Below are 57,671 nucleotides of genomic sequence, written 5' to 3'. Positions count from 1 at the left end.
ACGGCGTGCACCAGGCTGACCTCGATGTACGGGGTGAGCAGCCAGTTCAGCCCGGCGGCGGTCTCGTCGGCGATCAGCGCCCGCTCGGCGTCGGTCAGGTCGCGCCAGAAGTCCGAGTGGAGGAAGCGCCGCCAGACGGGGAAGAGGCCGAGGTCGGCCGCGGTGAGCCGGCAGCTCAGCCGTACGGTGGCCATCTCGGCCTTGGGCAGGTGGACGGTGAGCCGCCGGGGGAAGCTCCGCCAGCGCGGCTCCTCCTCCCCCTCCTCGATCCGCAGCGCGAACGGCCCCGCGTCCGGCCACCTCTCGTGGAAGTCGTCGTAGAACGGGACGGGATGGATCGGCGGCGCGCCGGGCAGGCCGTACAGCGTGACGCCCCTGGCCAGGACGTCGGGCAGGTACGGCAGGATCAGCTCGGCGGCGGTGTGCACGACGAACTCGCCCCGCTTCAGCCCGGCGCCGCGCGTCACGGGCAGCGGGGTGAGCGGCTCGGGGTCGGCGGCGTCGTGCTTGGCGACCGCGATCTCGCCGAAGAACAGCAGGTCGCGGGTCCGGCTCGGATCGTCGGCGTGGCTGACCACGGTGTCGAGGAACGTGCCGGCCTCGCGCGCGGCCGCGGCGAAGAACCTCCTTCGCACCTCGGGCGGACGCTCGCCGCCGATGGCGTCGTCGAAGCGGCCGTGCCGTTCGGCCATCTGCAACGACGTCTTGGGAGGGGCGACGAACCGCTCGTCGAAGTGCCTGTACCGGCGGCTCAGGCCGTCCGCGGCGGGCGGGTCGTCCGTGTGGCCGGGGACGTCCTGGCGTTCCAGGGCCCATTCCCAGGCGGGCACGTCCCGGCCGGCGGCCGTGACGGTGCTGCGGATGACCAGGCACCGGCTGGACTCGCCCTCGTTGAACGGTCCGCGCTCGACGATCACCGGCGGCGGGACCGGCTCCCACCGCGAGTACGTGATCTCCTGCGACAACGCGGACGCGGGCGCCTCGGCGGCCGGTTCCAGGGCGTTGCCCGCCAGGTCCACCACGCGGGCGCGCAGCCGGTAGGCGCGGCCGTACCGCAGCGCCGGCAGCGAGCCCGGCACCGGCGTGAACTTGGTGTCGAGCGGGAAGTGCTCGTCCACCTCCGGATCGGCGACGACCGGCCTGCCGAACCGGTCGAGCGTGCGGCCGGGCAGCGGGGCGGCCAGGCTCCAGCCGTCCCAGCCGAACAGCGCCTGGTGCACGTACAGCTCGTCGGTCCGCGTCGCGTCCCGCGTGACGGCGCTGGCGCGGACGGCGCCCTCGTCGTCGGCGATCCCCTCGATCCGGTACGGCTGCTGCCCACTCCGGCGGATGAGGTACGACCCGCGGCGGCGGCACAGGGACAACCAGCCGGTGACCGCGCCCTCGGGGCCGACGATCCCGGCGTCGACGCGGAACCCGCGGACCAGGTGCCCGGCGTGCAGCTCGGGTGGCGTCCCGCCCGTTCCCGCCTGGTGGGCGGCGTCATCGCCGATCTGGGCGGCCAGCCAGGCGTCCCGTCCCCGGTGGAAGACGGTGAGCCCGGCGCCCTGCAACGCCGTCGTGCCGGTGCCGAGCTCCCGCGCGCTCGGCTGGCCGCTCGGGCCGGTCAGCTCGTGCATACGCTCGATCAGCGCGGTGAAGTCGGCCGCCTTGATGACCGCGCCGTCGATGTCGGCGTCGGTGACCGTCCAGTCGGGGCCGCCGAGGCCGAGCCAGCCGCCCTGGACGGGGTGGCCCGGCGGCGACGCCGCGGTGAACCGCTCCCCCGCGACGTGCTCGAACAGCGTCCACGGCCGCAACACGCCGGTGTCGAACGCCGCGGGCACGCCCTCGAACGCCACCCGCAGCCGGCCGGTCGCGGCGAGCCCGGCGGGCACCGGGACCACGAGGTCGAGGACGAGCCCGAGGCGGCGGCACAACTCCGGATAGTCGGCCAGGAAGCCGCAGACACCGTGGAACTCCACGTCAGGCGGCTCCGGCCGCCCCGGAACGGCCTCGGCGCCCGCCGGGCCGCCGCTTCCGGCGGGTTTCGGCCGGTCGTAGAAGCGCAGGGCCTCGGCCAGGGCGAACCTGGTCTCGTCGTCCCGGTAGGCGTCGCTCGTCCGGTCGACGGTGGCGGGGCGGAGCTCGGCGGCCCGGTCGCCGGACGTCCGGGCGTACGGCGCCGCGGCGTCACCCGCCTGGCCGATCATGCCGTCGATGGCCCGGTAGGCGGCCTGCGGATCGCCGGTGAACCTGCTCATCTCCGTGACCACGGGGATGCCCCGGACGGTTCCGGTGTACGGCTGACGCCAGGGCCGCGACGGCGGCTCGGCGCGGGCCGCGGCGCCGTTGCCGCTGCCCGGGGGCGTGAGGCGCTCGGCGACCACGACCTTGCCGATGTCGTCGTACAGCGTGGCGATCCGCTCGTGGACCAGCGCCGCGGGGAACGAGCGCAGCAGCCGCACCCCCGGCGGCCCGGCCGTGTCCGCCGCGCCCGCGACAGCCACGGAACGCGACCGCACCGGCGAGGCGCCCGGGAACATCCGGCCCCACAACTCCGAGTCGGGTACGGGCGATCGCGGGTCGGGGCGCGGGACCACCGGATCGGCGTGCCCGTCCCACACGATCCGCAGGGCCGGCAGCACGGTCTCGCGCACGGTCCGCGGCCAGTCGACGAACTCCCCGACGTCGTCCAGCCGGCCGCGCGGCGCCTCCAGCCGGGGGCCGACGGCGACGGACAGCCGCACCTCACCCGTCCCGGCCGGCCCGGCCGGCAACACCGTCCACAGAACCTTGAACGTGCCCATGTCCGTACGCTCCGCTCGTTCGCTCACGGTCGGCCCACCTCCGCGAAGGCCGCGCAGTACTCGGTGACCGGGTCCCGTCGCGCGCCGGTCACCGGATCCCGGTACGGCGCCATCATCTGGGCGAAGGTCGCCGCCGACCCGCCCTCCATCACTCCGCTCTCCAGCACTCCGGCCGAGGCGGTGCGGGACAGCGAGGAGCCGGCGCCGCCGAACCGCTTCTCGCAACTGATCTCGACGGACTCCTCGAAGAACCCGATCTCGACGGTGATCGTGATCCTGGCCCGCCCGACCGCGTCGCCGCCCTCGTACCCCAGCTCCAGGTAGAGCTCGATCGAGGCGGAGACCAGGCCGAGGACGTCCACCTCGCCGCGGGCGCGGAAGTAGCCGAACAGGACGGCCTGCCCGGTCGCGGCGTCCAGGTGGAAGTAGATCCCGGCCATCACCGACAGGCTGCCGCTCGCCACGCCGAAGTCGATGGAGGCCGCGGCCCCGAACTCCAGGCCCGCGTCCAGCGCGCGGACCCCGTCGGGCGACAACACGATCCCGAACCAGCCGCCGCCGCCGAACAGCGAGACGGTGAGCCGGAACGGCGCGTCCCGGCGACAGAAGGCGAACCCGATCTCCAGCGGGCGGGTGCCGGCGAACGGCAGGTCCAGGTAGGCGTTCAGGGAGATGTTCTCCAGGCTGAAGACGCCGATCGCGAGGTTCGGCAGCGGCATGCCGTACCTCGCGAGGACGCCCTTCGGGGAGACGTCGAGCGTCGGCGGGTCGCTGAACCCGTCGAGCGGGATGATCCGGCGCAGCGTCTCGACGAACGACAGCGCGCCGATGAACTCGACGTCCCGGAAGGCCACCTCGACGTCGGGTTTCTCGCCGGCCCGCACGGTGAACCTGATCCGCCGGAAGTCCAGCCGCATCGCCTCCAGCACGCCCGGCAGCAGCACCAGGTCGAACTCCTCCAGCGTGCAGGTCACGTCGGCGGCCGGGCGCACGTCCGGACGCAGCCCGGCGCGCAGGTCGACGACCACGGAGAAGCGGCCCTCGCGCGCCGGGTCGCCGTGGCCGTCGTGCGGCACGAAGATCGGCGGGTCGCCCTCCCGCAGCGACCAGGGCTGGATGTCGGGCGTCCACTCCAGGCGGGCGGCGACGGACTCCGGCAGCCGGATCCCGGCCTTGGCGGCCTCGATCGCCTGCCGCAGCGGCAGCACCCCGGCGGGGGCGTTCTCCCAGATGGCGATGGCCTGCCGCAGGTGGTCCAGCAGCGCGACGACCGCGTGGTCGACGTCGGCGGGAAGCCCGGCGCCGAGTGCGTCCAGGGCGGCGCTGAAGTCGCGGAAGGCCGCGTCCACCTGGCCGAGGTCGGCCGTGCCCGCGATGAACGCCTCGACGGTCCGTACGAGTGTCAGCGCGGTGGTACGTACCCGATCGGCCGCGGCGGCGACGGCCGGGAAGCGGGCGGCGACGCCGGTGAGCTGGCGTTCGACGCGGCGCAGGTCGGCCAGGAAGCCGGTGGCGGCGTTGACGGTCTGGGTGACGAACCGCGGCGCCTTCAGCTCCTTGTCCAGGCCGGCCGCCTTGACCAGGGCGGACAGCGGGATGACGCCGAACAGCTTGGCGCCGATGGCGTCGAAGAAGTCCGAGGGGCGGAAGGTGCCGTCGGCCACCGTGGCGAGCGGGTCGCCCGCGTCGGCGGCGGGCGGCGTCCTGGCGGCGCTGACCGGCCCGGTCAGCCGGGACAGGCCGGCCACGGTGAGCGTGGGGGCGGCGAGCCCGCCGGAGCGGTCCCGCTGGTCGTCGAAGTCCATCACCAGCGGGGACGTGCCCGCCGCCGGGATCAGCTCCAGGAACACCTCGCCGGGGTTGACGGGACCACCCGGCCCCGCGGGGGTCCGGTCGAAGGCGGCGACCTGGTAGCGCTGGGCGTACCGGACCGGGCGGGGCCCGAGCGCGCCGGTGAGCCGGCTCACGGCGGGCACCACCGCGGAGGCCCACCGCAGCACCGGGAGGAAGCCGGGGACACGCTGGTAGAACTGGTCGTCGCGGTCCGTCGGCAGGGCGGTCCCCCAGACCAGGTGGGCGGCCTCGACCGTGGTGTCGTCGGGCGCGGCGGTGGGCGCGACCGCGACGCGGGCGCCGCGCAGCGCGGCGCTGAGCCGCGCGGGCGGCGCGCCGGGGTCCACCGGTTCGGGGTCCAGGGCGTTGTACGCCTCGGCCGCCGCCACCAGTTCGGCGCCCTTGTTGAAGTTCTCGGTGAGGAACAGCAGCGGGGTGCTGAACTCGGTCTCCCGTCCGGCCAGGTCGGTCGCGCGCACCTTGAACAGGAACGGGTCCTGGTCGCGGACGGCGGGGAAGAAGGCGTACTGCCCGTCGCGCGCGGTCAGGATGTTGGCGGGCGGCGAGAGGTCGGGGGTGACGAGGGTCAGCAGCTCGACCCGCCGGAACGGGAACAGCGCGTCGAGGCGCCGGCCGGCGGCGTCCCGGCGGACCGTGCCGGGCTGGAACTCCCTGACCGGTTCGCGGCAGGTGATGAAGAGCCGCTGGGCGAGATACGCGGGATGTTCCGGACGTTCCGGGTCGAACTTCCGCTCGGTCACCTTCACCAGGTCGGCGCGGTACCCGAAGGGGCACAGGAAGCCCGAGTAGAGCACCCGTACGTAGTGGTCGCGGCCCATGGCCGCGCGGTGCCGCCACTGGCTGATGTTCGTGATCGTCGGCCGCGGGTCCCAGCTGCCGAGGGCGTCGAGCCAGCCGCCCAGGGCGGAGAGGATCAGGTGCCCGACCTCGACCGGCACCGGCACGTACGGCTGGTGCCCCGGCTCGGTGAACAGGCCGCGGTCGCTCGTCAGGTGCACCAGCGCGGCCCGGTCGGCGGGCGTCAGCGACGTGGTCAGCGGGTCGGGCGGCGGTTCGACCGGCGTGTCGCCCGGGAAGTCCCTGGTCCACACGGCCCTGGCCCGCGTGTCGTGCACCCGCGTGTGCCACAGCTCCACCCGGCCGGCGCCGCCCGTGCCGGCCGGAGCCGTACGGTGGGTCCAGCGCACGTCCGGCGGCGGCGACAACAACAGCCGGTACGGCAACTCGATCGCGGTACGGGGATCGCCGGCCGGGTCGCGCAGCGGGTTCGCCGGGCCCTCCTCGCCCACCGTACGCAGCGGCAGCCGGCGCATGGCCTCCAGCAGGCCCTCGGCGGTGTACGGCACCTCGTCGTCCGGCCCCACGACGAACACCAGCGTGCTGCGCCCGCCGATCCGGGAGACGACGGGCGGCGCCGGATGAGGCTGCACCGGGACGGGATCGGGCAGCCCGGTCCCCGCCGACTCGAAGAACGCCTGCTCCACGACGTGCTGCGCGGGGAACGTGACGACGATCAGCCCCTCGCGTTCCGGCACGGTCCGGACCAGGACCCGGCGTGCCGCCGGACGCCGGAACGACAGGCCGGCGAATCCGAAGCGCAGGTCCGCCAGGTCCGCGACACGGACCAGACGGACCTGCTCCGGCCCCTCCCCGGGAGCGGTCACAGCTTCACCACCCTTTACCGCTCAGCCCACGAAGGGGGACTCGAAGGAGAACTGCTCCCGCCTGGCCAGGTCGGTGACCTGGGCGGAGCCCAGGGCACGGTCGAACTGGAAGGGGTTGTTGTCGGGCACGCTGCGGGTGCCGCAGAACGCCGTCTGCCCGTTCTGCAGAGAGATGTTGACGCAGCGGGCGTCCGCCGGGAGGGACTCGATGAGGACGGTCAGTCTCTCGACCTCCACCGCAGAGCCGGTGCCGTTGAAGACCTCCGTCTGGGCCTGCTTCCAGGGGGCGCCGGTCCCCCAGATGCAGGCTCGGGCCGACAGGCCGCGGAAGACGAGGCTGGGCACCCAGTTTCCGCAGGTGGGGTCGGCCGCGGCCCGGGCGCTGCCCGTGCCGGTCAGGGCCGGTGTCAGCACGGTCGCCGCCGCCACCGCCGTCGTGATGAGGGCCCGGGACAGGGCCCTCGCCGATCTGTTGCTCATGCTGCTCGACCTTTCACACACGCGACCGATCGCTCAATGTGATCGATCGCTGACTGTGCGTCCATGCTGTTGGCGTGGAAAGGGACGGGCAACGTTCGGTCCACTCAGTGGACCGGTGGGCGTCCGGCGCTCCGGCGCACCCGTCCTGACCTGGCGACTCGCGGACGGGAGCGCATAGGGTTGCCCCATGGAACAGCCGGAGCGGCCGTGAGCGCCCTCCTCGACATCCGGCGCGTCTACGTCGAGCCCGAGGCCGCCGCCCTGCCGCGCGGGCGCGAGATCCTCGGTAACTTCCCCGGCGCCGAGATCGTCGAGGTGGAGAGCCACCACCGCATCCCCGAGCTGTACGGGGACGAGGCGAACGTGGCCCGCTGGGTGCGGATCAAGACCGAGGCGCTGGTGCTCGGCGTCAAGAAGTCGCTGACCGCCCGCCCCAACGGCCGCTCGGCCGACTTCATCGCGCCGTCCACGGCCAACGGCTGCGCGATGGCGTGCGCCTACTGCTACGTGCCACGCCGCAAGGGTTACAGCAACCCGATCACGGTGTTCGCCAACATCGACCAGATCACCGGCTACGTACGGCGGCACGCCGGCCGCCAGGGCGCCAAGCCCGAGCCCAACCAGGTCGATCCCCGCCTGTGGGTGTACGACATCGGCGAGAACTCCGACTGCTCGCTCGACGCCACGATCTCCGCCAACGTACGGGACCTGGTGGAGCTCTTCCGCGGCCTGCCGAACGCCAAGGCCAGCTTCGCCACCAAGTACGTCAACCGCGACCTGCTCGGCTGGGACCCGCGGGGGCGTACGCGCGTACGCTTCAGCCTCATGCCCGCCGCCGACTCCAAGCTGCTGGACATCCGCACCTCCCCCGTCGCCGAGCGCATCGACGCGATCAACGACTTCGTCGCCGCCGGTTACGAGGTGCACGTCAACCTGAGCCCGGTGGTCGTCCGGGACGGCTGGCTGGCCGACTGGGCCGAGCTGCTGGACCGGCTCGGTGACACGCTGTCGGCCGAGGCCCGCGCCCAGCTCGCCGCCGAGGTGATCTTCCTCACCCACAACGACCGGCTCCACCAGGTCAACCTGGGCTGGCACCCGAAGGCGGAGGAGGTGCTCTGGCGGCCGGAGCTGCAACAGGCCAAACGGTCGGAGACGGGCGGCTGGAACGTCCGTTACCGCAACGGCCACAAGGGAGGCTACGTCGCCGCCCTCACCGGCCTGCTCGCCGCCCGGCTCCCCTTCTGCCGGATCCGCTACGCCTTCTGATCCCGGCAGGCGCGGGCGAGGCCGTCGATCAGCTCGCCGAGCGTTCGCTCGTCCGCGCCGTACGTGATGCGGACGTGGGTGGCGGGGGCGTGCATGTCGGCCCCGCGTACGGTGGCGATGCCGTTCCGCAGGAGTGCGCGGTCGATGGCGTCCGGGGTGCCGCCGAGGCGGGAGCAGCCGGCGAGCAGGAAGGCGCCGCCGGTGGGCCGTACGGGCGGGGTGAGGCCGCTCGCGGCGATGCCGTCGCACACCAGGTCGCGCTTCGCCTGGTACGCCGACAGCGCCCGGTCGAGCCAGTCGCGCGGCCCGTCGAGCGTGGCCACCGCGGCCCGCTGCGGGACCACGCCGCAGCACACCGCCTCCCACTCGAAGCGCCGGTGGAGCGCGTCGATGACGGGCGGCGGCGCGAGGACGTAGCCGAGCCGCCAGCTCGCGAGCGCGTAGTACTTGCTGAGGCTGGTGACGGTGACCAGGTGCGGCCAGCGGTCGGCGAACGCCTCCACCGGGTGGTAGCGGCGGCCGTCGTAGGCGAAGTGCTGCCACGAGTCGTCGGAGACGACGAGGAGCCCGTGGCGGGCGGCGAGGTCGACCACAGCGGCGAGGGTCGCGGCGTCGGGGAGGTGGCCCGTCGGGTTGTTCGGGTTGCACAGGAGCACGGCCCGGCTGCGGCTCGTGACGGCGGCCTCCAGACCGGCGAGGTCGATCGCCCAGCCGTCGCTCTCGCGGGACGGTACGTGGACGGGCGTCGCGCCCGCCTCGCGGACGGCGCCGTCGAAGAAGTAGGTGGGGGTCGGCACGATCACCTCGTCGCCCGGCGCGAGCACCGTGCGCAGCACGAGGGACAGCCCCTGCATGGCGCCGTGGGTGATCAGCAGGCGGCGTTCGGGGTCGACGCGCAGGCCGTGCTCGCGTTCCAGTTCGGCGGCGATCGCGGCGCGGAGTTCCGGCAGGCCGCGGGTGTCGCGGGGGTCGGGCTGGTCCATCGCCTCGGCGACGGCCCGGCGTACGTGCTCGGGCATGGGGAGGACCGGGGCGCCCACGAGCGGGAGGATCCGTACGCCGTCGCGGGCGCTGCGCTCCGCGCGGGTGCGGGTGCTCATCGCGCCCAGCGCCGGGAAGTCGCTCGCGGCGGGGAGGGCCCAGGAGTTCGAGCTGCGTCGCTGCATGAGGGAAGCATGGCAGATTGAGATATCAACAACAAGAATAAATATCTCTTATCGCTCATTCTTTGGCGAGCTGCTGTATCAACGCTGCGAATTGGTATCCTGACGCGATGTCCGATATCCATAGCGTGGTCAGCGGAACGCCGCACATCCCCGCGTTGTTGTTGGTCGGCAGGGACGAGAGCGGCCTCGACCGTACGAGTCAGGCCTATCGGGCGATCAGGCGCCAGATCATCGACCTGACGCTCCCGCCCGGCAGCAGCTTCACCGAGACGTCGCTCGCGGAGCAGTGGCGCATCAGCAAGACGCCGGTGCGCGAGGCGCTCGCGCGGCTCCGGCGCGACGGGCTCGTGACCGCGCTCCCGCGTGCCGGCTACGTCGTCAGCCCGATCACGCTCCAGGACACCGACGCCCTGTGCGCCCTGCGTACGCTGCTGTCCGGCGAGGCCGCCGCCGCCGCGGCGCGCCTCGGCGTCACCGCGCCCGCGCTCGAACGGCTCGAAGCCCTGTCCCAGGTGCCCGTCGCGCTCGCGGCGGGCGAGGTGGAACAGGAGGAGTCGCTCCAGGCCGGCATCGAGTTCGAGGGCATCATCGCCAACTTCAGCGGCAACCCCCGCCTCGGCAAGGCGATCGTCGACGTGCTCGACGAGCTGGAACGGGTGTTGCGGATGGCCGCGTTGATCGATCCCGGCATCGCGAGCCCGCCCGGCGAGCTGGGGGCCGTCTTCGAGGGGCTGCGCGCGCGCGACGCGGACGCGGCCCAGGACGCGATGCGCACGCGGTGCGAGCGCGTACGCCGCGACCTGCTCCAGGTGCTGGCGAAGAGCACGTCCGTGAGCCGGGCGCACATCGAACTGCCCATCTCGCTCCCGCCCGCCTAGCCGGCGACGGCTGAGCGGCCCCCGGCACGAGACCGTCCGGGGGCCCGGCCGGTCAGACCGCCGTCGGGAAGGAGAGGTCGCCGCGGTCGCGCGCGCCGTCCTCCGTCTCCTCCGGCCACCGGGTGGTGACGGCCTTCGCGCGCGTGTAGAACGCGACGCCCTCGGGACCGTGCATGTGGTGGGCGCCGAACAACGACTCCTTCCAGCCCCCGAACGAGTGGAACGCCATGGGCACCGGGACCGGCACGTTCACGCCGATCATCCCGACCTGCACGGAACGCTGGAACAGGCGGGCCGCGTGGCCGCCGGAGGTGAAGATCGCCGTCCCGTTGGCCAGGTTGTTGCCGTTGATGAGGTCGATCGCCTCCGCGAGCGAGCCGACGCGCACGACGACGAGCACGGGGCCGAAGATCTCGTCGCGGTAGACGTCCATCTCGGGTGTGACGTGGTCGAGCAGCGTCGGGCCGACGAAGAAGCCGTCGCCGTCGATGTCGAGCTCGCGCCCGTCGACCACGAGGGCCGCGCCCGACGCGACGCCGGAGGCGATGTAGCCCCTGATCCGGTCGAGCGCCTCGGGCGAGACGACCGGGCCCATCTCGGACCCGGCGTCCAGACCCGGCCCGACCTTGATCGCCTGCGCCTTCTCGCGCATGAGCTCGACCAGCGGCCCGGCCACGTCGCCGACCGCGACGGCGACCGAGATCGCCATGCAGCGCTGGCCGGACGAGCCGTACCCGGCCGCGATCAGGTGGTCGGCGGCGTGGTCGAGGTCGGCGTCGGGCAGTACGACGGCGTGGTTCTTGGCGCCGCCCAGCGCCTGCACGCGCTTGCCGGCGACGCTCGCGCGCTCGTGGACGTACCGCGCGATCGGCGTCGAGCCGACGAACGACACCGCGGCGACGTCCGGGTGGTCGAGGATCGCGTCCACCGCGACCTTGTCGCCGTGGACGACGTTGAAGACGCCGTCGGGCAGCCCGGCCTCGGCGTAGAGCTCGGCGACGAGGTTGGACGCCGACGGGTCGCGTTCGGAGGGCTTGAGGACGAACGTGTTGCCGGTCGCGATCGCGATCGGGTGCATCCACATCGGGACCATCGCCGGGAAGTTGAACGGCGTGATCCCGGCGCACACGCCGAGCGGCTGCCGGAACGTGAAGAGGTCGACGTCGGTCGAGACCTGGTCGGAGTACTCGCCCTTGAGCAGATGCGGGATCCCGCAGGCGAAGTCGATCACCTCAAGACCGCGGACGAGCTCGCCCCTGGCGTCGTCCAGGACCTTGCCGTGCTCGGCGGAGACCAGCCGGGCGAGGTCGTCCAGGTGCTTCTCGACCAGGTTGCGGAAGGCGAACATCAACCGCGACCGCCGTATGACGGAGGTGTCGGCCCAGCCCGGCAGGGCGGCACGCGCCGCCCGTACCGCGGCGTCGACGTCGGCGGGCTCGGCCAGCAGCACGTCGGCCTGGTGCTCGCCGGTCGCCGGGTTCCACACCGGGGCGGTACGGGCCGACTGGCCGGCGGTGTCGCGGCCGTCGATCCGGTGCCGGATCGTCCTGACTGTCCCTGTGCTCACAGAAGGTTCACCTTTTCGTGGGGTTACTGGTTGTGTGTCCGGCGGTGCCGCGTCAGACGATCAGGTCGCCGCCGTTGATGTCGATGGCCGCGCCGGTGATGTACGCCGCGCGGTCCGAGGCGAGGAACGCGACGAGCTCGGCGACCTCCCACGGCTGCCCGACGCGGGGCACCGGGAAGGACCGGGTGGCGCGTTCGAGCGCCTCGCCGGGCAGCAGGGCGCGGGCCATGGGCGTGTCGATGAGCCCCGGGCAGACGGCGTTCACCGTGATCCCGTCGGCTCCGCAGTCCTTCGCCAGGTGGCGGGTGAGCCCGAGGACGCCGTGCTTCGCCGTCGTGTAGTGGGCGCCGCCGGCGGTGCTGACGGTCTTGCCGGCGGTGGAGGAGAAGTTCACGATGCGGCCCCAGCCGCCGCCGCGCATCGCGGGAAGCGCCTGCCGGCAGCAGAGGAACGTGCCGAGCAGGTTGACCGCGAGCACGCGGTCCCACTCGGCCTGGGTGATGGACTCGAACGCGGTCGGCGGCGCGATGCCCGCGGCGTTGACCAGGATGTCGAGCCGCGAGTGGGCCGCCAGCAGCGTGGCGAACGCCCGTTCGACCTGGTCGCCGTCCGCGACGTCCACCGCGACCGCCCGGACGCGGCCCTCCGCCTCCGGCAGGCCGGGACCGGGGGCGGCCGGGTCGAACACCACGACGGTCGCGCCGCGGCGAGCCAGCGCGTGGGCCGTCGCCAGGCCCATGCCGCGGGCCCCGCCGGTGACGACCGCGACCCGGCCCTCCAACTCGTGGGCGTCGGCGCTGGTGGGCGCCCGCAGCCCCTCGGCGGCGTTCATGAGCCCGCCAGGACGGCACGCGCCCGGCCGAAGGCGGCCGCCGTGCGTTCGAGCTGGCCGGCCGTGTGCGCGGCGGAGACCTGCACCCGGATGCGCTCCTCGCCGGCCGGGACGACCGGATGGGCGAGCGCGAAGACGAGCACGCCCTCGCGGCGGAGCGCCGCCGCGACGTCGGCGGCCAGCGTGCCGCCGCGCAACATCACGGGGATGATCGGATGTTCTCCGGGCGGCACCTCGTAGCCGAGGTCGCGCAGCGTACCTCGGAGCCAGGCGGTGTTGGCGGCCAGGCGTTCCCGCAGCTCGGGACGTTCCCGTGCGATGCGGATCGCCGTCAGCGCGGCGACGGCCAGCGCGGGCGCCAGGGCGTTGGTGAAGATGTAGGGCCGCGAGACCTGGCGCAGCGTGTCCACGACCGCGCGGGCGCCGGCGACGAAGCCCCCTCCCCCGCCGCCCAGCGCCTTGCCGAGCGTCCCCGTCAGCACGTCGACGCGGCCTTCCAGGCCGAAGTGCTCGGCGGTGCCCGCGCCGGTCGCGCCCAGGACGCCGGTGGCGTGGGAGTCGTCGACCATGAGCACCGCGTCGTGGCGTTCGGCCAGCTCGCAGAGCCGGGGCAGCGCGGCGACGTCGCCGTCCATGCTGAAGACGCCGTCGGTGACGATGAGCCGGTGGCGGGCGTGCGCGTTCTCGGCGAGGTGGCGTTCGAGCTCGTCGAGGTCGGCGTGGGCGAAGACGCGCCGCCGGGCCCGCGTCAGGCGGATGCCGTCGATCAGGCTGGCGTGGTTGAGCGCGTCGCTGAGTACGACGTCCTCCGGGCCGAGCAGGGCGTCGAAGACACCGAGGTTCGCGTCGAAGCACGAGGTGTGCAGGACGGCGTCCTCGGCTCCGACCAGCTCGGCGATGCGTGCCTCCAGCTCGCCGTGGACCGCCCGCGTGCCGCAGAGCACCCGACCGGCGGCCACCCCGAGGCCCAGGTCGCGCAGCGCCCGCCGCGCCGCGTCGAGGACCTCCGGATCGCCGGCGAGGCCGAGGTAGTCGTTGGAGGCGAGGTTCACCAGGGTCCGGCCGCTCACGTCGAGCGTCGGCCCCTGGGCGCCCGAGACCACGAGGTCGCCGCGCGGCCCGGTGGTCGTCCGGCGTTCGTCGAGCTCCGTCCGGAGCCGGTCCAGCAGGGCGGTGTTCACGCTGTTCCTCCGTGCCGGTCGGCGGTGGGCAGGCTTCCGTCCAGCCCTTCCATCCGGCGTCCCGCGGTGAGCAGGACGACCAGTCCGGCGGCCATGATGATCGCGATGGCCAGCAGCGCGTAGGTGAAACTCCCGGTCGCGGCGGCGATGCTCCCGGTGAAGTACGGACCGACGAACCCGCTGACGTTGCTGACGGAGTTGATCAGGGCGATGCCGGAGGCGGCGGCCGCCTCGGTCAGGCCGATCGCCGGGATGCGCCAGAACTGCGGCATCGCGGTGATGATCCCGGCGACGCTCAGGCAGACCGCGAGCACGAACAGCGTGCCGCTGCTGGTGACGGTCGCCAGGAGCAGACCGGCCGCGCCGAGGGCCATCGGCACGGCCGTGGCCATGACCGCCGTCCGGCGCGCGGCGAAGCGGGCCCAGCCGAGCAGCGCGACCGCGGCCACCACGTACGGGATCGCGGACAGCAGCACACTGCTGACGTCGGCGGCGTCACCGACGCTGTTCGTGATGGACCTGATCATCGTGGGCAGGAAGAACTGCAGCGGGTAGAGCCCGAACGCGATCGCGAACCACGTCACGGCCATCGCCCACACCCGGCCGCTGGTCAGCGCCTGGCGAAGCCCGGTCAGGGCCCCGTGGGCACGCTGTTCGGCGGCCTCGGCGGCGAGGATGTTCTCGATGGCGGCCTTCTCCTCGTCGTCGAGCCAGCGCGCGTCCGCCGGGCGGTTGGGCAGGAAGACGAAGATCAGGACGCTGACGACGACCGTCAGCACGCCCTCGACGAGGAACAGCGCCCGCCAGCCCGCGATGCCGAACAGGTCCTGGCCCCACCCCAGCAGCGCGGCGGCCAGCGGAGAGCCGATGATCGAGGACAGCGGGATCATCACGATGAACGCCGACAACGCCCAGGAACGCTGGCGGCGCGGGAACCAGAACGTCAGGTAGAGCAGGATCCCGGCGGCCAGACCGGCTTCGGCGAACCCGAGCAGGAGCCGGGCGGCGAACAGGGTGGCAGGGGAGTTCACGGCGGCGGTCGCCGCCGTGACCAGCCCCCACGTGATCATGATCCGGGCGATCCACTTCCGGGCGCCGAACCGGCTCAGCATCATGTTGCTCGGCACTTCGAACAGGACGTAGCCGATGAAGAACAGTCCGGCGGCCAGGCCGATCTGGCTGCTGCCGAGGTGCAGGTCACGCGACATGGGGGCGGCGATGTAGCCGACGTTGGCGCGGTCGATGTAGCTCGCCACGTAGGCGAGGCCGACCAGCGGCATGATCCGGATGCCGACCTTGCGCCAGGTGCGTGGGGTGACGGTGTCGTGGGTGGCGAGGTTCGAACTCATGGGGGGTTCCAATCGGTCAGGGGGGGTGGGATCGTCGCGCGGTGCCCGAGCTCGACCAGGTGCCGGGCGCGCGTTCTTCGTCCGGCCTTAGTGCGCCTGGGCGCGGAGCCCGGTAGTGGCGGCCGTGTCGATCAGGCCGTCCGGGGTGATCGCGACGCCGTAGTCCCGTTCGGCTCCCTCGTGGGTGACCTTGCCGTCGAGGACGTCTTCGAGCACCCGTTCAGGGGCGCGTTCGAAGGGGTCGCCGTGCCCGCCGCCGCCGGCGGTCACGTGCCGGTGGCGGGTTCCGGCGGTCATCACGAAGTGCGGTTTGGACTCCAGCACGCGCTCGCCGGGCCCGCCGGGGTCGAGCACGTTGAGCGAGGGCGTCCCCTCCGCGCCGCCGGCCAGCCCGTACGGCAGGAACGTGCGCCGGTCGGACCTGATCTGCACCTGCGCCTCGGGCGCCAGGAGCGTCATGTCCCGGAAGGTCGCCAGGCCGCCGCGCCAGCGGCCCGCTCCCCCGCTGTCGGGCAGGTAGCCGTAGCCGTCGATGCGGATGTGGCCGGAGCGTTCCAGCTCCTCGACCGGCGTGTTGGTCAGGTTCGCGCCCAGGGAGCTGATCCCGTCCACGCCGTCGCGGTCGGGACGGGCTCCCCACGCTCCGGCCAGAGGGTCCCACAACACCATGGATTCGCCGTCCGGCCCGACGAGGCCGATCGCGATGCCGTCGGGTCCGCCCTCCCCGGCGGCCGGCACCCGGGCGGGGAACACCGGGGCGAGCGCCCCGAGCACCGCGTCGATGATCCGGAAGCCGACGAGCCCGCGAGCGCCGCGCGCGGCGGGGCGCCGCCCGCTGAGGATGGAGGCTTCCGGGATGACGAAGCTGAGCGGCCGGTAGAAGCCGCTGTTGGCCGGGATGTCGGAGGCGAGGACCCCCTGCAGTGCGGCGTAGGCGGCCGAGCGGGTGAACGAGGCCGTCGCGTTGAGCGCGGAGCCGACCTGCGGCGAGGAGCCGGTGAAGTCGAGCTCGATCCCCGATCCGGACAGCGTGACCTTGACGCGGATCGGGATCGGCCCGGACCCGAGGCCGTCGTCGTCGATGTGGTCGAGGAACTCGTAGGTGCCGGGGACGGCCTCGGCGAGCGCGGCGCGCAGCAGGGTCTCGGCGTAGTCGAGCAGCTCGTCGATGAGGGTGGCGAGTCGTTCGACGCCGTGCCGCGCCGCGAGGGCGCGCAGGCCCTCGGCGCCGGTGTGGCAGGCCGCGAGCTGGGATTCCAGGTCGCCGCGCAGCAGCTCGGGTTCGCGCACGTTGCGCAGGATCAGCCGCAGGAACGTCTCGTTCAGGGTGCCGGCCTCGACCAGGCGGGACGGCGGGATCTGCACCCCTTCGGCGAAGATGCTCGTCGACTGCACGGCCATCGAACCGGCCGCCCAGCCGCCGACGTCGGTGTGGTTGACGACCGTGACCGCGAACCCCAGGAGGTCCTCGCCGGCGAACACCGGGGCGACGGCGAAGATGTCGGGCAGGTGCATGCCGCCCAGGGACGGGTCGTTGAGCAGGTAGACGTCTCCCGGCCGGACCTGGTCGCCGAACTCGTCGAGGATCGCCTCCATCGCGTCCGGGATGGACCCCAGGTGCACCGGCAGGGTGTTGGCCTGGGCGATCACCCGTCCCCGGGCGTCGCACAGGGCGGCGGAGAAGTCCATGCTGGACGCGACGAGCTGCGAGTGGGCCGTACGCAGGATCGTGATCGCCATCTCGTCGGCGATCCCGGTGACGGCGTTGCGGAAGACCTCGAAGGTCACGGCGTCGCGGATCATGAGGCGCTCCAGGTGATGACGATGTTGTTGAGCCGGTCGCGGTGCACCCGGGCGCCGGGCGGGACGAGGGTGGTGGCGTCCATGTCCTCGATGACCATCGGGCCCTCGACGGGCTCGGGGCCGAGGTCGGACCGTCCGACGACGGGCGTGGGCACGGTCTCGGCGAACCGGCACTCGCGGGTGGCGGGCTCGGCGCCGGCGGCGAGGGGGAGGCTCAGCACGTCCGCGATGGACACGGGGGTGGGCAGCCGGCCGCGTACCCGGAGGTTGACCAGTTCGACCAGCTCGTCCATGCCGGCCCGGCCGTAGGTGCGCTGGTGCTCGGCGTGGAAGCGGGCCCGCGTCTCGGCGAGCAGGTCCTCGGTGAGGTCGCCGTCGGGCACCCGGATCCGCAGTTCGAAACGCTGGCCGCGGTAGCGCATGTCCAGGAGCCGGTCCACGACGGCGTCCGCGCCCAGGTCGTCGCGTACCTTGTCGGACAGCCGCGCGAACTCGGCGGCGAGCGCGCCCACGTCGGCGAAGCCCGGCCGGTACGGGGTGAGCTCCTGGCGTTCGGTGTCGGCCACGAGCAGGCCCAGGCTGCTGAACAGGCCCGGGTACACGGGCACGATCACGGTGGAGATGCCCAGCTCGCGGGCCAGCGCGGCGGCGTAGAGCGGGCCCGCGCCGCCGAAGGCGACCATGGTGGCCTCCCGCGGGTCGCGGCCGCGTTCGCTGGTCACCGCCTTGACCGCGGTCGTCATGCTCGACACCGCCACCTGGTACGCGCCGCGCGCGGTGCCCGCCACGTCGTCGCCGAGCCGTTCGGCCACCGGCGACAACGCCTTCACGGCCAGCTGCGGGTGGATCGCCACGCGGCCGCCGGCCAGCGCGTCCGGGCTGAGGTAGCCGAGCGTCACGTTGGCGTCGGTCAGGGTCGGCAGCTCGCCGCCCTGGCCGTAGCAGGCCGGGCCGGGGCGCGAGCCCGCGCTGACGGGTCCCACGTGGAGCGCGCCCGCCGCGTCGACGGAGATGATGCTGCCGCCGCCCGAGCCGACCTCGGCGATGTCGATCGACGGCGCCCGCACCGGGTACCCGGCGCCGGAGCTGAGGCCGCGGGCGCCGTTCATGCCGCCGCCGACCTCGTAGTCGGCCGAGACGAACGGTTCGCCGTGCTCGATCAGGGACGCCTTCGCCGTCGTCCCTCCCATGTCGAACGCGACCACCGTGGACAGGCCGATCAGCTGGGCGAGCTTCTGCACGGCGGTGACGCCGGCCGCGGGACCGGATTCGATGATCTGCACCGGCCGCTGCCCGACGGAGGCCGCGTCGAGCAGCCCTCCGCTGGACTGCATGACCAGCAGGGGCGCGCTCACCCTCTCGGCTCGCAGCCCCGCTTCCAGGCGGGTGAGGTAGCCGTGCACGGTGGGGCCGACGTAGGCGTTGACCGTCGCGGTGCTCATGCGCTCGAACTCGTGCGGCTGCGGGGAGACGTCCACCGACGCCGTGACGTACACGCCGGGCAGTTCGGCGCGCAGCAGCTCGGCGACCCGTCGTTCCTCGTCGGGGCGGACGTAGGAGTTGAGCAGGCAGACGGCCACCGCTTCGATCCCGTCCGCGCGCAGCCGCGCGGCCAGCGTGCGGATCTCCTCCTCGCCGGCCGGCGGGGCGAGGCGTCCGTCGGCCGTGATCCGCTGGCCGAGTTCGTACCGGTGCCGCCGCCGGGCCAGGGGTTCGGGCTTGGACCAGGACAGGTCGTACAGCACCGGCCGGCGCAGGCGCCCGATCTCCAGTACGTCGCGGAAGCCGCGGGTCGTGACCACGGCTGTGCGGACGCCGTTCATCGACAGGATCGCGTTGGTGGCCACGGTCGTGCCGTGCAGCATCGCGACCACGGCCTCCGGCCGGGCGCCGGCCAGGGCGAGCACGCCGGTGGTCGCCGCCACCACGCCGGCACCGTAGTCGGGCGGGGTGGACAGGACCTTCATCGGGACGACCTCTCCGCCCGGCCCCAGCGCGATGACGTCGGTGAACGTGCCGCCGATGTCGGCGCCGACTCGCCAGCCGGCCGGTCGAGGGTCGTGACTGGGGGGCACTGGATCTCCTTCGTTCAACGAGCGACTGGGATCACAGTACGAGCGAGTTAAGATATCAGCAATGCCCCGCTGTAATTTTTATCGAGTCAGGTGATGTGACTACCCTTCGTTGAGCAGGCCGGGATCCACCTCGGGCACGCCGAAACGCGGCGCCGCACGCCTATGCCGGCCGGGCCAGGCCGGGCCGGGGTCGCGGTCCGCCGCCGTCACGTCCGGTCGCGGTCCGCCTTCTGCTGGAACTGCTCGAATTCCTGCTGGATGTCCGTCGTCGCGATGTCCTGTGTCCGGATCTTCGTGATCAGCAGGCTGATCGCGGCGACGTCGTACTTGAGAGCGGGATGAGCCTGCAAGTTCCGCAGCCGCTCCACGTACCGCTCGCGCACCGCTGTGTCCTCGTCGTCCCTCTTCGTGTCGACGATGTACTTCCTGGCGCCCTCGATCAGGGAGAAGATCGTCGTGGTGTTCTTGCTCGTCGCGGCCTCCTCCAGCCGCTCGAAGGTCGGATACCGCTCGTGGAGCTTGGCCTGCTTGAGTTCGTTCACCGCGACCTGGACCTCGGCCTGCGCCTCCGTCAACCACAGGTTCCGTATGTCGCCGCCGGCGAGCCAGGCATGACGTTCCATCGGCTGGCTCTTGTAGGTCTCGTGGGGCACCTGTTTCTGGACGTACCCGTAGCCGTCGTTCAGAGCGAACAGGGATGCTTGCAGGTAATCCGGGTCATCGGGCTGGATGCTCCCGTCCGCCAGCTTCGTGGCGAGCCAGTTCTGGTAGTTGTGCGTGTTCTCGTGGATGACCGTGTCGAGCGCCTCGTCGAGGTCGTCCCACTTCCTCTGCCACTCGCTGTTGATCTTTATTTCGTTCTCTATGCGGTCGAACATGCCGCACGACTTCACGCCCGGCTCGTTCGTGTTGCTGAGGGTGATCTTCGGTATCCGGTCGCCCATGCCGTATTCGTCGGCGTGGATCTTCAGGGCCTTTTCGAGCAGGACCACCCGGTCCTTGTTCTCCAGACTGATCCAGCGGCGGATGTCCGGGCCCAGGGCGTCACGGATCCGGTTCTCGACCCTGCGCCGGATGGCGGCGTCCCGCTGCGCGAAGTCCGGATCCAGCTCGATGTGCGGATAGAGGGCGGCGAGGGCCGTGTAGTAGTCGTTGTCGTCGGCGGTCGCCGCGGCGGCGACGATGTCGCGGACCAGGTCGCGCTTGGCTTCGAGGGGGAGCGCCTGCAGCTCTTCCGGCTTGCCGGCGAGGACGCGTTTGATGGCCTCTTTCCCCTTCAGCGCGCCTTGTTCGGCGAGGTCTTTCAGCAGCGCCGGGTAGTCCTTGTCGATGTCCATCGTGACGAACCTGGTCAGCCCGTCGAGGACGGTATGCCGCTGCAACGGGTGTGTGTACATCAGCTCCGCGGCCTCGTTCAGCGGGGTTCGCAGCCGGGTCCACTCGTTGTCGATCAGGAAGGCGCCCAAGAAGTCGTCCTCGGTGGCGCGCGACGCGCGATCATCCTTCTCGATCAGACGGAGGTCGATCTTGGGATCCCGTTTCGCCAGCGCCTCGACGAGGCGGGCGGCCAGCGCGACCCTCTTCGGCCTGCTCTCGCTGTCCGCCTCGACGGGCGGTGAAGGGGAGACCTCGCTGAGGGTGATGCTGGTCCGCTGCTTCGTCTTGGTGATGATCGGCGCGTCCGGGTCGATCTCGATCAGCCCGCTCAGCAGGTTCGCGATCTCGGCGTCCATGCTGTCGGACTCGGATTGGCTGCCCCGCCTGGAGGACTTGCGGGAGCCGCTTCTGGATCTGTTCTTCATCGCGCCGCCGCTCCTCGCACCAGAATCCGGATGTGCTGGGCCAGGCCGCCGTCGAGGCGACGGCACTCACCGCAAGGAGCGTAATCGTGTGCTCGCGGCCGCGCCATGTCCGAAAGTGGTCGCTCCCCCACAGTCGGTGAACCCTCAGGAAGCCGGCCGATCGACGGCACGTGGCTCGTGGGCCCCGGCCGTGGTGGCCCTTCCTCAGGTGGAGCCCTCGGGCTGCCAGCGGCCGACCATGTCGGCGTACAGGGGCGAGCTGACCATCAGGTCGTCGTGGGAGCCGGTGAGCACCGCGGTGCCGTCCATCAACACGATCCGCCGCGCTCTGCGCGCGGAGCTGATCCGGTGCGCGATCACGACGAGCGTGCCGGGCCGGGCGGCGAAGGCCAGCTCCGCCCGCGCCTCGGCGGCCGGGTCCAGGTGGCAGGTCGCCTCGTCGAGGACGACCAGCCGGGCCGGGGCGGCGTACGTCCTGGCCAGGGCGACGAGCTGCTTCTCGCCGGCCGACAGCGCGGACGGTTCGGCGATCACGGCGTCCAGGCCGCCGAGCCGTTCGAGCAGCGGCCCGCCCCCGACCCGCTCCGCCGCCTCCCGCAGCCGCTCGTCCCGGGCGTCGTCCCGGGCGTCGTCCTCGGCGTCGTTCTTGGCGTCGTCCGGAACGAGGTAGGCGAGGTTCTCGCGGACCGTCCCGCTGAACACGTACGCCTCCTGGGGGACGAGCGCCATCATGGTCCGCGCCTCCCGTTCGGCGATCGAGGCCAGCGGGACGCCGCCGAGCCGGATCTCGCCGCCGGTGGGCCGCCGGAGCCCGGTGAGCAGCATGGACAACGTGGACTTGCCGATGCCGCTGGGGCCCACCAGGGTCAGGTGCTCGCCTTCCCGGATCGTCAGGTCGAGGTCGCGTACGACGGGTGTCGCCTGCGGCGCGTAGGCGAAGCTCAGCTGTTCGGCCCGTAGTTCGTGGCCGCTCGGGGAGAGATGCCCGCCGGGCGGGACCGGGACGTCGGGGACGGTGACGGTCTCGGCGATCCGGCGCGCGGTGACGGCGAGCGCCACGCCCCAGCCGCCCACCGTGCCGACCAGCGCCCGCATGGCGGGATCCAGCCCGGTGGCCAGATAGGTGACGGCTCCGACGACCTCCCCGGCGCTGAGCCGGCCGTCCTGGATCAGCGGCCGGGCGACGATCAGCAGGCCGAGCAGCGGAACGTGCGCGCCGAGGGCGACGACCAGACGCCGGCCGAGCGCCGCCCGCGCGAGCGCCCTGGCAGCCGCCGCCTGGGCGGTGACCGCCGGCTCCACGTCCGCGTACGCCTGGCTTCCCGCCCCGCAGGCGGCGATGTCGCGCAGCCCGGTGAGGATCGGGGTGGCCCGGGCGGTGAGCGCCTCGTCGGCGAGGATCAGCTCGCGCTGCCGGGCCATGAGCACCGGGAGCAGCCTGGCGAACACGGCCAGCGCCACCAGCACGGGCCCGGCGGTCATGGCCGCGACGAGCGGCGAGAGCGCCAGCAGTCCGCCGAGCGCGGCGATCAGGGCGATGCCCAGCGCGCGGCTGCTGCGCAGCAGCGCGGACACGAGGTTGCGCAGCGTGTCCACTTGCTCCGTGAGCCGGGTGGCGGCGGCCGCGTCGGGAGGTTCGGCCGTACGGGCGGCGCGGGTGACGGCGGCGGTGACCACGGCGCGTACGAGGTCGTCGCGCAGCGGCTCCACGACGGCGGCCAGATGCGGGAACATCAGCCGGGTGGCCACGGCCTTGCCCAGCATCGCGAGTCCGAGGAGGGCGAGCCAGGCCAGCCCCGTGCCCGCGCTCCCGGTCAGGAAGCCCTGATCGATGGCCTGGGCGATGAGCAGCCCGGACAACCATGCCGGACCGGCTTCGACCAGGGACCAGGCCGTCGCCATGACGAGCGGACGCCTGCGGCGGCGCAGCAGGGTGAGCAGGAGCCCGCGTCCGCTCGCGGTGGACGGGTCCGGCGAGGGACGGCCGCGGGCCGCACGCCGATGGCGGGTCAGGGACGGGCCGGCCATGGGTCCTCCTTCCCCGCCACACCACCGCTGATCGCCTCGGGGGCGGGGGGCTCGGGGGCAGGGGGCTCGGGGGTAGGGCTGAAGAGGGTGCGGTAGTCGGGGTGACGCCAGAGGTCCTGGTGGGTGCCCTGGGCGCGGATCCGGCCGCTGTCGAGCCAGACGACCAGGTCGGCGCGGGCGGCGGTGGTGGCGCGATGGGCGACGACGAGCCGGGTGGAGCCGCGCATGCCCGCCACCAGCGTGCGGGTCACCTGCGCCTCGGTCACGGTGTCGAGGCTGGAGGTGGCGTCGTCCAGGACGGTCAGGCGGGGGCGCCGTACCAGCGCGCGGGCCAGGCCCAGGCGTTGGAGCTCGCCGCCGGACAGCGGCGCGGCGTCGGCGGGGGTCTCGTAGCCGTGCGGAAGGCGGAGGACGACCTCGTCGACGTACGCGGCGCGGGCGGCCCGCCGGACGGCCTCGCGGTCGAGCCCCGGGTCGCCGTAGCCGATGGCCGAGGCGAGGTCGCCGCCGAGGAGGACGGGCCGTTCGAAGGCGTAGGCGACCGCGTCCCGCAGCGCGTCCGGGTGTACGTCGGCCAGGTCGTGCCCGTCGAGCAGCACCGTTCCCCGGTCGGGGTCCGTCAGCCGCCCGGCCAGCAGGGCCAGCGTGGTCTTGCCCGCCCCGGACCGGCCGACGACGGCGGTCAGCGCCCCGGCGGGGATCTCCAGGTCGATGCCGTCCAGCAGGACGGCGTCCGCACGGATGACGGTGACGCCGCGGAACGACAGCGCCCCGGGACCGGCCGGCAACGGGCGGGTGCCGGGCGCCGGGGACGGCAGCGCCAGCACCTCCGCCACCCGCCGTGCCGCCGAACGGGCGTTGGCCAGGCCCGTCAGCCCGTCAATCTGGCCGAGGAGCCCCAGGCCGAGGGCGGTGTAGCCGGCCACGGACAGCAGTTGTCCCGGCTCCAGCCGGCCGTCCAGGAGGCCGAGCCCCGCCACGGCGAGGACCAGCACCTCCACCAGCGGCAGCAGCAGGGCGAGCTGCCACACGCCGCGCGCCTGGGCCCGCCACAGCCCGTGCCCGGCGCCGGACAGGTCGGCCAGCGGCGCGAGGACCCGGGTGATCTCGCGCTCGGCGGTCCCCGACGCCCGGATCGTACGGATGCCCGCCAGAGCCTCGGTGAGCCGTGCGGCGAGCCGGCCCTGGGCCTCCTGGTAGCGGCCGTACAGCCCGGACAGGCGGGTCACGAACACCCGCGTGATGATCGCCGCGACGGGCACGGCGGCCAGGAACGCGACGCCCGTCCACCAGTCGGTCACCAGCAGCGCGACGATCCCGCCCGCCGAGGTGAGGAGACCCGTCGCCAGGGACAGCAGCGTCAGCGGGACGGAGGCGACGGTGGCGGTGTTGTTCACCAGGCGGTTCGTCAGCTCGCCGACGGGGTGGGCCCGGGCGCCGGAGGCCCCGAGCGTGAGGACGTGCGTGACGTACCGCAGGCGCAGGGCCGACGTGGCGGACGCGGCGGTGGCCGCACCGGCCAGGGCCAGCACGAGGTCCGCGCACACCGTGACCGCAAGGAGGGACGCCAGGAGCCAGGCGGCCCGCCCGCCCTCACCGGCGAGCACGCCGTCCACGGCCGCGGCGAGCACGGCGGGCGTGGCCAGCGCGGCGGCCGAGCACACGACGGCGGACAGCGCCGTAACCGCCAACGGCCCCCACGCTCCCCGCGCGGCGAACCACAGAACCCCGTCGGCGGACCGCAGAACGCCGTCGGTGGACCTCGGAACCCCGTCGGCGTGGCGGTAAGTCGCCTGATCCCGCGGCGCGCCCGCTACCTGCTCCGACATCGTCTCCCTTCCGGACATCCCGCTTCGTGATCGGTGGGCCGGCTCACCCACAGGCCGTGAGCGCGCCGATGTGCGGTGAGGCCCGGGGCGGGCGCCCCGGGCCTCACTCAAGGTGTCATCCGGTTCTCACCGGGAACGCGGAGGCGTCCGGACGGCTCAGTACCAGCCACCGGTCGTGGTGACGGTCTGGGTGTTCATGGTGGAACCGCCGCAGTTGACGCTCACGTCGAAGCAGGTCATGTCGCAGTACATGAGCCCGGCCTCCTCGGTGGTCGGCAGCATGTCCAGGGCGGAGACGTTCAGCTCCATGGCATTCCTTCCTCTGGGGGTTGAGCGGGCGACCGCCTTGCGCGGCGCCCCTTTCACGGCCGGTGCCGGATGCCCGTACCGGCCGAGCTGGTGAGCTCCGCGCCCGGTCAGGCGCGGAGGAAGGCGACGACGCGGTCCAGGACGGCGGCGTCGCGGACGCCGTGCTGGAGGTCGTGGCCGCCGCCGGGGACCTCCATGTAGGTCAGTTCGGCGTCCATCGGCCCTCGGGCCAGGCGCAGTCGCGCGTACAGCCGTCGGGAGTGCGCGACGGGGATGATCGGGTCGTCGTCGCCGTGCACGATGAGCAGCGGCGATCGCAGGCGCCCGGCCAACCTCAGCAGGTCGCGCGGGCCGAGGTCGTCGTCGATGTCGGTGTGCCCGCCGAGCCGGTCCAGCAGGGCGCGTACCGGGGGCGGGCCGTCGCGGTACAGCGCCCGTCCGGACAGGAAGGGCGCGACGACCGCGGCGCGGGACCACAGGTCCGCCCGCGCGGCGCAGGCCAGCAGGGCGAGGTAGGCGCCGTAGCTGGCGCCGTACAACATCGGCCGCGGTGCGCCTGGCCTGCGGGCGGCGGCCAGGGCGCGGCCCAGGGCGAGGAGGTCGGCGAGGTCGGGGCCGCCCCAGGCGTCGCGGATGGCGTCGCGGTGGGCGTCCCCGTAGCCGGTGCTGCCGCGCTGGTTGGGCGCGACGACGGCGACGCCCGCCCTGGAGAGGCGCTGGAAGAGCGGATCGTGGGCGAACCGCCAGGCGGACTCGGGGCCGCCGTGCAGCGCGACCGCCACCTGACGGCTGGTCGCGGGGTCGCCGTACACGATCGCCTCGATCGGTCCCGCCGCGCCCGGATAGGTCAGTACGCGAGCCGGAGCACCGTCTTCGCCCGTGGGGCGGGACACGGAGCAACCGGCGATGTCGACCAGGCCGGGCGGGCGGTCGGGCGTGCTGTGGACGAGATGCAGGCCGCCGGCGCCCCAGCGGGCGACCGGGAAGATCGTCCCGGCGGGCAGGCCGACCTCGGCGCCGGCGTCCTCCGCCAGGTCGTGCAGGACGAGGTGGGAGCGGGTACGGCGGTTCACCGCGAGGGCCAGCCGCCGTCCCGAGGGGTTCAGCGCCAGCGGCGTCACCTCGCCTTCGAAGGCGTTCAGCCGCTCGGGGTGACGGGTGGGGCCGTCGTCGTCGCGGTCGCGTACGCCCAGCCGGTACGCGCCCTCGCGGAGCACGGCCGTCAGCAGCACGCCCGCGCGGGGCGCCGCCAGCAACACGTACTCGTCGTCCGCCGGGCCGGCCAGCGGGGTGAGGGAGCCGTCCGACGTGTCCAGGACCACAGTGACCGGTCCCGTCCCGGCCCTGGTCAGGGCGAGCCGGCGGCCGGTCTCGTCGAGCCAGGTCCCGCCCCTGACCGGGCAGGGCAGCGTGGCGATCCGCTCAGGCCGCTCCGGCCCGCCGGACAACCGCCACACCGCCGTACGCCCGTCAGGGCCGGTGGCCAGCGCCAGGGCGGCGATCCCCGGGGCCGCGCCCGCCACGACCCTGACCACACCGCCGTGGAAGACGGCCAGCTCGTGCTCCTCGGCGTCCTCGTCCTCGCGTGGCGGCGCGGTGACCAGGGTCAGGCGGTGCGCGCCGGCCCCGAAGCGGCACAGCAGCACGTCGCCGCCGTCCGTGGGTGTCGGCACGCTCGTCAGGGTCTCGCCGGCGCGGGTGCGCAGGACCCGCGGCCGGGCGCCGGCGAGGTCCCAGGTCTCCGGTACGAGGTGGCCGCGGCCGCGCCGGGCCAGGCAGGCGGCAAACCGGCCGTGCCCGGAGAAGCGGAAGTTGATACGGGTGACGTCCGGCAGGCGGTCCGCCGTGGTGGTGATGCTCGGGCTCATCGGACGTACCGCCCGGAAGTGCCGTCCGCCGTCCAGGGGCGCGGGCCGCCGTGACGGAGGCGGTGCAGGAAACTCAGGACGCCCGCCAGCCCGGTGTTCCAGCCGACGCCGATCGCCGTCCCGCCTTCGTCCGGCGTCACCAGCGACCCGGCGCGGACGACGGCACGGCTCCACAGGACCGCGGCCAGCTCCTCCGCCTGTGTCCGGTAGCCGGGTTCGTCCAGGAGATCGGCCAGGTCGAGCAGGTAATGACCGTCACCGGCCAGGCCGTGGCAGGCTGAGGTGCCCGAGACCAGGCGGCGTTCGTACACGGCGGCGGCGGCGCCCTCGGCGGCCTGCCGGAAACGCGGGTCGCCAGTGACCGCGTGCAGGCGGACGAGGAACGTCCCGATCCCCGACGATCCGCTGCACCAGTGCGGGAGCCTGCCGCCGCCGCCGGGTGACTCCGGCCACCAGGCCGTCCCGTCGCGGTGTTCGGCCGCGGCCAGCAGCGTCTCCCCCGCCGCCACGGCGATCTCCAGGCAGTCCGTACGATCCAGCGCGGCACCGGCGGCCAGCAGGAACGTCGCGATCCCCGCGACCCCGTGGGCGAAGCCGTAGTGCACGACGCCGGCCAGCGTGGAGTCGAAGTCGGCGGGAACGGGCCACAACACCTCGCCGTCGGTGTGCCGGGCCGCCTTGAGCAGGGCGTCGGCGCACTCGCCCGCGCGGTCGCCGAACCGGGCCTCGCCCGTCTCCCGCCAGAAGTGCAGCAGGGCCGTCCCGGTTCCGGCGAGGCCGTGGCACACGTCCGGGTTGGGCCAGGTGACCGGCAGGGTGAGCGCCATCTCGACGGCGGCGGCCCGTACCGGCTCGTCGCCGAGCAGGCGTCCCGCCTCGAACAGGCCCCAGGCGATCCCGGCCCGGCCGAAGTACAGGCCCGGGGAGGGCCGGTGCTCGCCTTCCAGGCGGCGGATCGTCCAGGCCGCGGCCTCCCGCAGGACCGTGACGGCGTCGGCCCGCGCCTCCGGGGTGAGCGCCTGGCCGGGGTCCGTCCGCGACATCGACGCGAGCAGGTGGAGCACCCCCGCCGAGCCGTACTGGACGGCGCACGGATCGGCCGTCGCGCCGAATCCGGGGGCGGGCCACAGGGCACCCGTGGGGTCGGCGGCGGCGAGCGCGTCCGGCGACATGGCGTGCCGGAGGTAGGCGAGGCCGTCCTGGAGGAGGCGGTCCTGTTCGGCCGTGCCCAGACGGCTCGCGCCGGGCGCCACGGACGGCACGCCCCGGGTGGACAGCTCGTCCAGGAAGTCCGCCGCCCGGCGCAGGTCCCAGCGTTCCCCGGGGTCCTCGGCCATCAGGCCGAGCAGCAGCGGGGTCATCGCGGTCATCGTCGGATCACCGGCGGCGGCGACGCCGGCCAGCGTGGACAGCCGCGCGTCGCGCGACCGCCCGCCGGAGGGCTCGTCGTCCAGCAACATCGGCGTGGACGCGGTGGCCAGGTGGTACAGCGTCGCGCCCAGCGCGTACAGGTCGGCGGCATGGCCGGGCGCGGGCGCGTGCACGGCCGCGGCACGCTGCTCGGGGGCCGCGTACCCCGGGGTGAAGCTCCGCTGTACGGGTTCACCGGGTACGGCGGCCAGCTCCAGGTCGATCAGCCGGCAGTCGAGCCCGGGAGTGATCATGACATTGTTCGGCGTCAGGTCGCGCAGCACGTACCCCTGGCCGTGCACGGTGGAGACCAGGGCCAGCAGGCTTCTGGACAGGCGCAGGACGGTCTCCGGCCACGCCGCGCCGCGACCGGCGCGGCGGTGCTCGCCGGCCCAGGTGCTCAGCGCGGTCCCGGGCAGCAGTTCCTGGGCCAGGAACAGGTTGTCGTCCTGCTCGAAGAGGGCCACCTTGCGCGCCGTGACGCCCAGCGGGGCGAACAGGTCGAGCATGTGCGCCTCATGGCGCAGCAGGTCACGCATGTCGCGCCCGTCGATCGAGGCGCCGAGGTGGGGGCGGGCCTGCTTGACGACCACCTCTCCCCCCTCGCGCCGGTCCTCGGCCAGGAACACCCCGCCCTTCGCGCTGTGCCGGATCGCCTTGCGCACCACGAACCGGCCGGCCAGCAGCACCTGCTCCGGGCGGCCCGCCTTCGGCGGCTCCGGCTCGAACGGGCACACCGCCCACGCCGGCGGCGAGTACCACGGGTCGCGCCGGTCGATCTCCTTCGTGCCGTCGGGCGCGGTCAGCCGGGACTCGTAGGTGCCGTCGTGGCCGAGTTCGCTCGGGGCGGAGAACACCCCGTACCGGTAGTGCACGAGACTTCCCGCCCGGTACGCGCGATCGGACAGGATCGGCGGCCCGCTCAGCGCGTACGTGGCCGCGTCCAGCTCCGCGGCGATCGCCACGGCGGCCCGGTCGTCCGGCGGGTACACGGTGACGAACTTGCCGACCGAGCCGCGCGGCGTCTCCCGGGACAGGAGCCTGGCCACCTCCTGGAGGTCGGAGGCGAACTTGAACGCGCACCCGTGGCGGCCCAGCACGTCGACGACCCGGGCCAGCACCAAGGGTGCCGAGAGCGGCGTGGCCGAGACGTGCAGCTTCCAGCCCTGCGACCGCCCGGCGGAGTCCACCGGCGTCACGTACGTCCACGGGGTGCCGGTGCGGATCTCCCAGCCGCCGACCGTCGCCGGCTGCCCCGTCGCCGGTTGTCCGGTCACCGGCTGCCCGGTCGCCCGCGCCAGCGCCGCCCTGGCGACGTCCTGGAGCAGGGGACGATCCCCCTCGCGGCGCTCACCGTTGTCCATGGACTCACTTCCGTCCTCACATCCGTGCCCGAAAGATGACCGGTCCCGGCGTCGCCTGCGACGTCCGGGCACTCGGCCTGCGACGACGGTACGGCGGCGACTTGTGGCCGACATGTGGCCGAACTCCGCCGCTTGAAGTCCTGGGGTGCGCCGGGTGATCGGTGCCGCAACCCGGCCACAAGGTTCCGCACGCCACCTCCGAACGGCGACGCTCGCCCGGCTCGTCCGGGACCGTATGACGCCCCGAACGAGTCAAGCCCGCGCGCCGGGGGCGGACACGCGGGCCGGTTGACTTCAGAGCAGGTCAGAGCAGGTCAGTCACATCACCCAGACCTTCCACGACCGTCCTGCCGCAGCCGGTGAACCCGCAGGACATCATGCAGCCGGAGAGCTGGGCTTCCTCGAGGGCGGGAAGCATGTCGAGGGCGGAGATATCGAGTTCCATGCGGCCGACTGTTCACCACCGGCCTTGTGACTCACCTGTGGCCGCCTGCCCACCCGGCGAGGACGCCGTAGTGCGTTCACAAGCCGGCCACAAGCCACCCGTGACGCCCCCGCTATTCAGCCGTCGGCCGGGAAGAAACTCCGGGACGGCCGCGAACCAACCGTCGTGCTGCGGCATCCAACAAGATCACAGCCTGGGAAGGGGACCCACGTGATCATCTGCCGGGACCGGCGCCTCCGCAGCGGCGACCACACCGCCGCGAGCAGGCCCACAGCAGGGCGTCCGCCCACGGCCCGGAACGCGCGCGCCACCGTGAGCGCGCCCCGGGCACGATGACCCGCAGGCGCGCCCCGCGCTCCCCACAGCAGATCGACGTGACCCGCCTGCCCGACGACGTCGTGGCGATCGTCGACGCCCTTGAGCCCGGCGAGAACGTGATCCTCACCCGGGACGGCGCCTCGATCGCGACGATCTCCAGCACCGTCGCCGTGGTCCAAGGCGCCGTCGTCGATCGCGCCGCGCCGGACGAGACCGACGACCAGCCACCGGTCGACTACGAGAGCGTGACGGTCGTGGCCACCGCGATGGAGTTGTCGGCCGCGGCCCGGGTCGCCCTCTCGACACAGCTCGGGGCGGACTACGTCGTGCTCGACCTGCACGCGGCGCCCGTGACGGCCGATGTGCTGCTGGTGCCCGCGGGCAGCCCGCAGCTGATCGCGGGTCTCCGGTCGATGTTCCCGAAGGCCCGCGTCGTCGTCACCGAGATCGAGGACCCCGAGCTCGGTGTCCGGTACGACGGCCCGATCCGGCGCCTGCTGGACGCCGGCGCCGACGCGTACCTGCCTCCGGCGACCCTCCCGATCCTGGCCAGGCAGCTCGACCACACCCTGAACCAGGGACGCGAGCTCACCGGCGGCGGCACGGCGGCACCCCTGCAGATCGCACCGGCCGCCGCTCCGGACGATCCGGACGACTGACCATCTGAAGGCCGGTCACCTCCGGCGGTTGCCCGGGCGCGGCGGGTCTGCCGAGTTGTGCCCGTACCGGGCCCTGGAAACCGGCGGGGACGCGGAACGTGAGGTGGCAACCCGCCTGGCCGATCCGGCAGCCTTCAGGCCGCCGCGGAAGTCGCCGGACGGCCGCCGTCACCGGCGCGAGCACCAGCAGCCGTACGCCCGCCGTCTGGGCGGGCGCCGCTCAGGCTGCCAGACGATGCGGGCGACCGGGCGAGGGCTCTGCGCACCTCACCCCGTTCGGGGTCGTAACAGGCGCGGGTCCGGAGTCGCACGGGTGCGTACCGGCAGGGCGGTCAGGCCGTGCATGAGCATTCCCTCCCGCCAGGCGAGCCGGTCCGCCGGCACGGCCAGTTCGAGCACGGGGAAACGTTCGAGCAGTTGCCGGAAGGCGATCTCGCCCTCGACGCGGGCCGGCGGGGCGCCCAGGCAGTAGTGGATGCCGTGACCGAAGGCCACGTGCTGGGCGGGTTTGCGGGTGATGTCGAAACGGTCCGGGTCGTCATAGGCCGCTTGCCCATAGGCCACGGCTCGGGTGCGCCGGACTTGCTCGATGGTCGCGTTCCCTTGCCCGATCCCGCCGTTCTGCGGAGAGGGACGGCGGCGGACCTGGACGATGATCAGGTGGCGGCTATGATCGCAGCAGCCTTCATCCGGAGCTGGTGAGGCACTCTCCGACGCCGTGAGGTATCCGTGGCCAGCAACACACTCTTCGGCCGCCGTGCCGAGCTCGAGGAGCTGTCCGGTTTTCTCGGCGCGGCGCGGCGGCAGGGCGACGCGCGGCTGATGTGGGGTGACCCCGGCATCGGCAAGTCCGCCCTCCTGGCCGCCGCGGCCGAGCTGGCCGTCACCGCGGGGATGCGGGTGCTGCGGGCGTCCGGGTCGGAGTTCGAGGCCGACGTCAGCTACTCCTGCCTCAACCAGCTCCTCCTGCCGGTCGAGGCCGACATCCGGCGCCTGCCGCCGGAGCTTCGGGAGGCGTTGTCGGTGGCGCTGGGGTTCGGCGCCGGCGCGCCCACCGACGCGCTCCTGGTCTGCAACGCCGCCCTCTTGCTCGTCAAGGAGGTCGCCGCCGGGACGCCGCTCGCCCTTCTCGTGGACGACGTCCAATGGATCGATCGGGCCAGCGCGGTCGTGCTGGGGTTCGTCGCCCGCCGTCTGCAGGGCGTACGGGCCGCGCTGCTGATCTCCGCCAGGACGGGGGCGGTGAGCTCCTCGGCGCCACGGGGGCTGACCGAGATGGTCGTCCAGCCGCTGGAACGGACGGCGGCGGGGCAACTGGTCGACGACAACTTCCCGGACATGCCGGTACGCGTCCGGAAACGGCTGCTCGACCTGGCACAGGGCAATCCGCTGGCGCTGACGGAGTTACCTTCGACGCTGCTGGGCGCGACGCATCCCGCGGTGGCGCACTCGGAGGTGGTCCCGCTCAGCGACCGGCTCCAGGCGATGTTCGCCGCGCGGATCGCCGACCTGCCGGAACCGACCCGGAGAACGCTCCTGCTGGCCACGTTCGAGGGCACCGGCGACGTCCGGGTGCTCAGGGCCGCCCTGCCGGACGAGGCCGGGCTGGCCGACCTGGCCCCCGCTGAGCGGGCGCAGCTCGTACGCGTGGACGACGCCACGGCGCGGATCGCGTTCCGGCACCCGCTGATCAGGTCGGCGATCGTGGCGGGGTCCACGCACGAGGAGCGCCGTACCGCGCACGTCGCCCTCGCCGGCGCCCTGACGGGTGACCAGGAACGTCGCGCGTGGCACCTCGCGGCAGCCGCCGTCGGCCCCGACGAGACGGTGGCGGCGCTGCTTGAGGACTCGGCGCATCGCATCATGCTGCGCGGTGACGCGTTCGCCGCGGTCGCCGCGCTGATCCGGGCGGCCGAGCTGAGCGTGACGAGCGCCGATCGGGGGCGGCGGCTCTCCGAGGCCGCCTACATCGGCGCCGAGGCGAGCGGAGCCCTGGACGACGCCAAGACGCTCCTGACCGACGCGCGGCGGGCGGCTCCCGACTCCACCGGCTCGCTGCACGCCGCCAACGCGGCCGCGTTCCTGATGCTCAACGGGGACGGCGACGTCGCCACCGCCCACCGGCTCCTGGTCGGCGCCATCGAGACCGCCGAGCACGGCTATCGGGCCGAGGATCCCGCGCTCGTCGAGGCCATGCACACGTTGATGCTGCTGTGCTGGTACGGCAGCGCGCCCGAGTACTGGGAGCCGTTCTACCGGGCGTTGGGCCGGCTGGAGCCGCGACCGCCCGACGTGTTGTCGCTGGCGAGCAGGACCTTCCCCGACCCGGTCCGCACGGGGGCGTCGGCGCTGGCGAGCAGCCAGGTCATCCTCGACACCCTCGCGGACGAGACCGACCCCACGCGGATCATGCGGGTCGGCACGGCCTCGGTCTATCTGGACCGCCTGGGTGACTGCCGCGAGTCCTCGTGGCGGCTGGTCCGGCAGGGACGGGAGGGGGGCGCGCCCCGCAGGCACCTCGGCGCCCTCATGCACCTGTGCCTGGACGACTACCTCGTCGGCCGATGGGACGAGGCCGAGGAGCTCGCCCGCGAGGGACAGCAGGTCTGCGACACCAGCGGCTTCTCCTTCTTCGCCTGGTATTTCCGGTACAACAGCGCGATCCTCGCCGCCGGACGGGGACGCTTCGACGAGGCGTACGCGCTCGCCGACGAGATCACCCACTGGGCGCTGCCGCGCGGTGTGACGGCCGCGGCGCTGTTCGCCCAGCATCCGCGTACCCTCGCGGCGCTGGGCCAGGGAGACTTCGGCGCCGCCTTCCACCACGCCGCCGCGCTGAGCCCGCCCGGCGCGCTCGCCTCGTACGTGCCTCACTGCACGTGGGTCATGTTCGACCTCGTCGAGGCGGCGGTGCGGACCGGGCGGATGGCCGAGGCCAGGGCGCACGTCGAGGGGATGCGGGCCGCCGGCGTGGCCGGATTGTCGACCCGGATGACGCTGCTCCAGGCGGCGGCGGAGTTCCTCGTCTCCGATGACGACGAGGCGGGGGCGCGGCTGGAGTCGCTGCTGTCGGGCCACGCGGCCGAACGGTGGTTGTGGGACGCCTCCCGCGCCCGGCTCGTCCTCGGCGAGAGACTGCGTCGTGACAGGTCGGCGTCGCAGGCGCGCCGGCACCTGCTCGTCGCGCGTGACGGCTTCGCCGCGATGGCCGCCGCCCCCTGGGCCGAACGGGCGCAGAACGAGCTGCGTGCCGCCGGACACCGGCCGGCCGAGACGCCGTCCGGCGGCCCGGTCGCCCTGACCGCGCAGGAGTTGCAGATCGCCGAGCTGGCCGCGAGCGGTCTGACCAACAAACAGATCGCGGAGCGGCTGTACCTGTCGCACCGGACGGTGGGCGCGCACCTGTACCGCATCTTCCCCAAGCTCGGCGTCACCTCGCGCGCGGGGCTCAGGGATGCGCTCTCCCCGGATGCCGAAGCCCCGCGCTGAGCTCGTCGGCCTGCGCCTCCTTGTCCTCCAGCAGCCGTTCCAGCAGGCGGCGGGTGGTGGGGTCGTCGGCCCCGACCCAGCGCACCGCCTCCTGCAGCGACTGGATGAGGATCCGCGCGCCCACGAGATCCTGCGTCACGACGCCGGTCAGATCGCCGTCCTGGAACGTCTGGTAAGTGACGCGCGAGCGCTCGGGCAGGTGCCGCGGGTCATGACCGGCGGTGAACCCGAGCTGGGCGATGCGGGTCGCGAGCAGCCGCGCGCCGGCGCGGTCACGGTCGGCGCAGCCGTAGAGGAAGTCCGCGACCGGCCGGTGTGAGGGCCCGCGGACGAGCAGTGCGTGCTGCTCGTACTGCAACGAGGACACTACCAGGCTGGCCAGCAGCACGTTCAGCAGGTGCGCGACCGCTTTCAGCTCGGCCCGGTTCGACGGCGTGACCGCGCCGTCGTCCGCGTCGAACAGGGCCCGGTCCCGGATCTCCCGCATGCGCAGGACGGCCGGCGGCTCTGGAGGACTCGTCACGTGTCGATGGTCGGGCACCCGCCGGAGCGGCGCATCCGTCAAATGACCTAACCGCATCGGCGGTTAGGTCATCGGCCGCCGTGGGCGCTCAAGGCGGGAGTCGGATGACTGATGTGGCACGGCGGGGGCGGCGCCCACAGTGGGCTGCGACCGGACCCCACCAGTGAGGAGTGATGCGATGATCATCAGCCACGGCTTCCACGCCACCATGACCGCGCCGCCCGGCAGAGGCGATGACCTGGTCGCGGCCCTGCTCGACGCGCCGTCCCTGCCGGACGACGACTGCGTCGTCTTCCTCGTCGGCCGCTCGGCCGGCGATCCGGACACCGTCCACGTCACCGAGGGCTGGGTCAGCGAGGAGGCCCACGCCAGGTTCTTCGCGAGCGAACGGGCCCAGGCGTTCACCGCCGCCCTGCGTCCGCTGCTGGCCGGGCCACCGCGGTACACCGACGAGGTCCCCGTCGGCGGCAAGGCCGCGCTGTGAACGAGACCACCACGGCCCGCCCCGGCCTCGACCCCGAGCTGCGCGCGCTCCTCGCCGACCTGCCCCTCACGTCCGGGCTCGACGCGGAGGCGCTCGCCCGGCTGCGCCGGCTGCCGTCCACGCCGGTCGACGCGATCCTGCGCGGCCACGCCGCCGACCACCGCGAGATCAGCGCCCCCGTACCGTTGTCGATCTTCACTCCGGCTCGGGCCGATCAGGCGCCGGCCCCGTGCGTCTACTGGGTCCACGGCGGCGGCATGGTCATGGGAGACCGCTTCTCGCAGATCGACATCCCCCTGGACTGGCTCGACCTGTTCGGCGCCACCGTCGTCTCCGTGGAGTACCGGCTGGCGCCGGAGGCCACCGGCACGACCCCGGTCGAGGACTGCTACCGGGGCCTGCTCTGGGTCGCCGAGCACGCCGGCGAGCTGGGTGTCGACCCGGGCCGCATCATCGTCGCCGGAGCCAGCGCCGGTGGTGGCCTGGCCGCCGGGCTCACCCTGCTGGCCCGTGACCGGGGCGCGCCTTCGATCGCCGCACAGGTGCTGGTCTGTCCCATGCTCGACCACCGCGACAACACCACCTCCAGCCACCAGTACGCCGGCGACCCCGGTGTCTGGACCCGCGAGATGAACGAGTTCGGCTGGCGGTCGCTCATCGGCCGGGGGGAGGTGTCCGGCTACATGTCGCCGGCGATCGCCGACGATCTGTCCGGCCTGCCGACCACGTACGTCGACGCCGGGACGGCCGAGGTGTTCCGCGACGAGGGCGTCGCGTTCGCCACTCGGATCTGGGCCGCCGGCGGCCAGGCGGAACTGCACATCTGGGCGGGCGGCTGCCACGGCTTCGACGCGCTGTTCCCCGGGGCCCGGATCTCGGTCGCTGCCCGCCGTACCAGGAACGACTGGCTCGCCCGGGTCCTGCGGACGTCTGCCGGGGCCGGTCGGTGAGCGCCCACGACCGTGCCGCGTTCCTGCACGAGTTCGCGCGCGCACCCTTCACGGTCGGCGCGGTCGCGCCGAGCGGCGAGCCGCTGGCCGAGCTGATCACCGCGCCCGTGCCACGGGACGGCGACCCGCTGGTCGTCGAGCTCGGGCCGGGTACGGGGGCGTTCACGGCGGCGATCCAGCACCGGCTCGGCGGGCGTGGCCACCACCTGGCCGTCGAGGTCAACGAACGGTTCGCGCGACGCCTCGCCACCCGGTACCCCGAGATCGACGTCGCCGTGGCCGACGCCCGGGACCTTCGCGAGATGCTCGCGGAACGCGGCCACCACCAGGCGGACGTGATCGTGAGCGGACTGCCCTGGGCGGCGTTCACCGCGAGCCGGCAACACGACCTGCTCGACGCCCTCACCGGCGTCCTCGCCCCGCACGGCGCGTTCACCACGTTCGCGTACGCGCACACGCGATGGGCTCCGCCGGCCCGGCGGCTGCGGCGGTCGCTGGACGGGCTGTTCGAGGAGGTCGTGGTCAGCCGGACGGTGTGGGCCAACGTGCCGCCCGCGTTCGTCTACTTCTGCCGGCGGCCCCGCGTCCCGGCCCTGGCCTTCGGTTGGCGGGGCCGGTCGTGACCCTGCCGCGGAAGGCCCGGCCGGCCGTACGACCGGTCGGCGAGGACCACCGGGCGACGCCCTTCGAGTTGTTCTTCGACCTCGTCTACGTCTTCGCGATCACGCAGCTCACCGGCTCCATGGCCCGCGAACGCGACGCCGGCGGCGTGCTCCGCGGCCTGCTGATGCTGGCGCTGCTGTGGGGCACCTGGTCCGGCTACACCTGGCTGGGCAACCATTCCCGGGCCGACGGTGGTCTGCTGCGGGGCGGGATGGTCGTCGCGATGGCGGCGATGTTCGTGGTCGGCCTGACCATCCCGGAGGCGTGGGCCGGCGGGCCGGGCGCCCTCGTGCTGGTGGGCGCCTACCTGCTGGTCCGCTGGGTGCACCTCGTGGTCTTCGCCGTGGCCGCGGACGGCGACACCGGGCTGCGGCGTCAGATCGCCATCACCTGGCTGCCCATGACGGCGAGCGCGGCGCTCCTGGTGTCGGGGACATTGCTGGGGAGCTGGACGCAGGTGCTGCTGTTCGCCGCCGCCCTGGTGGTGGACTGGGCGGGCATCTATCTCACGGCCAGGAACGGTCACTGGCGGCTGCGCAGCCCGGCGCACATGACCGAGCGGCACGGGCTGTTCCTGATCCTGGCGATCGGCGAGTCGATCGTCGCCGTGGGCGCCGGCGCCGCGGGACGGCCCGTCAGCGTGGCGCTGCTGCTCGCGGCCGTCCTCGGCATCGCCCTCGCGGTGTGCCTGTGGTGGCTCTACTTCGACGTGGCGGCCGAGGCGGCCGAGCGCGGGCTGCGCGGCGTACGCGGCGAGCGGCAGGTCATGCTGGCCGTCGAGGGCTACACCTACGGGCACTTCCCCATGATCGCCGGAATCCTGCTCACCGCTCTGGGCGTCGAGGGCGTGGTCGCGCACGCCGGCGGGAGTGCGCCCTTGGGTGTGTTCTCCGCACTCGCGCTCCATGGCGGGGTCGCGCTCTACCTCGTGGGCCATCTGCTGTTCAGGCTCCGGATGCGGCGCACGCTCGGCCGCCGGCGACTGGTCGCCGCCTGCGCCGTCCTGGCCGCCGCGCCGCTCGCCGCGGTTCTCCCGCCGCCGGTCGGACCGGCCGTCGTGGTGGCCGTCCTGGCCGTTCTGATCGCCGTCGAGAGCACCGTAACCCCAAGAGAGGAAGGACCATGACCGGCTGTCACCGCAGCGTCATCTCGCTCCAGGTCAACGGCGTGCCGCACCGGCTGGACGTCGACAATCGCAGGACGCTGCTGGACGCCCTGCGCGAGGACCTCGGCCACACCGGCCCCAAGAAGGGCTGCGACCAGGGCCAGTGCGGCGCGTGCACCGTGCTCCTCGACGGCCGGCGGGTGGTCTCCTGCCTGACGCTGGCGGTGGCCGCCGGGGGCGCCGGGATCACGACCGTCGAAGGACTGGCCGATGACGGCGAACTGCTGCCGCTGCAGCGGGCGTTCGTCCGGCTCGACGGCTTCCAGTGTGGATACTGCACGTCCGGGCAGCTCTGCTCGGCGGTCGGGATGCTGGCCGAGCACAGGGCGGGCTGGCCCAGCGCGGTCACCGCCGACGTGTCCCCGGACGGCCCGGCGCCGGCACTGGACGCGGCGGAGGTGCGCGAGCGGATGAGCGGCAACCTGTGCCGCTGCGGCGCCTACCCGTCCATCGTCCGCGCCGTGCTCGGCACGGCTGCCCGGGAGGAGACCGCGGGATGAAGGAGTTCGCCTACGAACGCGCGGCGGACGTCCGTGACGCGCTGATCGCGGCCGGCGGCGGCGCCCGGTACCTGGGCGGCGGCACCAACCTCGTCGATCTGATGAAGGCGGGGGTGGAGGCCCCCACGAGGCTGGTCGACGTACGGCGGCTGCCGCTCGCCGGCGTCGGCGAGGCGCCGGACGGCGGTCTGGTCATCGGCGCCACCACGACCAACAGCGACCTCGCCGCCCACCCGGACGTACGGCGGCGCTTTCCGGCGCTGAGCCAGGCGGTGCTGGCCGGCGCGTCCGGCCAGCTGCGCAACATGGCCACGGTGGGCGGCAACCTGCTGCAGCGGACCCGGTGCGCCTACTTCGCCACGCAGGTGTGCAACAAGCGCGTCCCCGGCACGGGTTGTCCCGCGATCGCCGGTGAGCACCACAACCACGCCATCCTCGGCTGGACACAGAGCTGCGCGGCCACCCATCCGTCCGACATGGCGGTCGCGCTGCTGGCGTTCGACGCGGTCGTGCGGTACGAGACGCTCGACGGCCCCGGGGAGATCCCGCTGGAGGAGTTCTATCCGCCGGTCGGTGACACCCCGCACCGCGAGACGGCGCTGCCGCCGGGGGCGTTGGTCACGGCGGTGGTCCTGCCGGGGAGCGCGGTGTCCCCGCGCTCGCGCTACCGCAAGGTGCGCGAACGCGCGTCCTACGCCTTCGCCACCGTTTCCGTCGCGGCGGCGCTCGACCTGGACGGCGGCTCGGCGCGGATCGCTCTCGGCGGGGTCGCCTCGCGGCCCTGGCGCGCCCGGACCGCCGAGGCGTTCCTGCTGGACGCGCCCCTGTCGGCCGAGGTGTTCCGGGCCGCCGCCGAGGCCGAGCTCGCCGCCGCCGAACCGCTGCCGGGCAACGGCTACAAGGTGCGGCTGGCCGGCAATCTCATCGAGACCGTGTTGAAGGAGCTGCGGCCATGAAGAACGCGGTCGGGGTCGCGCAGCCGCGCGTCGAGGGCCGGGCCAAGGTGACCGGCGCCGCCCGCTACGCCGCCGACGTGCCCGTACCAGGTCTGGCCTTCGGGGTGGTCGTCCTGTCCACCGTGTCGCGTGGCCGCGTCCTGGACGTCGACGTCTCCGCCGTCCAGGACATGGCCGGCGTGCTGGGCGTGATCGACCACCGGAACGCGCCCCGCCTCGACCCGGCGGCGGGCGGCTTCTTCGGCCCGGACGGCCAATTACAGCTGTTGCAGGACGAGGTGATCCCCTTCGCCGGCCGGCCCGTCGCGCTCGTCGTGGCCGAGACGCTGGAGCAGGCCCGGACGGCGGCCGAGGCGCTGCCGGTGACCTACGACGAGGAGCCGCACGACACGGCCTTCTCCGCCGATCACCCGGCGAGCCGTCCGGCGGTGACGATCTTCGACGAGCCCGTGGACGTCGGCGACGTGGAGGCGGAGCTCGCCGCGTCCTCGGTGGTGGTCGAGGAGCGGTACCGCACCCCCGAGGAACACTGCAGCGCCATGGAGCCGCACTCGGCGACCGCGTGGTGGGAGGGAGAGCGGCTGGAGGCGATCGACTCCGACCAGGCGCCGTTCTCCATAGCCCGCACCCTGGCCACGCTGTTCTCCTTGAGCCCGGACCTGGTACACGTACGCACCGAGCACGTCGGCGGCGGCTTCGGCTCCAAGGGGCTCTGCGGTCCGCAGCTGATCCTGGCGGCGATGGCCGCTCTGCTGTTCGGCCGGCCCGTACGGGTCACACTCACCCGTCCCCAGGTGTTCCTGGCGACCGCGATGCGGCCCGCGACCGATCAGCTCGTCCGGATCGGCGCCGACGCGGACGGCCGCCTGCGGGCGATCCACCACGAGGCGGCGTTCGAGATCTCGCCGCTGGTGGAATACCTCGAAGGATGCACCGAGCTGACCAAGACGCTCTACGCGGCGCGGGCGATCCGTACCCGGCTCAGCGCGGTCCCGCTCGACATCCTGCCGCCGTACTCGATGCGGGGGCCGGGGGCCGCGCCCGGGTCGTTCGCCCTCGAATCGGCCATGGACGAGGTGGCCGAGCGGCTGGGCGTGGATCCGCTCGAACTGCGACTGCGCAACGAGCCGGTGACCGGTCCGGTGTCCGGCCTGCCGTTCAGCAGCCGCAACCTGGTCGCGTGCCTGCGCGAAGGCGCCCGCAGGTTCGGCTGGGACACACGCGATCATCGGCCCCGGCGGCGGCGGGAGGGAGCGCTGCTGACCGGCACGGGGCTGGCCGCCACATCCTTCAGCGCCGGGGCGTTCCCCTCGTCGGCCACGATCACCGCCGAGCCGGACGGCACCTTCACCGTGGCCATCGGCGCCACCGACCTCGGCACCGGCGCGCGCACCGCGCTGACCGCGATCGCCGCCGACGCGCTGGCGGTCGGCACGGAACGGATCCGGTTGCGGATCTCCGACAGCGGCCTCGGTCCCGCGTGGGGCGCGGGCGGCTCCCGGGGGACCACGTCCTGGGGGTGGGCGATCATCGAGGCCGCGGAGAAGCTGCGCGCCCAGGGGTGCCGCGGTACGGTCACGGCCGACACCACGGGGTCGCTCGGCGGGTTGCCGGCACGCGAACGACATTCGTTCAGCGCCGTGTTCGCCGAGGTGACCGTCGATCCGATGACGGGCGAGGTGCGGGTACGCCGGTTGCTCGGGATGTTCGCCGTGGGCCGCGTGGTCAACCCGCTCATGGCCCGCAGCCAGGTCGTCGGCGGCATGATCGGCGGGCTCTCCATGGCGTTGCACGAGGAGGGCCTGCGCGATCCGGTCTCCGGCCGGCACGTCAACGCGGACTTCGCCGGGTACCACATCGCCGCGCACGCCGACGTACCCGACATCGAAGCCGATTTCGTACCCGATCACGAGCCCGGCATCCCCATGGGCGTCAAGGGCGCCGGCGAGATCGGCAACGTCGGCACGGCCGCCGCGATCGCGAACGCCGTCTGGCACGCCACCGGGGTCAGGCAGAGATCCCTGCCGATCCGTCTCGATCGCGTGCTGGAGTGAGGCGCCTGGCGTCCTGGCTCGGCGGCACGCCGAACTGGCGGCGGTACTCGCGGCTGAACTGCGACGGGCTGGAGTAGCCGACACGACGGCTGACCCCGGCCACGTCGCCCGGGGCCGCGGCGAGCTGGAGGCGCGCCTGCTGGAGCCGGATCTGCTTCTGGAACTGGATCGGGCTCATCGCGGTGGCGGCCTGGAAGTTGCGGTGGAAGGCCGAGACGCTCATCCCCGCCAGTCTGGCCACGTCCTCGACGCCGAACGGCTGCGCGTAGTGGTCGCGGATCCACCGCACCGCGCGGGCGACATGGCTGAGGCTGCTGCCGGGCAGCCCGAACTGGCGCACGATCGCGCCCTGCTCGCCGGTGATCAGCCGCCAGAGGATCTCCCGCTTGACGAGCGGCGCGAGGACGGCGATGTCGCTCGGCCGGTCGAGCAGGCGAAGCAGACGGATGACGGCGTCGAGCAGCTCGGCCGGGGCGGTGCTGACCGCCAGGCCGGGCGGCGCGTCGTCGCCGAGTTCCGGCAGAGCGCCCGGAGCCGCCTGCAGCAACACCTCCGCGATGGCCTCCGGATGCAGGGTCAGCCCGACCCCCAACCCGGGTCGTTCCGCGTCGGCCCTCGCGAAGTGGGCGGTCACCGGCAGGTCGACCGAGGCGACGAGGTACTGCCCCGCTCCGTACTCGTACAGGCGGTCGCCCAGCGCGAAGCGTTTCGTTCCCTGGGCGACGACCGCCAGCACCTTGCCGTAGGTCGTCGGGGCCGGGGGCCGGGGGCGTTCGGCCTTGAAGATCACGACGTCCTCGATGGGCGTGCCGAGATCGGGCCGAGCGTGGCGGATGAGGAGGTCGCGCAGCTCGTCGAGGGCCATGACGCCCATCCAAACACCCCGCGGGCCCCGGCGACAGGCGGCTCGGCCCTCGGCGGGTGGCCGGTCACTACGGTGGCGGGTATGCGAGTATTCGTTTCGATCGACATGGAGGGTGTCGCGGGCGTCGCGACCCTCGACCAGGCCGTGCGCGGCGGCACCGGCTACCCGCGGGCCCAGGAGCTGATGACCGCCGAGGCCGACGCCGCCGTACGGGGCGCCTTCGACGCGGGCGCCGAGGAGGTCGTGGTCAACGACAGTCACGGCACCATGGACAACCTTCTGCACGCCGGGCTGGACCCGCGGGCCCAGGTGGTGACCGGCTCCCCCAAGCCGCTGGCCATGATGCAGGGCATCGCCGAGGGGGACGCGGTCGCGCTGTTCGTCGGCTACCACGCGGCGGCGGGCGAGCAGGGCGTACTGGCACACAGTTTCTCCGGCACCTTCCGCCAGATCCGCGTGAACGGCAGGCCGGTCGGCGAGTTGGAGGTCAACGCGCTCTACGCCGCGTCGCTCGGCGTACCGGTGGGCCTGGTCACGGGAGACGACCTGGTGTGCGCCGCCGCCGCGAAGACGCTGCCCGGAGTGGTGACCGTACCGGTCAAGCGGGCGGTGGGCTTTCACGCGGCGACCTCCCTGCATCCCTCCGTGGCGACCGAACGCATCAGGGCCGCCGCCCGCGACGCCGTCTCGGGCCACGCCAGGCTGGAGTGCCCGCCGGTCGAGGACACCCTGCACGTCGAGATCGACTTCACCACACCGCTGGCCTGCGACTACGCCATGTACGTGCCCGAGGCGCGGCGCGCCGGCGGCCAGGGCCTGGTACGCGAGGTCGGCAACGCGACGGACCTGATCAGGCTGATCTCCACCTGCCTCCACCTGTCGGCGCAGGCGACGAGGGAAACGGCCGCGGTGGCGGCACGGCGCTGACCCCTCACCGGCCGGCGGGGACCAGTGTGGCCGCGCGGCGGGTCACCGCGGCGGCGCCCGTCCCGGCCAGGACGAAGAGGGCGGCCAGGCCCGCCCAGCCCGGGGTGCCGTGTTCGACGGCGGTGGTGGCGAGGATCGGGGAGAGCATGGAGGCGATCGCGTAACCGGCCTGGCTGAGGCCCTGGTAGGCGCCGGCGCTGCGCTGGTCGGCCAGCTCGAAGGCCATGCCCCAGCCGCCCGCCTCGCCCAGGATCTCCCCCATGGTGTGGGCCGACGCGGCCAGGACGAACAGGACGCAGGCGACGATCACGCTTCCGTAGCCGGCCAGGGCGTACAGGCCGCATGCCGTCGCGAGCAGCCACGACGCGCGCCTGACCGTACGGCCGGCCGCGCGTACGTCGCCGGTGCCGCGCGAGGCGCGCACCTGGAGCGCGGCCACGAGCACGGTGTTGAGGACGAGGAGCGCGGAGATGATCGCGGTGGGCGCGCCGGTGGTGGCCACCCAGAGCGGCATGCCGACGGTCAGCAGCCCGAACTGCGTGGCCACCACGGCGTTGCACGCCACGCTCGCGAGGTACCTACGGTCCCGCAGCGGCGACGGCCCGGCGGACGCGGCGCCCTCCCCGGCGGCGGCCGTCCTGGCGGCGGTCATCCTGGCGGCGAGCTCCGGCACCCGGCGCCCGAGCCCGGCCAGCGGCACGGTGGCCGCCAGCAGCAGGACCCCGGCGACGACCACCGCCACCCGGTACGCCTGCGCGGTGCCGATCAGCAGCGCCGCCGCGGCGGCCAGCGTGCCGAGGCCGATGAAGACGTTCGTGACCACGCGCATCCGGGCCCGGACCTCGACCCGCTCCGGACCGGTGTACCAGCGCGCCAGCATCGCCTGCTTCGACGCGGAGCCCGCCGAACGCATGATCACGGCCAGGCAGGCGATCAGCGTGAACGCGACGGCGTCGGAGACGAACGAGTACGCCAGCAGCGCGACCCCGTTGAGCCCGGTCGCCACCGTCTGGACGTGGTGCGCGCCGACCCGGTCGGCCAGCCACCCTCCCGCGTACGAGGCCAGCACCCCGGTGCCGCCCGCGATGCCCAGTCCGAGACCCACCGTCGTCGTGCCGAGCCCGACGACGAGCGTGAAGTACAGCGTGCTGACGGCGTAGAAGACGCCGCTGGAGAGCGCGAACGCCATCGTGCTGACGGTCAGTGAGCGGGCGACGCGGTCCGTCGGGAGGAAGGTCTGGATCACGGGGCCTTTATCCCGCGACGGGGTCTTTGGGGCCAATTGATGTAGCGTATGGCTTCATGCCGGGGCTGATCGAGTACGAGCTCGCGGGGATGGACGTGGCCGACGTCCGCTTCGCCATCTCACCGCTCAACGAGCTCACGTTGTCGTTGCGCACGTTCCGCGACCCCGGGCGCTATCCCGTGCACCTGCCCTGGCTGCGCCGTACGGAGCGGGCCCGGTCCGCGCTGGACGTGCCCCTGCTGCTGGCGCTCACCAACGATGACATGTGGACGCCGGACTTCCTGAACCCCCGCCCCCACGCCCCGCTCACCCGCATCGACGACGAACTCGCCGCGGTCGCCCGCGTACCCGTGGACCGCATGCTCGACGACCTGCGCGCCGTCCACCCCCGGCTCCCCGAGCCGCTGCGCGGCGACCCCTCGGCCCGCATCCTGGACGCCCTGCGGGAGTACTGGCGCACCTGCTTCGCGCCCTGGTGGCCGAGGATGCGCGCGGTCCTGCAAGCCGACGTGGTCCATCGCGGCCAGGTCATCTCGGCCCACGGGCTGGCCGCGATGTTCGGCGACCTCAGCGATCGCGTCCAGCTGAAGGACGGCGTCGTACGCATGCGGCTGATCAGCGACGCCCGCTACCGGCGCGCCACCAGCGGCGAGGGCCTCACCCTGGTCCCGACCCTCTTCAGCCGGGCCGCGACCGTCCCCATCTCACCGTCCGAGCCCCCTTTGATCATGTATGGCACCCGCGGCGCCGGCACGCTCTGGCAGGCGGAGCCCCGCCGCTCCCCCGGGGTGCTCACCGACCTTCTGGGGGCCACCCGGGCGGGCCTGCTCACCATGCTGGAGACCCCCGCCTCGACGACCGAGCTCTCCGGCCGCCTGGGCGTCACCCCCTCGGCCGTCAACCAGCACCTCCGTACGCTCCGCGCCGCCGGCCTCCTCGCCGGCGCCCGCCACGGCCGTTCGGTCCTCTATCTGCGCTCGGAACTCGGCGACGCCCTCGTCACCGGATCAGGGCTCCGGTCCGGCGGCGGACTCGTCCCGGAGCCGGTCCCGGGCGAAGAGCCGGACCAGGTCGTGGAAGTGGTAACGCCCTGACGGCCCCTCCTGGAGCAATCCCAGATCGACGAGCTCGTCGAGCACCCGCCATGCCTCCTCCATCGACGTGTCGCCGACGACGGCGGCGACGGAGGCGTCGAAATCCTTGCCGGGGACCGACGACAGTCTCCGGAAGACCCGCCGTCCCGCCTCCCCCAGTTGCTCGTAGGAGACGCCGAAGGCGTTGGCGATCCTGAGGTCGCCGGCCCTGAGCTGGTCGAGGCGGCGCTCCTCGCCGGACAGCCGGGCGACGAGGTCGGCGGCGGTCCACCCCGGCCTGCTGACCAGCCGGTTCCCGGCGATGCGCAGGGCCAGTGGCAGGCCGCCGCACAACCTGGCGAGCTCCGCGATCGCCGGTCCGCTCTCCGAGGGGCCGCGCCCGCCCAGGATCCCGGTCAGCAGCAGCACGGCTTCCGCCGGCGGCAGGGGGCCGAGCCTCAACCTGTGGAGGCCGTCCAGCCCGGCCAGCAACCGCCGGCTGGTGGCCAGCACCCTGCTGGGTCCCCCGTCCGTGAGCAGGGGGCGTAACTGCTCCTCCGACCCGGCGTTGTCCAGCACGACCAGCACCCGCCGCTCCCGCAGCAGCGACCGGTACCGCGAGGCGCGCGCGGCGACGTCCCGTGGCGGGGAGCGGTCGGCGCCGCGGAACGCGCGGAGCAGCCGTGCCAGGGCGTCACCGGCGCCGACGGGCCGGGCGGACATGCCGTGCAGGTCCAGGAAGTACACGCCGTCGGGAAAGCCGGGCCGCAGGACGTGCGCGGCGCGTACGGCGAGCGTGGTCTTGCCCAGCCCCGCCGGGCCGGTGATGAGGCTCGCCCCCGCCTGGACGACGCGGCTGGTCCAGGCCAGCTCGGCGGTGCGGCCGGTGAAGTCGCCGACGGACCGGGGCAGCTCGCACAGGGCATTCGAGCGGGTGCCGTGGTCGCGCAGGCGGCCTTCCCTGGCCAGTTCGCCGAGCCGCGTGCGGGCGTGGCCGTCGAGTGCGAGCGCGTCGGCCAGGGCGGCGACCGTACGGTGCTGGGGTCCGGTGCTGCGCCCGCGCTCCATGTCGGACAGGGTACGGGCGCTGACCCCGGAGACCGCCGCGAGCTGTTCGAGGGTCAGCCGGGCCGCGTGCCGGTGGCCGCGCAACAGCTCCGCGAAACTGGTCAACGCGCGGCCGCCTGAGGATCACGCCCGCCACCGCGCCCCACCCGGCCGGGCGCGCCGTGGGCCAGGACGACGGGAGGTGTGGTCATGCCAAGCACGCTAGGTGTCAGGGCGGAGGGCTCTCTTGAGTCATCTGACTCGGATTCCTGTCCAGCGCGTCGCGCAGCGCCGCCCGGGAGGTGACGCCGAGCTTCGGGAAGACCTGGTACAGGTGGTTGGAGACGGTACGCGGCGACAGGAGCAGCCGCTCGCCGATCTGCTTGTTGGTCAGTCCCGTGGCGGCGAGCGCGGCGATCTCCCACTGCTGGGGGGTCAGCTCGGCCGAGCCAGGCCCGGCGGGGCGGCCGGTGGCGCGGAGTTCGGCGCTCGCCCGTGCCAGCCAGGGCCGGGCGTCGAGGCCGCGGAAGGTGCCGAGCGCCGCCACCAGGTGGACGCGGGCGTCGCCGCCGGTCCGGGTGCGGCGCAGCCGTTCGCCGTACATGAGTTGCAGGCGGGCCCGTTCGAACGGCCAGCGTTCCGCGCCCGGCGTGGCCACGGCCGCCTCGAACAGCCGGTTGTCGCCGGACGCCAGGGCCGCGGTGGCGCCGGCGACCATGGCGAGCCGCGGTGAGACCCCGGCCAGCGGACGTACGGCGGCGGCGTGGGCGGCCACCGCGGCGTGGCGGCCGCTGCGCCAGGCGGCCTCGACCAGGTCGGTGATGGTCCACAGCGCATGGGGGACGTACGGCGCCAGCTCGCCCGCCGGGCTGACTGCGGACGCCTGCCGGTGGGCCTCCTCGTGGTCGCCCCTGCCCAGCGCCGCCAGCGCGCCGACCTGCCAGGCGTAGTACTGGATCGCGCGGGCCCGGCGCGGGCCCGCCCATCGTGTCATCCGGTCGGCCAGCGCCGTGGCGGCGTCGTCGTCGCCGCGGGCGGCGGCCAGCATGCCCTTCAGGTAGATCCCCGGCCAGGCCAGCAGCCGGTAGCCGTGCCGGTCGCACAGCGCGAGGCCCTCGTCCACGACCTGCCGGAGCTCGTCCCACTCGCCCGTCAGGAAGGCGTCGTTGCCGAGCAGGAACAGCGCCTCGATCGCCGAGGTGACGGCCCCGCCGTCCCGGCCGTGCTGGACGACCCGCCACAGCGCCTCGCGGCACTGCCCGAGCCGGTCGACGTAGGCGCAGGCGATGCCGACGCGGGAGATGCGCGCCGGGATGATCTCCCGTTCCAGCCCGGAGACGACGGCGTCCAGGCGGTCGAGCGCCGGCGGGGCCAGGCGCGCCGGGTCGGAGAAGGTCCTGCCCAGGAGATCCAGCAGTTCGGGAGGGCGTGGCTTCAGCCGGTCGATCATCACGTGGAAGGACTGCCACAACTCGGCGCGGCCGCCGAAGAAGCACACCATGAGCAGGGTGTACAGGCCCTCGATGAGCGGCTTGTCGCGGGCGTCGGCCAGGGTCCCGATCGCGCCCGTCATCAGGCGGTGCGCGCTGTCCACGTCCCCGTCGCCGTTGAGCAGGTGGTACGTGCCCGCGACCGCGGTGGGCAGCGACTCGCCCCGCCGGTCGGCGTGGCGGGCCTGTTCCAGCAGGCGCGGCGCGTCGCGCAGGTCGCCGTTCACGACCGAGCCGAGGTAGGCCGCCTCCCCCAGCCGCCCGGCCCGGCCGATGCCGTCCGGGCTCAGCTCGGCCGCGCGCAGCAGCAGGGTGATGGCGCGTACGCCGTCGCCGCGTAGCAGGTTGGCGTGCGCCGCCGCCTGCAGCAGCGCGGCGACCTCCTCGTCGGGTCCCTCGGCCGCTTCCGCCAGGTGCCAGGCCCGCCGTTCGGGCCGGTCGGCCAGCAGTACGGCCAGCGTCTGGTGCGCGTGGCGGCGCTGTTCGCCCGTGGCCAGCTCCACCACCGCCGAGCCGATCAGGGGGTGGCGGAACAGCAGTCTTCCCTCGATCCGGACCAGGCCCATCCGTTCGGCGGGAGCCAGCGCCGCTCTGTCGAGGACGCTCACGTCACCGCCGCCCTCCAGTACGGCCAGCAGAAGCTGGTCGTAGGAGGCGGCCGGCAGGTTCCTGATCCGGGCGGCGAACACGGCCTGGAGGCGACCGCTGAGCGGCAGAACCTGCGGCAGCACGCTGGGGGGCGAGTCGCCCAGGGCGACCGGCAGCTCCAGCAGGGCCAGCGGGTTGCCCCTGGCGTCGGCCAGCAGTCGCCGGCAGGCCCGTGGGGCGAGCGCGGGGAATCGGGCGTTCAGCAGGGCGGCGGCGTCCGCGTCGGCGAGCGGCCGCAGTTCGTGGCCGGGCAGCCCGCCGTACTCGAAGAAGCCCTCCTCGCCCGAGCGGGACGCGGCGAGCAGCCCGGCGCGGCTGCCGGCGAGGCGGCGCGCCACGAAGCCCAGGACCATGGCGCTGGCACGGTCCACCCAGGCGATGTCGTCGACCACCACCAGCACCGGCCGGGAGGCGGCGGCCTGGCGCAGGAGCAGCAGGGCCGCGTTGGCGACCAGGAGGCGGCCCGGCGGCGCTCCCTCGCCCAGCCCGAGTGCGACGCTGAGCGCTCTCTCGTGTGCCGGGCCCAGGCGCGGCAGGTCGTCGAAGAGCGGGTAGAGGACCTGGTGGAGCCCGGCGAAGCTCACCTCGGCCTCGAACTGGGAGCCGGAGCCGCGCAGCACGCGGTGACCGGCGGCCAGCGCCCGCCCCGCGGCGGCCTCCAGCAGCGCGGACTTGCCCACCCCCGCCTCGCCCAGCAGGACGAACGCGCCGCCTTGGCCGACGGCGTCGGCGATCCTGGCGAGATCCCGTTCACGACCGATCAGCGGACCACCTGTGATCGCAACCACATACCGACCTTACGCCCGGGTTTCGCCCGGTCCAGCGTGCCGGCCCGCAGGTGGCGTCCGGGATGCCGGAGCCTGCGGAACCGTCAGGTGAGGTCGCGGCAACGTCTGCTCGCCTCGGCGTCCCCGACTTCCTCGTACGCCTCCGCGGCCCGCGCGTACGCGGCCCGGCTCTCGTCGTTCCGGTCCTCCTCGGCCAGCAGGGCCGCCAGTGTCTCCAGGGAACGGGCCTGCTGGGACGGCAGCCCGGCCTGTTCCATGAGCCCGATCGCCTCGGTGAGCTTCAGGACGGCTTCGGCCCGGTGGCCGAGCAGCGCCAGACATTCGCCGATGCGGGCCAGTGCGATGGGCCTGGTGAACGCCACCACGCCGGGCCTCATCCCCGACCGGTCGTCGTTCAGCAGCTCCCACAGGACGCGGTACTGCTCCAGCGCCTCGGCGTGGCGTCCGGCGTCGCGCAGGCAGGTGCCGAGGGCGCCCAGACACTGGCTGTAGGAATCGATGTCGCCACCCGCCCTGAACATCTCCGCCGCCCGCGTCTCCGCCTCGACAGCTTCGCCGAGCCGTCCGAGACGGCGGAGCGCGCCTCCCGTGTTGTGGTGGGCCGAGGCCGTCTCGTTCAGCGCGCCTTCTCGGACGGCGAGGTCCAGCGCCTGGGCTGTGTAGCGCAGCGCGGTCTCCGGGTCGTCCCGTGGGACCAGATGGACCCAGGCGAGCAGGTTCAGCTGGTTGGCCTGCCGGGCCTGGTCGCCCAGGGCGGCGGCGGCCTCGGCGCCGAGGGTGAAGATCTCGTGCCAGTGCGGCGCGTGCATCCACCGGTCGGAGTACCAGTCCAGCGACTCGGCGCAGTCCAGGACCTCCGTGTGCCGGCCCGTGCCCGCCGCGGCGCGCAACGCGCCCATCCAGTTGTCCACGTTCACGCGCAGCCAGCGGTCGGCCTCCTCCGGGGAGGACGGGCCACCGGCCACCTGTCCATCGGCGGCCTGTCCGCCGGCGGACTCGAACCACCTCCCGGCGGCGGTGGCCGTCCGCAGCAACCACGACGTCACCGCCTCCGTGACCGCCTCCCGGCCGGCCGGCGTGTCCTCCTGCCGGAGGCGGTCGCCGGCGAACAGGCGGACCAGGTCGTGGAAGCGGTAGCGGCTCCCCGCGCTGTCCTGGAGCAGGCCGAGATCGACCAGCTCGTCCAGCACGTCCCAGGCGTCCTCGACGTCGACCCCGCCCACGACGGCGGCGAGCGTGCCGTCGAAGTCCCGTCCGGGGATGAGGGACAACCGCCGGAAGACCTGCCGCGAGGAGGGGGTGAGCTGCTCGTACGACATGGCGAACGCGTTGGCGATCCGCAGGTTGCCGGCCCTGAGCTGTTCCAGGCGTCCTTGCTCGTTCCCGAGGCGGGCGACGAGCTCGGCGGCCTTCCAGCCGGGCCTGCTGACCAGCCGGTTGCCGATGATGCGCAGCGCGAGCGGCAGGCCGCCGCACAGCTCGACGAGCCTGGAGATCGCCGTACCGTCGTCGGAGGCGTCGCGTCCCTTCAGGATCCCGGTCAGCAGTTCGGCGCCCTCCAGCAGGGGCAGCGGACCGAGGCTGAGTCTGCGTACGCCCTCCAGCCCGGCGAGCAGCCGGCGGCTGGTCACCAGCACGCGGCCCACGCCGTCGCCGGGCAGCAACGGCCGCACCTGGCCCTCGGAGGCCGCGTTGTCGAGCACGACGAGCACGCGCCGCTCCCGCAGCAACGACCGGTACAGGGACGCGCGCCCGGCGACGTCGGCGGGGATCTCCTGCTCGACGACGCCGAGCGCGCGCAGCAGCAGCGCCAGGGCCTCCGCCGCGGGCACGGGGCGGGACGACATGCCGAACAGGTCGAGGAACAACACGCCGCCGGGGAAGTCCGGCCGCAGATCGTGCGCGGCGCGAACGGCGAACGTCGTCTTGCCCAGCCCGGCGGCTCCGGTGATGAGTCCCACGCCCGCGGCGCCGGGCGCCTGCCGGGGACGGACCAGTTCGGTGGTCCAGGTCAGCTCGGCGGCCCTGCCGGTGAAGTCGTCGACCGGCGGGGGCGGCTCGCACAGGCCGCGGGCCAGGTGGTCGCGCGGACCGGCTGGACGGTTCGGCTGATCGCGCGGACCGGCTGGACGGTTCGGTTGATCGCGCGGACCGGCTGGACGGGTCCAGTGGTCGCGCAGGCGGCCTTCGCGGGCCAGTTCGAGGAACCGGTCGCGGTCGTCGCCCGTGAGATCGAGAGCGTCGGCCAGTGCGGTGACGGTCCGATGCTGGGGCCCTGTGCTCCGACCTCGTTCCATGTCCGACAGCGTCCGGTCGCTGACCCCGGAGGCCTCGGCGAGTTGCTCCAGGGTCATCCGGGCGGCCCGCCTGTGGCGGCGCAGCACCTCTGCGAAGCTGGCCGGAGCGACCATGGGAGTCCCCCTCTCTCACCCCGAACGATCATTCATCGTAAGGAATCCGGCCTGGCTTGCCCATCGCCGGGCGGACACCACTGGGAGCCGTCCGCCGGTCAGCCGGCGGCCTGGGCCGCGGGCCCGGTGAGGCACGTGGTCAGGCCGCCGGCCCGGTGAGAGGCGTGGTCAGGCCGCGGCCTGGCGGATCAGGTCGGCGACGGCGGCGGGCTGGGAGACGTAGACCGCGTGGCTGCCGATGACCTCGACCACGGTCGCGCCCGACCGTTCGGCCATCGCGCGCTGCGCCGGGGGCGGGATCATGCGGTCCTCGGTGGCCACCAGGTACCAGGCGGGCTTGTGCCGCCAGGCGGGTTCGGTGACCGTGCCGCCGAGCGCGTCCACGCCCCACGGCACCTGCGAGTCGGCCATGAACGCCGCCGCCCGGTCCGGCAGGTCCGCGGCGAACGAGCCGTGGAACTTGTCCCGGTCGAGGAACAGGAACCCCTCCACGGGCGGCAGGATCGGCGGCACCGGCGCGCCGGGCGGCGGGTCGGCGATCAGCGTGTTGACCGACTCGCCCTTGTCGGGCGCGAACGCGGCGATGTAGGCGAGCGCGGCGGCGTTGGGGTGGGTGCCCGCCTCGCTGATGACGACGCCGCCGTAGGAGTGGCCGACCAGTACGGCGGGCCCGTCCAGGGCATCGAGGGCGCGGCGGGTCACCGCGACGTCGTCCTCCAGCGACAACGTCGGATTCTGCACCACGTGGACGCGGAAGCCGTCCCTGGTCAGCTCGTCGTAGACGCCCTGCCAGCCGGATCCGTCCACGAAGCCACCGTGCACGAGCACGATGTTCCTGATGGTGGTCATGGTCACTCCCGACCTGGATGGACAGGCCCGGCGCCTGTCCCCGTACGCCCGATCCAAGTGGGGGACGTGACTTCAGGCCACGCAGAACAGCACGCAGAAGTGTCCTCCGGGACCGCAGCCCAGGTGGTCCCCTGTCGCGGGAACGGCCCGGCCCGTGCTCGGCCGGTCGATCGTGACGGCGTACGTCACGGCTTGGCCGGCCGCCCGGCCGTAGTGGCGGCGAGCTCGCGTACGGCCTGGGCGACCGCGTGGGAGTCGTTGCGCAGGATCTTGCTGTGGTTGCTCGCGACCTTCGCGCTGATCTTGACGTTCGGGTTGCGGGCGAGCACCGGGTCGAGCACGGTCCGTCCCTGTTCCATCTCCCCCTTCTCGCTCCCGAGGCTGTCACCCGTGGCCAGGACGAACCGCACCGGGCAGGTCAGGCGTTCGAGTACCGGCACGCCGGCGGCGGCGATCTCGTTGAGTTCGATGTTGACCTCGGCGTGCTGGCCGGCGCTCATCCGCGCGGCCAGGCCCAGCCGGGCGGCGATCGGGAAGAGGAACCGCATGCGGCGGAACAGCTTGCGGATCCGCTCCGCGCCGGCCTCGCCGGTGAGACCGACCGGAAAGGCGTCGACCGTGACCAGGCCGGCGACGCGGTCCGGATGCCGGTCGGCCCAGTGCCACCCCAGCACCCCGCCGTAGGACCAGCCCACCAGGATCGGCCGGTCCACCCCTCTCGCCTTGAGCACCTCGTCGAGGTCACGGACGCACGCCTCGAACGAGTAGTCCGCCGAGCGCTTCGACCTGCCGCGGGCGCGCTCGTCGTAGGTGATGTGCCGGTAGTCACCGCCGAGGTCGGCGATGACGCGCCGCCAGTGTGACTGGTCGGCGTAGGCGCCGTTGAGATAGACGACAGGGATGCCGGGGCCGCCGGTGTCGGTCAGGGCCAGCGCCGTGTCGTCGACCGGCAGCATGCCGGTCCACTTCGCATTGGTCATGGTTTCCTCGCCTCTGTCTTTCGGCCTCTTTCGGCCTCTTTCGGGCATGGAGGAGAACCTCTCCGTGCCGGGCAGCCTCGGAGAGGGAATTCGCGGTGAGCGCGCCGTACGCAGGCTTGGGGGCGATGTCGCCGGTGGTCTCGCGAGGTCGGGAGCGGGTTCACCAGGACCGGAACGGGCGAGGACGTCATCCGTTCCGTGGCGCCCGGCGGCACGGGCGCTGGGCGAGCGGTGATGGCTGGGTGTTACTTCCCGGCCGTGCCGGGGCCGTTGCCGATGGACTCCTGGTAGAGGTCAGCGTAGGTACGCGAGTCCTTGACCAGGTCGTCGCAGAAGGCGGCGACGTCGTCGCCGATGAGTTCCAGAACCCCCTTGCCCGCCACGACGCCCTCCTCGAAGAAGTCGAGCAACCCTGGGAGCAGGGACCCGCCGAGCAGGTCGACCGGTCCGACCTTGAAGAGGTACCTCTGCATCTCCTTGTAGACGATCTGATAGTCCGGCGGCAGCGCCTTCACCCGCGCCATGTGCGCCCGCCACTGCTTCTTGCCTTCGATGATGTCCTGGATGCCCACGTCAGCCTCCCAGCCGGCCCAGTTTCCTTGCGACGTTCCTGTTCAACTGCTCGCGCCATCGGTCGCGATAGTTCCGGGCCCCTTCTCCGCCGGCCAGCGCCGCGCAGAAGCCACCGACGTCGTCGCCCAGCACGTCGTGAACGCTCTGCCCGTCGGCCGCGGTCTCCTCCAGCAGCCCCAGAACACCGTCGAGAATCGGCATCAGGTTCCGGCCCGAGAAGTCCCCGTACGGAAAGAGGTGACCTTTGATCTCTTCCCAGGCGGCCCGGTAGTCGGCCGGCAACGCCCCGGCCCGGACTTCGAACGCCTTCCAGTCCCTGGTGAGATCGCTGCCTGTCATGGTCTCCCAGATGTTCATCTCCCGCCCTCCTTGAGCTTGTCGATCCGCGATGTGACGTACTCCCATTTCGCCCAGAACGTCGCGAGTTCTCTGCGCCCCGCGTCGTTGAGCGCGTAGAACTTGCGCGGCGGGCCCATCCCGGACGGTCGTTTCGTCACCTGGACGAGCCCGTTCTTCTCCAGCCGCAGCAGAATGGTGTAAACCGTCCCCTCGACGACGTCGGCGAAGCCGAGTTCGTTCAGCCGGCGCGTGATGGCGTACCCGTAGGTCTCCTCGCTGCCGATGATTTCGAGCACGCAGCCCTCAAGCGTGCCCTTCAGCATCTCCGTCAGGTCGTCCATCGTGGTCCTCTTCGCCGCCCCAGGTACCTTGTAGTACCAAGTACCACTACACAGTACCACAGAGTAGCGAATCCCTGTCGAGCCCGGACTGCCCACGCGGCCACGACGCCTTCGAGTCAGAGGCGCGACTGTCCCCTTGCCCCGTCCTTGGTGTGATCTTCCAGAATCGTGACAGCACGATCGAGGCCGTTCTCTGCCCGTACGCGCCGCCCGAGGTCGGCGGCGGTGGTCGCCATCCGGGTATCGGTGGCGGCCAGGCGGATGGCGGCGGCCAGGCCGTCCGGGGTCAGGCGCCGCTGCGGCTGAGGCGGCACGGCGACACCCGCGGCGTGCGCGCGGGCCGCCCAGAACGGCTGGTCGGCGACGAACGGGCAGATCACCTGTGGTCGTCCGGCGAGCAGGGCCGCGGCGGTGGTGCCGCTGCCGCCGTGATGGACGATCGCGGCCATGCGCGGCAGCAGCCAGTCGTGCGGCGCCTGATCGAGCAGGTGAACGCCGTCGGGCAGGTCGGCAGCCTCGATGCCGCCCCAGCCGGTGGCCAGCACGGCACGCACCCCGGCCCGCCGGACGGCCTCGGCGACGATGCGGCCGAGCCGCAGCGGGTCGGTGCCTGCCATGCTGCCGAACCCGATGTACACCGGCGGCGGCCCGTCGGCCAGGAACGCGGCCAGTTCCGGCGAGGGCGTCCAGTCCGGCGGGGCGGGCAGGTGCCAGAAGCCGGTGGTGTGCACCCATGCCGGATAGTCCAGGCCGCCCGGTGTGTCGTGGGGCAGCAGGTGACGACTGAAGGCGTGCAGGACGGTTGCCGGGCCACCGTCGGGACGGCGCAGGATGTCGTGCCGGCCGCGCCGCCGCGGCAGGTCCAGCCGCGTGCGCAGGTCGTCGGCGATGCCGGCGAAGGAGCGCAGCATCAGCTTGATCGGCAGGTAGGACGCCCGGTTCAGCACCTTGGGCAACGGCACCGGCAGCATCGGGTTGCGGAAGGCGGCGGTGGGCACCCATATGGGCTGCAACGCGGCGGGCACCGCGGGCACGCCGAGCCGTTCGGCGATGTGCCGACCCGGCATGCCGGGCGCGTGCACGACCAGGTCGGCGCCCTGTCCGTCCCCGTCCACCGCCACGTCGGCCATGTCGGCGAAGACCTCGGCCATGAGGGGCTTGCTGCGGCGCATCACCCGCAGAGCGACCATCTTGCCGCGCAGGCCGCGGTAGTTGGTCTCGATCGCCTGGCGGATGCCGGGGTCGTCGATGAGCGTGTTCGGGCCGTCGTGCAGGGGCGCGAAGACGATGCCGTGCGGGCCGGCCAGGCCGGCCATGGCGGCGGGGGCCGCCAGGACGGCCTCGTGCCCGGCCCGGTTCAGGGCGAGGGCCAGTGCGGCGTACGGCTGGACGTCGCCGCGGGTGCCGTGGGTGAGGATGAGGACCTTCATCGGCGCTCCTTGTTCGAAAGGACTGTCACGCTCGCCGACCAGACTTCCCGGCACACCACCGGCCCAGCGAAGGGCCGAATGACGGCAATATAGCGAAATTTCAGAAATTTCTGAAGAGTGGGTAGTTCGGCTATGATCCATGCCAGGAGGTGACGAGGTGACCGACCAGGAACGACGGCAGGCCGCCGAACGGCTGGCGCTGGTGCTGACCGAGGGCGGGTTGCAGCGCATGTCGGCACGCGTTCTGGCGTTCTTCCTGTTCACCGACGCCGAGACGGTCACCATGGGCGACATCGCCGACCGGCTCGGCGCCAGCGCGGGCTCGGTGTCCGGCGCGGTCAAGGCCCTGCTGGCGACCGGCCTGATCGAACGCCTGCCCGCGCCCGGCAGCCGCCGGGAGCACTACCGGCTACGCGACAACGCCTGGCCCACCTTGTTCTCCACCCAGAACACCATGGTGGACGTCATGCTGCAGGCCGCCGAGACCGGCATCGCCACCACCGTTTCCGGCGACCCGGCCCACACCCGGCTGGCGCGGATGCGCGACTTCTACCGGTTCCTGCTGAGCGAACTACCCGGCCTGCTCCACCGCTGGGAACAGAGCCACACACTCCGCTGAGGACGCGCACCCCCTAGATCACTGATGTGAATTTGGGTTAATGGTCGTAGGCGGTCAGTGATCGTTTGACGGGTGCGCCGGTGTTCCAGTTGTGCCAGATCACGGCGTTGAGGGCGAGGACGCGTTGGCTGACCCGCGCCCAAAGGCCGTCGGTGGTGCGGGCATTGTGGCGTTCGAGGCCGAGCTGGTTCTTCAACGTCCAGATGATCGCTTCGATGCGTTGGCGTAGCCAGCCGGGGAACGGCAGAGCAGGCGCGGGTTCGTCCTGACGGGCCGGCCGGATCAATCGATGGCCCAGGTCAGCGGCAGCCTTCTCGATGCCGGC

44 protein-coding genes and 1 pseudogene (1 of these 45 running past the window's edge) are annotated in these 57,671 nt (G+C 73.2%); 14 read left to right on the top strand and 31 right to left on the bottom strand.

Going from position 1 to position 57,671, the window contains the following annotated elements; all coding sequences use genetic code 11:
• The 3 genes in view from IEZ27_RS18620 to IEZ27_RS18610 are tightly spaced (at most 21 nt apart) and all read right to left on the bottom strand, a layout consistent with a single transcriptional unit that may run on beyond the window.
• Window positions 1–2,816, bottom strand: partial view of a hypothetical protein gene (locus IEZ27_RS18620; RefSeq protein WP_189648392.1) — the 5' portion only. It extends 1,459 nt beyond the left edge of the window; the window shows 2,816 of its 4,275 coding nt (coding positions 1–2,816); it begins with the start codon at window positions 2,814–2,816; its stop codon lies off the left edge, out of view.
• On the bottom strand, window positions 2,813–6,307 hold the full coding sequence (locus tag IEZ27_RS18615) for a hypothetical protein (RefSeq protein WP_189648391.1): 3,495 nt from the start codon (window positions 6,305–6,307) through the stop codon (window positions 2,813–2,815). The genes IEZ27_RS18620 and IEZ27_RS18615 overlap by 4 nt, the downstream gene beginning before the upstream one ends.
• Before the next feature lie 21 nt (window positions 6,308–6,328).
• Window positions 6,329–6,787 carry a hypothetical protein gene (locus IEZ27_RS18610; RefSeq protein ID WP_189648390.1) on the bottom strand — a complete coding sequence of 153 codons (459 nt, stop codon included), beginning with the start codon at window positions 6,785–6,787 and terminating at the stop codon, window positions 6,329–6,331.
• 207 nt (window positions 6,788–6,994) lie between these two features.
• On the opposite strand from IEZ27_RS18610, the gene IEZ27_RS18605 reads away from it, so the two are divergent.
• Window positions 6,995–8,053, top strand: coding sequence for a spore photoproduct lyase family protein (locus IEZ27_RS18605; protein ID WP_229824108.1), 1,059 nt, complete (start codon window positions 6,995–6,997; stop codon window positions 8,051–8,053).
• On the opposite strand, the gene IEZ27_RS18600 is transcribed toward IEZ27_RS18605, so the two are convergent.
• Window positions 8,041–9,219, bottom strand: a complete 1,179-nt coding sequence (locus IEZ27_RS18600; protein WP_189648388.1) for a pyridoxal phosphate-dependent aminotransferase — start codon at window positions 9,217–9,219, stop codon at window positions 8,041–8,043. The genes IEZ27_RS18605 and IEZ27_RS18600 overlap by 13 nt on opposite strands.
• A gap of 107 nt (window positions 9,220–9,326) precedes the next feature.
• Between IEZ27_RS18600 and IEZ27_RS18595 the strand changes: the two genes are divergently transcribed.
• Entirely contained in the window at window positions 9,327–10,097 is a 771-nt protein-coding gene (locus IEZ27_RS18595; RefSeq protein ID WP_189648387.1) for a GntR family transcriptional regulator, read from the top strand.
• 52 nt (window positions 10,098–10,149) lie between these two features.
• Here the strand turns inward: IEZ27_RS18595 and IEZ27_RS18590 are convergent, their stop codons facing one another.
• The 13 genes from IEZ27_RS18590 to IEZ27_RS18530 all read right to left on the bottom strand — a co-directional run bounded on the left by IEZ27_RS18590 (window position 10,150) and on the right by IEZ27_RS18530 (window position 29,959).
• Window positions 10,150–11,664 carry a CoA-acylating methylmalonate-semialdehyde dehydrogenase gene (locus tag IEZ27_RS18590; protein WP_308427287.1) on the bottom strand — a complete coding sequence of 505 codons (1,515 nt, stop codon included), beginning with the start codon at window positions 11,662–11,664 and terminating at the stop codon, window positions 10,150–10,152.
• Between the two features lie 52 nt (window positions 11,665–11,716).
• Complete coding sequence (locus IEZ27_RS18585; protein ID WP_189648386.1) at window positions 11,717–12,496, bottom strand: SDR family NAD(P)-dependent oxidoreductase; 780 nt, start codon at window positions 12,494–12,496, stop codon at window positions 11,717–11,719.
• Window positions 12,493–13,677: a glycine C-acetyltransferase gene (locus tag IEZ27_RS18580; protein WP_189648385.1), complete on the bottom strand. Its 1,185-nt coding sequence runs from the start codon at window positions 13,675–13,677 to the stop codon at window positions 12,493–12,495. The genes IEZ27_RS18585 and IEZ27_RS18580 overlap by 4 nt, the downstream gene beginning before the upstream one ends.
• Window positions 13,674–15,026 (bottom strand): MFS transporter, encoded by a 1,353-nt coding sequence (locus tag IEZ27_RS18575; protein WP_189648384.1) that lies wholly within the window; start codon window positions 15,024–15,026, stop codon window positions 13,674–13,676. The genes IEZ27_RS18580 and IEZ27_RS18575 overlap by 4 nt, the downstream gene beginning before the upstream one ends.
• An 87-nt stretch (window positions 15,027–15,113) precedes the next feature.
• Complete coding sequence (locus IEZ27_RS18570) at window positions 15,114–16,829, bottom strand: hydantoinase B/oxoprolinase family protein (RefSeq protein WP_189648383.1); 1,716 nt, start codon at window positions 16,827–16,829, stop codon at window positions 15,114–15,116.
• The gene (locus IEZ27_RS18565; protein WP_189648382.1) at window positions 16,826–18,904 is read right to left on the bottom strand and encodes a hydantoinase/oxoprolinase family protein; all 2,079 of its coding nucleotides are present in this window, start codon (window positions 18,902–18,904) and stop codon (window positions 16,826–16,828) included. Before IEZ27_RS18565 ends, IEZ27_RS18570 begins: the two co-directional genes overlap by 4 nt.
• Before the next feature lie 206 nt (window positions 18,905–19,110).
• On the bottom strand, window positions 19,111–20,706 hold the full coding sequence (locus tag IEZ27_RS18560; RefSeq protein WP_189648381.1) for a hypothetical protein: 1,596 nt from the start codon (window positions 20,704–20,706) through the stop codon (window positions 19,111–19,113).
• Window positions 20,707–20,910: 204 nt separating this feature from the next.
• The gene (locus tag IEZ27_RS18555) at window positions 20,911–22,734 is read right to left on the bottom strand and encodes an ATP-binding cassette domain-containing protein (RefSeq protein WP_189648380.1); all 1,824 of its coding nucleotides are present in this window, start codon (window positions 22,732–22,734) and stop codon (window positions 20,911–20,913) included.
• Window positions 22,716–24,563, bottom strand: coding sequence for an ABC transporter ATP-binding protein (locus tag IEZ27_RS18550; RefSeq protein ID WP_189648379.1), 1,848 nt, complete (start codon window positions 24,561–24,563; stop codon window positions 22,716–22,718). The genes IEZ27_RS18555 and IEZ27_RS18550 overlap by 19 nt, the downstream gene beginning before the upstream one ends.
• Before the next feature lie 156 nt (window positions 24,564–24,719).
• A complete protein-coding gene (locus IEZ27_RS18545) occupies window positions 24,720–24,872 on the bottom strand; it encodes an ALQxL family class IV lanthipeptide (protein WP_189648378.1) in 153 nt (50 codons plus the stop codon).
• A gap of 107 nt (window positions 24,873–24,979) precedes the next feature.
• Complete coding sequence (locus IEZ27_RS18540; RefSeq protein ID WP_189648377.1) at window positions 24,980–26,740, bottom strand: alpha/beta hydrolase family protein; 1,761 nt, start codon at window positions 26,738–26,740, stop codon at window positions 24,980–24,982.
• Window positions 26,737–29,514, bottom strand: coding sequence for a class IV lanthionine synthetase LanL (lanL, locus tag IEZ27_RS18535; RefSeq protein WP_189648376.1), 2,778 nt, complete (start codon window positions 29,512–29,514; stop codon window positions 26,737–26,739). The genes IEZ27_RS18540 and lanL overlap by 4 nt, the downstream gene beginning before the upstream one ends.
• A gap of 304 nt (window positions 29,515–29,818) precedes the next feature.
• Window positions 29,819–29,959 (bottom strand): hypothetical protein, encoded by a 141-nt coding sequence (locus tag IEZ27_RS18530; protein WP_189648375.1) that lies wholly within the window; start codon window positions 29,957–29,959, stop codon window positions 29,819–29,821.
• Between the two features lie 332 nt (window positions 29,960–30,291).
• On the opposite strand from IEZ27_RS18530, the gene IEZ27_RS18525 reads away from it, so the two are divergent.
• Window positions 30,292–30,936 carry a response regulator transcription factor gene (locus IEZ27_RS18525; protein WP_189648374.1) on the top strand — a complete coding sequence of 215 codons (645 nt, stop codon included), beginning with the start codon at window positions 30,292–30,294 and terminating at the stop codon, window positions 30,934–30,936.
• A gap of 267 nt (window positions 30,937–31,203) precedes the next feature.
• On the opposite strand, the gene IEZ27_RS53975 is transcribed toward IEZ27_RS18525, so the two are convergent.
• Window positions 31,204–31,500: a cytochrome P450 gene (locus tag IEZ27_RS53975; protein WP_229824107.1), complete on the bottom strand. Its 297-nt coding sequence runs from the start codon at window positions 31,498–31,500 to the stop codon at window positions 31,204–31,206.
• A 165-nt stretch (window positions 31,501–31,665) separates the two neighbouring features.
• Between IEZ27_RS53975 and IEZ27_RS18515 the strand changes: the two genes are divergently transcribed.
• The gene (locus IEZ27_RS18515) at window positions 31,666–34,425 is read left to right on the top strand and encodes an AAA family ATPase (RefSeq protein ID WP_189648373.1); all 2,760 of its coding nucleotides are present in this window, start codon (window positions 31,666–31,668) and stop codon (window positions 34,423–34,425) included.
• Here the strand turns inward: IEZ27_RS18515 and IEZ27_RS18510 are convergent.
• A complete protein-coding gene (locus tag IEZ27_RS18510; protein ID WP_189648372.1) occupies window positions 34,385–34,948 on the bottom strand; it encodes a ferritin-like domain-containing protein in 564 nt (187 codons plus the stop codon). The two genes, IEZ27_RS18515 and IEZ27_RS18510, sit on opposite strands and share 41 nt — an antisense overlap.
• Before the next feature lie 178 nt (window positions 34,949–35,126).
• Here IEZ27_RS18510 and IEZ27_RS18505 point away from each other — a divergent pair, with 178 nt between their 5' ends.
• From IEZ27_RS18505 to IEZ27_RS18475, 7 genes are read left to right on the top strand one after another with little or no spacing between them, the layout of a single operon-like run.
• A complete protein-coding gene (locus IEZ27_RS18505; RefSeq protein ID WP_189648371.1) occupies window positions 35,127–35,432 on the top strand; it encodes a putative quinol monooxygenase in 306 nt (101 codons plus the stop codon).
• On the top strand, window positions 35,429–36,382 hold the full coding sequence (locus IEZ27_RS18500) for an alpha/beta hydrolase (protein WP_189648370.1): 954 nt from the start codon (window positions 35,429–35,431) through the stop codon (window positions 36,380–36,382). The genes IEZ27_RS18505 and IEZ27_RS18500 overlap by 4 nt, the downstream gene beginning before the upstream one ends.
• Window positions 36,379–37,005: a class I SAM-dependent methyltransferase gene (locus tag IEZ27_RS18495; RefSeq protein WP_189648369.1), complete on the top strand. Its 627-nt coding sequence runs from the start codon at window positions 36,379–36,381 to the stop codon at window positions 37,003–37,005. The genes IEZ27_RS18500 and IEZ27_RS18495 overlap by 4 nt, the downstream gene beginning before the upstream one ends.
• Window positions 37,002–38,171 carry a low temperature requirement protein A gene (locus tag IEZ27_RS18490; protein ID WP_189648368.1) on the top strand — a complete coding sequence of 390 codons (1,170 nt, stop codon included), beginning with the start codon at window positions 37,002–37,004 and terminating at the stop codon, window positions 38,169–38,171. The genes IEZ27_RS18495 and IEZ27_RS18490 overlap by 4 nt, the downstream gene beginning before the upstream one ends.
• Window positions 38,168–38,710 (top strand): (2Fe-2S)-binding protein, encoded by a 543-nt coding sequence (locus IEZ27_RS18485; protein WP_189648367.1) that lies wholly within the window; start codon window positions 38,168–38,170, stop codon window positions 38,708–38,710. Before IEZ27_RS18490 ends, IEZ27_RS18485 begins: the two co-directional genes overlap by 4 nt.
• Window positions 38,707–39,666, top strand: a complete 960-nt coding sequence (locus tag IEZ27_RS18480) for an FAD binding domain-containing protein (RefSeq protein ID WP_189648366.1) — start codon at window positions 38,707–38,709, stop codon at window positions 39,664–39,666. Before IEZ27_RS18485 ends, IEZ27_RS18480 begins: the two co-directional genes overlap by 4 nt.
• A complete protein-coding gene (locus IEZ27_RS18475) occupies window positions 39,663–41,720 on the top strand; it encodes a xanthine dehydrogenase family protein molybdopterin-binding subunit (protein ID WP_189648365.1) in 2,058 nt (685 codons plus the stop codon). The genes IEZ27_RS18480 and IEZ27_RS18475 overlap by 4 nt, the downstream gene beginning before the upstream one ends.
• On the opposite strand, the gene IEZ27_RS18470 is transcribed toward IEZ27_RS18475, so the two are convergent.
• Window positions 41,674–42,594, bottom strand: a complete 921-nt coding sequence (locus IEZ27_RS18470) for an AraC family transcriptional regulator (protein ID WP_229824106.1) — start codon at window positions 42,592–42,594, stop codon at window positions 41,674–41,676. The genes IEZ27_RS18475 and IEZ27_RS18470 overlap by 47 nt on opposite strands.
• Before the next feature lie 72 nt (window positions 42,595–42,666).
• Between IEZ27_RS18470 and IEZ27_RS18465 the strand changes: the two genes are divergently transcribed.
• Window positions 42,667–43,512, top strand: a complete 846-nt coding sequence (locus tag IEZ27_RS18465) for a M55 family metallopeptidase (RefSeq protein WP_189648364.1) — start codon at window positions 42,667–42,669, stop codon at window positions 43,510–43,512.
• Between the two features lie 4 nt (window positions 43,513–43,516).
• On the opposite strand, the gene IEZ27_RS18460 is transcribed toward IEZ27_RS18465, so the two are convergent.
• Complete coding sequence (locus IEZ27_RS18460) at window positions 43,517–44,758, bottom strand: MFS transporter (RefSeq protein WP_229824105.1); 1,242 nt, start codon at window positions 44,756–44,758, stop codon at window positions 43,517–43,519.
• Between the two features lie 56 nt (window positions 44,759–44,814).
• Between IEZ27_RS18460 and IEZ27_RS18455 the strand changes: the two genes are divergently transcribed.
• The gene (locus IEZ27_RS18455; protein WP_229824104.1) at window positions 44,815–45,852 is read left to right on the top strand and encodes an ArsR/SmtB family transcription factor; all 1,038 of its coding nucleotides are present in this window, start codon (window positions 44,815–44,817) and stop codon (window positions 45,850–45,852) included.
• On the opposite strand, the gene IEZ27_RS18450 is transcribed toward IEZ27_RS18455, so the two are convergent.
• The 9 genes from IEZ27_RS18450 to IEZ27_RS18410 all read right to left on the bottom strand — a co-directional run bounded on the left by IEZ27_RS18450 (window position 45,766) and on the right by IEZ27_RS18410 (window position 56,727).
• Window positions 45,766–47,004: a helix-turn-helix domain-containing protein gene (locus IEZ27_RS18450; protein WP_189648363.1), complete on the bottom strand. Its 1,239-nt coding sequence runs from the start codon at window positions 47,002–47,004 to the stop codon at window positions 45,766–45,768. The two genes, IEZ27_RS18455 and IEZ27_RS18450, sit on opposite strands and share 87 nt — an antisense overlap.
• 103 nt (window positions 47,005–47,107) lie before the next feature.
• On the bottom strand, window positions 47,108–49,804 hold the full coding sequence (locus IEZ27_RS18445) for an AAA family ATPase (RefSeq protein WP_229824103.1): 2,697 nt from the start codon (window positions 49,802–49,804) through the stop codon (window positions 47,108–47,110).
• A gap of 83 nt (window positions 49,805–49,887) precedes the next feature.
• Window positions 49,888–52,215: an ATP-binding protein gene (locus IEZ27_RS18440; protein ID WP_189648362.1), complete on the bottom strand. Its 2,328-nt coding sequence runs from the start codon at window positions 52,213–52,215 to the stop codon at window positions 49,888–49,890.
• Between the two features lie 168 nt (window positions 52,216–52,383).
• A complete protein-coding gene (locus IEZ27_RS18435) occupies window positions 52,384–53,064 on the bottom strand; it encodes an alpha/beta fold hydrolase (RefSeq protein ID WP_189648361.1) in 681 nt (226 codons plus the stop codon).
• 185 nt (window positions 53,065–53,249) lie between these two features.
• Entirely contained in the window at window positions 53,250–54,044 is a 795-nt protein-coding gene (locus IEZ27_RS18430; protein ID WP_229824102.1) for an alpha/beta fold hydrolase, read from the bottom strand.
• Between the two features lie 245 nt (window positions 54,045–54,289).
• Window positions 54,290–54,616, bottom strand: coding sequence for a DUF1048 domain-containing protein (locus tag IEZ27_RS18425; RefSeq protein ID WP_189648360.1), 327 nt, complete (start codon window positions 54,614–54,616; stop codon window positions 54,290–54,292).
• A gap of 1 nt (window position 54,617) precedes the next feature.
• Complete coding sequence (locus IEZ27_RS18420) at window positions 54,618–54,974, bottom strand: DUF1048 domain-containing protein (RefSeq protein WP_189648359.1); 357 nt, start codon at window positions 54,972–54,974, stop codon at window positions 54,618–54,620.
• Complete coding sequence (locus IEZ27_RS18415) at window positions 54,971–55,297, bottom strand: PadR family transcriptional regulator (RefSeq protein WP_189648358.1); 327 nt, start codon at window positions 55,295–55,297, stop codon at window positions 54,971–54,973. The genes IEZ27_RS18420 and IEZ27_RS18415 overlap by 4 nt, the downstream gene beginning before the upstream one ends.
• A gap of 116 nt (window positions 55,298–55,413) precedes the next feature.
• Complete coding sequence (locus tag IEZ27_RS18410; RefSeq protein ID WP_189648357.1) at window positions 55,414–56,727, bottom strand: glycosyltransferase; 1,314 nt, start codon at window positions 56,725–56,727, stop codon at window positions 55,414–55,416.
• Between the two features lie 139 nt (window positions 56,728–56,866).
• Here IEZ27_RS18410 and IEZ27_RS18405 point away from each other — a divergent pair, with 139 nt between their 5' ends.
• A complete protein-coding gene (locus IEZ27_RS18405) occupies window positions 56,867–57,346 on the top strand; it encodes a GbsR/MarR family transcriptional regulator (protein ID WP_229824101.1) in 480 nt (159 codons plus the stop codon).
• Between the two features lie 37 nt (window positions 57,347–57,383).
• Here IEZ27_RS18405 and IEZ27_RS18400 read toward each other — a convergent pair.
• A pseudogene (locus tag IEZ27_RS18400) lies at window positions 57,384–57,671 on the bottom strand (IS982 family transposase); the annotation flags it as partial.

The sequence above is a fragment of the Nonomuraea spiralis genome (assembly GCF_014648435.1).
GTDB lineage: Bacteria > Actinomycetota > Actinomycetes > Streptosporangiales > Streptosporangiaceae > Nonomuraea > Nonomuraea spiralis.
The sequence above is the reverse complement of the archived record's forward strand: the minus strand, read 5'-3'. Positions and strand labels throughout refer to the sequence as shown.

Coding starts and splice junctions, on each gene's coding strand:
- IEZ27_RS18525 (WP_189648374.1), top strand. CDS start 30,292: ATGACCCGCAGGCGCGCCCCGCGCTCCCCACAGCAGATCGACGTGACC.
- IEZ27_RS18600 (WP_189648388.1), bottom strand. CDS start 9,219: ATGCAGCGACGCAGCTCGAACTCCTGGGCCCTCCCCGCCGCGAGCGAC.
- IEZ27_RS18480 (WP_189648366.1), top strand. CDS start 38,707: ATGAAGGAGTTCGCCTACGAACGCGCGGCGGACGTCCGTGACGCGCTG.
- IEZ27_RS18435 (WP_189648361.1), bottom strand. CDS start 53,064: ATGACCACCATCAGGAACATCGTGCTCGTGCACGGTGGCTTCGTGGAC.
- IEZ27_RS18570 (WP_189648383.1), bottom strand. CDS start 16,829: ATGATCCGCGACGCCGTGACCTTCGAGGTCTTCCGCAACGCCGTCACC.
- IEZ27_RS18475 (WP_189648365.1), top strand. CDS start 39,663: ATGAAGAACGCGGTCGGGGTCGCGCAGCCGCGCGTCGAGGGCCGGGCC.
- IEZ27_RS18440 (WP_189648362.1), bottom strand. CDS start 52,215: ATGGTCGCTCCGGCCAGCTTCGCAGAGGTGCTGCGCCGCCACAGGCGG.
- IEZ27_RS18410 (WP_189648357.1), bottom strand. CDS start 56,727: ATGAAGGTCCTCATCCTCACCCACGGCACCCGCGGCGACGTCCAGCCG.
- IEZ27_RS18585 (WP_189648386.1), bottom strand. CDS start 12,496: ATGAACGCCGCCGAGGGGCTGCGGGCGCCCACCAGCGCCGACGCCCAC.
- IEZ27_RS18540 (WP_189648377.1), bottom strand. CDS start 26,740: ATGAGCCCGAGCATCACCACCACGGCGGACCGCCTGCCGGACGTCACC.
- IEZ27_RS18610 (WP_189648390.1), bottom strand. CDS start 6,787: ATGAGCAACAGATCGGCGAGGGCCCTGTCCCGGGCCCTCATCACGACG.
- IEZ27_RS18560 (WP_189648381.1), bottom strand. CDS start 20,706: ATGAAGAACAGATCCAGAAGCGGCTCCCGCAAGTCCTCCAGGCGGGGC.
- IEZ27_RS18595 (WP_189648387.1), top strand. CDS start 9,327: ATGTCCGATATCCATAGCGTGGTCAGCGGAACGCCGCACATCCCCGCG.
- IEZ27_RS18465 (WP_189648364.1), top strand. CDS start 42,667: ATGCGAGTATTCGTTTCGATCGACATGGAGGGTGTCGCGGGCGTCGCG.
- IEZ27_RS18550 (WP_189648379.1), bottom strand. CDS start 24,563: ATGTCGGAGCAGGTAGCGGGCGCGCCGCGGGATCAGGCGACTTACCGC.
- IEZ27_RS18505 (WP_189648371.1), top strand. CDS start 35,127: ATGATCATCAGCCACGGCTTCCACGCCACCATGACCGCGCCGCCCGGC.
- IEZ27_RS18430 (WP_229824102.1), bottom strand. CDS start 54,044: ATGACCAATGCGAAGTGGACCGGCATGCTGCCGGTCGACGACACGGCG.
- IEZ27_RS18485 (WP_189648367.1), top strand. CDS start 38,168: ATGACCGGCTGTCACCGCAGCGTCATCTCGCTCCAGGTCAACGGCGTG.
- IEZ27_RS18530 (WP_189648375.1), bottom strand. CDS start 29,959: ATGGAACTCGATATCTCCGCCCTCGACATGCTTCCCGCCCTCGAGGAA.
- IEZ27_RS18575 (WP_189648384.1), bottom strand. CDS start 15,026: ATGAGTTCGAACCTCGCCACCCACGACACCGTCACCCCACGCACCTGG.
- IEZ27_RS18405 (WP_229824101.1), top strand. CDS start 56,867: ATGCCAGGAGGTGACGAGGTGACCGACCAGGAACGACGGCAGGCCGCC.
- IEZ27_RS18420 (WP_189648359.1), bottom strand. CDS start 54,974: ATGAACATCTGGGAGACCATGACAGGCAGCGATCTCACCAGGGACTGG.
- IEZ27_RS18415 (WP_189648358.1), bottom strand. CDS start 55,297: ATGGACGACCTGACGGAGATGCTGAAGGGCACGCTTGAGGGCTGCGTG.
- IEZ27_RS18555 (WP_189648380.1), bottom strand. CDS start 22,734: ATGGCCGGCCCGTCCCTGACCCGCCATCGGCGTGCGGCCCGCGGCCGT.
- IEZ27_RS18545 (WP_189648378.1), bottom strand. CDS start 24,872: ATGGAGCTGAACGTCTCCGCCCTGGACATGCTGCCGACCACCGAGGAG.
- IEZ27_RS18470 (WP_229824106.1), bottom strand. CDS start 42,594: ATGGGCGTCATGGCCCTCGACGAGCTGCGCGACCTCCTCATCCGCCAC.
- lanL (WP_189648376.1), bottom strand. CDS start 29,514: ATGGACAACGGTGAGCGCCGCGAGGGGGATCGTCCCCTGCTCCAGGAC.
- IEZ27_RS18455 (WP_229824104.1), top strand. CDS start 44,815: ATGCCGGGGCTGATCGAGTACGAGCTCGCGGGGATGGACGTGGCCGAC.